Genomic DNA, 57,671 nt, shown 5'->3' on the forward strand with positions numbered 1-57,671 from the left:
TCTATAAGTGAAGTACCTTCATTTGATAATTTCTATTTTGAATTTGAAGAAGAAACAATCGCAACAGATGCAGGATATTTTGTTAAATTTGATACTACAGACCCTATAGATATTGCTAATTTTTATTATTATCGTCTTTTTAAAAATAATGAATTTATTATAGTTCCGGATCCAGGAAATAGCGAGGTTTTAATTGTTTCAGATGAATTTTTTGACGGTAGACAACGCATTGGCGTAAACCCAAATGACGAAGTGCCTTTTGAAATCGGAGATGTTGCTAAAGCACAACAATTATCAATATCTGAAACCTATTTCGACTTCTTAAATGAATTGTTTATACAAACAGGAAATTTAGGTAATCCAATAATTGGTAACCCACCTCCTGCCTCTATACGTGGAAATTTAATAAATTTAAACAATCCCAATAATCGAGCATTAGGATTCTTTTATACAGTAGATATCGAAGAGGACACAATTACAATTACAGAAAATTAAAAACAACATATTGAAAACGAATCGAATATATTTTTATCTATTTATTATTCTTCTCTTTAATGCCTTTCATCTCATTAGTGAGATTTATACAGCAGATCTAAAAGAAGGTCTTTCTGAAACCCTTATATTATTACCTGTAAGTTTCATTTATACTTTATTTATTTTTTGGTCTAGAGTTTATTTAAAAACAAAACTAGTTCCAAAAATAATTGATATCGAAAATAGATCTCAATTTTTAGGTGTTTGGACTACAGTCATTATAACAAAAGCAATTTCACTCACCTTCTTATGGCAAACAGTTGCTTATACATTTGAAAATGATAAAGAACTTGAAAGATCTTTTTTTGATTTGGTGTTCTGGCTAGTTTTATTAATCAATTTCGCAGTCATTGCTTTCGTATATTTTATTGAAATTTTCTTAGAATCTCAGCAAGAAAAACAGGACATCAAAATTAAGCTCACGCAATATCAAAACGAAAAATCAGTAGCTCAATATCTAGCTTTAAAAAAGCAATTAAATCCTCATTTTCTATTTAATAGTTTTAATAGTTTATCCGGTTTAATAAGTATTGACGCTAAAAAAGCTGAATACTTTTTACAAGAACTTTCCAACATATATCGATATAATTTAACTCAAAGTGAAGAGGTAGTTGTACCTCTAAAAAAAGAGTTAGAACTCATCAATTCTTACATGTCTTTACAAAAGATTCGATTTGGAGAAAGTATTATTTTTCAAAATAATATTGAAGAATCTAAATTACATCTTTTACTACCACCAATGACTTTAGAGTTACTTTTCGAAAATGCTATTAAACATAACAGCGTAGACATCAATAAGCCATTGAAAATAACGATATCTATTGAAAATCTGAACCTTAAGGTTATTAACAATTTCCAACCCAAAAATAATGATTATGAAAAATCACTTGGTATTGGACAAAAAAACCTAGTTAATCAGTACAAAATGTTACATACAAAAATTCCTGAATTTAACATACTTAACAACAATTACATTGCATCCATACCACTTATTCAACCAGAAATATGACCAAAGCTATTATTATAGAAGACGAAAGTATTGCTGCTATTAGATTACAAAACCTAATTCAAGAAGTCAATAACCAAATAATGATTGTTAAGGTTCTGACCTCCATAAATGAATCAATACAGTATTTATCGACAGAGAGTCCTGACTTAATTTTTTTGGACATCAATTTATCCGATGGATATTCTTTCGAAATATTTAAAATCCTTGAAATCAACACCCCTATAATTTTTACTACTGCATATTCGGAATATGCAATTAAAGCATTCGAGCAAAACAGTATTGATTATCTTTTAAAACCTGTTGCTAAAAACTCATTATCAAGAAGTATCGACAAATTCTTTGAGCTTAATAAAAATCAATTACCTGAATACAAAAAATTATTTCTTCACAATGAAAAAGAATATAAAAAAAGGTTTTTAGCAAAAATAAACAACAGTCTTAAGACTATTGAAATTGATGAAATTGCTTACTTCTACACGGAAGAAAAATTAACTTTTATTCAACTGTGGAGTGGAAAAAAAATCCCAATTGATTTTTCTTTAAAAAAATTAGAGCAAGAATTAGATCCTTCCAATTTTTTTAGAATAAACAGAAAATATATAATTCATCTAAAATGTATTGAAGAAATGTACTATACATCTAAATCTAGAATAAAAGTATCGTTAACTCCAGTTGCTACTGAAAATAACATTTTTGTAGCTATAGAAAAATTGGGGAAATTTAAAAAATGGCTGTCGCTGTAAATAAAGTACTTTATTATTATCTACGTTTCTTTTTTTTATTAAGAAGGAATACATTTTAACCGATGTTTACGATTACATAAAGGCAACTACACTATTGTTATTACAAAAAAAAACTCTTAGATTAAAAAGAACGGGATTAGATTAATTAATAAACAAATCATCTATTTTTTTAGAACAATTCTCCCAAGTATAAGGCAACACGGTTTCTCTAACATCTGTTTTAATTAAAAATGCCTTTTCTATTAAGGGAATTACTTCTTTATAATTGGCATCTATATCAAACAAGAAACCATTCTCCCCTTCTGTAATAAGATCTGGACAAAAACCAGTTCTTGATGCTACGGGAACGCAATTAGACATCATTGCTTCTAAGACAGGCACAGGACCTCCTTCGATCAAAGACGGAGATACAAAAACATCTATTTTACTGTACAAATCTGGATAAGAATCATAAGGTTTTTCTTCAAAGTACTTAAAATTAGGTAAATCTGAGATCTCATTAAACCTATCATATTGTTGCCAATGACGGCCAATTAAATAAAACTGTCGATCAGGCATGTTTTTAACTAAATCAAGAACTAAGTCTGGGTTTTTCCGATCACTAAATGTTGAGCAAAATCCTATACCACCAGAACCTCTTTCGTGCGAATAAAAGAAAGAAGAAGAGGTAGCAATATGCATGACTTTAAGAATACCAGGTTTTACACCTAAATCTATTAAATACTTCTTGATATCAGAATTTAGACAAATAACATAATCCGCTTTATTAAGACACCAAACTACGTGAGTTTTAGAATATTTTTTGGACCAAGTGGGATGTGTGAACATCACTACATTTTTTTTAAACAAAATACTTGGAGTACTCCTTAAGCATCGACAAAAATAGTTTTGGTAAATAAAATAATACGCATCTGCTTTTGGCAAATTCTTTAACTTATTATGATAAAATGTAGTTGCATTTAAAGATGAATATTTAGATAACCGTCTTACTTTAGCTCCAAAAATCCAATCTTTATCCTTTTCTCTAGCGATATAAACTGCTTTGTTTATTATCCTTCTAGATTTATTTTTTCTTAAGACAGAAAATAATATAACAACAATATATTTCCATTTATGAATTAGTGAAAAATATAATTGTTCTTTTAAGTTACTTTTTCCTGACATAACTACTTCTCTTTTTAATCTTCTCTTTACATGAAAAAACAACTAACTTTTCACTAAAAACTAACTAAATAGGACTTTTAGACACTCTTTCTTTGTATTTTTTCTTCCAAAAAAATATTCTCTTTTTAATACGTATTTTACGATAAAAACGATGTTGAAAATCTTTGGTATATCCCCACATAAGATCAAATACCTTTGCCTTATCTTCTCCACTACATTTTGCATATTCATCACTCATAACTTCTATCATAGATTTATGAATAGTTAAACGTGCAAAATTTTTAATACGAGTTTCAAGATTCATGTTACCAAATTCCATGCGATTAAGATCTACTAAATAAAAATCATAACCGTTTTCCTTTCTTTTTATTAAAGTATTTCCAGGAGAATGATCCAAAAAGTTCACTCCATTCTTATGTAAAGTATATGTAAACCTAGTAAAAGCTCTTAGTATTTCTTCATGATCAGAAATGCTAAAATCAGTAGTTAATTCTCTATAGGTAAGATCAGCTTCTACTAATTCACTTATATAAAAACTCTTTTTAAATAGAAAAGAAGTACTCCTTATTTCATAGGCAATTGGAAAAGGAGTCTTAATCTCTAATTCTAATAGTTTATTAGCATATCTATATGATCGCTCCGCCTTTGATTTTCTAAAAAACCTGTAAACAATTTGGTTGACAATATTGGGGATTTTAAAAGATTTGATAGCAAATTTCTTATCCCCTACAGTAACTATCTTTATGACATTTCGTTCAGCATCTCCTAAAATTTCTTTATGATTATCAAAATCAACAATTGCCTTTTCAATAGCTGGAGTCAAATCAGTATGACCTGGATGTACAACCAAGTTTTTTTTCATGGTCGTTAGGTGTTTTCGAATTTTGCTACAGTTGCGTATTGAGGATACCTAATATCTAGTTGAGTAAATAATACCGGAATGTTATACAAGTACGGTTTTATAGATCTACTTCGGTTAATACCTGTATGTACTAAAACCTCATAACCTAGATCTTCATACATCCTTTGAATACTTTTTTTTGTAAAAAAACGTAGATGCGTTCTATCCATAACACCAAAATCCTCGTATTTCCAATCTTTCTGAACAAGAACTTTCATAAAGGTATTATGATATCTGACATTAGGAATAGAACTAATCAGCACACCGTTTGCAGTCAATTTATGCTTTATCTTATCCAAAACTAAATAAGGATCTACCAAATGCTCTAATACATCATTAAAATAAATTGCATCAAAATACTTATCTGGCAATTCATCTATATAATCTTCACATCTGCCAGAATAAACTTTATGCAATTTACTCTTGGCTACTTGAGCTTCTTTGTCCATATATTCTATACCCCAAACCTCTGCGCCTGTTGTATTTTTTAAGACTTCAGCAAAAGCTCCATTTCCACAGCCAACATCAATAATAGTTTTGGGGTTTTCCGGCAAATACTGAATCATTTCGTCTCTAATATTGTCGTAGTAACCACTAGGTTTATTTTCGTAATCCATTTGTTAAGTTATTCTGCAAATATATTTAAAATTAAACGATATAATTTCCATCAAAAAAACCTATTTAAATATTATTGATATTGGTATTCTCGCAATCAAGTAATATATTATTCGTTAAGAACATTATTAAAACAAAAACTAAACAAATTCCAATTGCTTGTTTTATCGAAATGCAACCTTTACTTTTGATCCTTAAGCGCATAAATTATTATGAAAGATATTTCGATTATACTAATCAATTACAATTCTTCTTCTTTTACTATAGATTGCATTAAGTCAATTATAGAGAAAACATCAAACGACATATCTTATGAATTTATTGTAGTTGATAACGCCTCAGAATTAGATGATTATCTTCTATTGGACAAAAAGATTAAAGAATTACAAGTCTCAAATCTAAAACTAATCCAAAGTAAGTATAATACTGGTTTTGGAGGAGGAAATATGCACGGAATACAATTTTCTAATGGAAAATATTACGCTTTCGTTAATAACGATACCATCCTACAAAATGATTGCCTAAATATTGTTTTTAATTTTCTAGAAAAAACGGAAGATGCATCAATATGTGCTCCTCAACAGTATAATGAACAAGGAGAGGTACAAAAGTCATTTGATCATTTTCTTTCTTTGCGTAGAGAATTATTTGGAAGAAAGTTATTAGAGAAACTTAACCCAACAAAATATCCTAAGAGAAAGAAAATCTATGATACTCCCGTTAAAGTACAAAGTGTACCTGGATCATTTTTAGTTGTTTCGGCAGATGCTTTCGAAAAAGTTGGAGGTTTTGATACTAATATATTTTTATATTACGAAGAAACAGATCTTTGCTATAGAATTTCGAAGAACATATCAAATGGTCTTTGTTATCTTGTTCCGCAGGGTCGTTACACTCATTTTAAGGGACAAAGTACTCAGAAAAGTATAGCCATTAAAAAGGAATTAAAAATTTCGCTATTATATGTTCTTAGAAAAAACTCTGGATACATAGCCTATCAGGTATTAAGATCTTGGTTAACCTTTAAGTTCTTTTTTAAATCTATTATTAAACCCAAAAACTTTTCTCTTTTTATACTTTTTCTAAAAGGCGCTTCTTTATCAGAGTCATTAAAATTAAAACAAACAATTGCAAGAAAGTAGTATGCATATTTTACATTTATCTGCTGTTAAAAACTGGGGTGGTGGCGAAAACCATATAGAAAACTTATGCTCTGAGCTAGCGTTATCAAATCCTGAAGTAAGGAATACAATTTTTTGTGTAAAAAATGGTGCATTTCATAAAAGATTAAAAAAAACCAAATTAAATTTTATTCCTGCTACTCTATGGCCAAAATTTGATCCTAGATTTTTTATAAAATTAGGTCAAGTATGCAAAAAACAAAAAGTAGACATCATCCACATTCATGATCCTAGTGCTATATTACTAGCCATTTTAGCAGATAAATTTTATAAACTACCTCCATTTGTTTTTAGTAAAAAAACTTCTTTTCCTATTAAACAACGTAAAAAGACATTGTACAAGTACAACTATACTAAAATTAAAAAAGTACTTTGTGTATCCGAAGAAACTCAGAAAATTGCCTCTGTAGGAATTGAAGACCAGGAAAAACTAATTACTATTTACCATGGAACAAATCTAAAAACCAAAAGTACAGAAACACCTTTTTTACTTAGGGAGAAATACAATCTAGCAAGTGACAAAGTCATCATAGGAAACATAGCTAATCACATTAGAGCTAAACATTTAGACACCTTAGTTGATGTTGTAGACAGTATTATTAATAAACAGAAAAGAAAAGAATTCTTCTTTATACAAATAGGTACGTTTACTGACAGAACTGAGGCTTTAAAAGAACGAATTAAAACATTAAATTTAGAAAACCATATAGAGTTTTTAGGATATACTCCAAATGCCTCTAACTTTTTACCACAATTTGATATAAGCCTTATTACTTCTCAAAGCGAAGGTGTTCCTCAGGTGATATATGAATCTTTTTATCATAAAACTCCAGTAATAAGTACTGATGTGGGTGGAATTCCAGAAATTGTTGACCAAGATATTAATGGCTTATTAAGTCCTATGCATACTCCTGAAAGTCTTTCTAAACATATTATAGAACTTTCAGAAAACCCATTAAAACAAAAGAGTTTTGTTGATAAAGGGTATGAAAAACTTATTACAAAATTCACAACAGCTAATATGGCTAAGCAAACTTTAGAAGTTTATAAAAATATAATGCTGGATTAATAATAAGTATCATCTAACTATAATTGTCTATACAGTAAGATTAAAATATCTATAAACAAGAATTAACTTAATGTATTGATGTAGAAAATATAATTCTAAAATTCAACTAGAATGGAAGATCAAAGAGAAGAAATACAAAAAACAATAGATACTCTTAAAAAAGGAGGACTTATTCTATATCCAACAGATACTGTTTGGGGAATTGGATGTGACGCAACCAATGCAGAGGCAGTTGACAAGATATACGCTTTAAAGCAAAGAGCAGATAGTAAGGCAATGTTATGTCTAGTTAGTGATTTCAAGATGCTTCAGCAATATGTGGAAGAGGTTCCTGAGGTTGCTTATGACATATTAAAATATGCTTCTAAAGCGACAACAATAATTTACGACAGACCACTAAGAGTCGCAGAAAACCTAATTGCAGCGGATAATACACTCGGAATTAGAGTTGCTCGTGACCCTTTTTGCGGAAAGTTAATCCGAAAATTCAAAAGACCAATCGTTTCTACTTCTGCTAATATTAGTGGAAAATCCACTCCTCGCAACCTAAAAGAAATAAGCAAAGAGATTTTGGAAGGCGTTGACTATGTTGTAAATTTGCCGTTGAAAAATAAAGATGCTAAACCTTCTTCAATTATAAAAATAGGTGGTGATAGCACAGTGAAAATTATCAGGAAGTAAATTGATTCATGTCGGAAGCGAAAAATTATAAAAAAGCATTACAACATTCTGTTTTTAATACTATTACCAAAGCAGCATCTAATCTTCAATTAGAAAGCTATGTTATCGGAGGTTTTGTTAGAGATCATATTTTGCAAAGGGGAACCGCAAAAGATATCGATATTGTAGCCGTAGGTAGCGGAATTGAATTGGCAAAAGAAGTTTCTAAATTACTTCCTGGGAATCCAAAAATTCAAATCTTTAAGACCTATGGAACGGCTATGTTAAAAGCTAATGACATAGAAGTCGAGTTTGTAGGTGCCAGAAAAGAATCTTATCAAGAAAATAGTAGAAACCCAGTTGTCGAAAATGGCACATTACAAGATGACCAGAACCGAAGAGATTTTACTATCAATGCCTTAGCACTAAACCTTTCTGAAGATACATTTGGTGATATTTTAGATCCTTTTAATGGACTAGAAGATCTAAAGTCCAAAATTATTCGTACACCTTTAGATCCAGATATAACCTATTCTGATGATCCTCTTAGAATGATGAGGGCAATTCGTTTTGCTACACAACTCAATTTCAAGATTGAACCAACATCGTTAAAAGCGATAACAAAAAATAAAGATAGAATTAAAATCATCACCAAAGAACGAATTGTTGATGAACTAAATAAAATATTACTTAGCGAAAAACCATCGGTAGGTTTTCTTTTACTAGAACAGACAGGATTATTACCTTATATTTTGCCTGAATTAATGGCTCTAAAAGGCATTGATGAAGTAGAAGGACAAAAACATAAAGATAATTTCTATCATACCTTAGAAGTTGTAGATAATATATCCGAAAACACAGATGATCTTTGGCTGCGTTGGGCTGCGTTATTACATGATATAGGAAAAGCTCCTACAAAAAGATTTAGTAAAAAAGTAGGATGGACATTTCACGGTCACGAATTTGTAGGTTCTAAAATGGTATTTAAACTATTTAAACGCTTAAAAATGCCTTTGAATGACAAAATGAAGTTTGTTCAGAAAATGGTGTTAATGAGTTCTCGCCCTATTGTTATTGCATCAAATGTAACAGATTCTGCGGTAAGAAGGTTGGTGTTTGATGCTGGTGATTATATAGAGGAATTAATGACCCTTTGCGAAGCTGATATTACCACCAAAAACCCTAAACGCTTTAAAAAATACCACAATAACTTTAAGATCGTTAGACAAAAAATGGTTGAGGTAGAAGAGCGTGATCATGTTCGTAATTTTCAACCTCCAGTAAGTGGAGAAGAAATCATGAAAACGTTTAATATTAAGCCATCGCGCGAAATTGGAATTATAAAGGAAGCCATTAAAGAAGCTATTTTGGAGGGTGAAATACCAAATGAACATGAAGCTGCTTATCAATTTATGATTAATAAAGGAGAAGAACTAGGCTTAAAAAAATAACTAAGACACTTATAATCTTTAGTAGAAACATATGAAAAAATATTTCAGGCCACTTGTCATTACATCGGTTGTACTTATATATTTAATCATAATTGCTGGAGCAGTTGTTAGAATGACAGGATCCGGAATGGGATGTCCCGATTGGCCTAAATGCTTTGGGTATTATATTCCCCCTACGGATGAAGCTCAGATCCAATGGAAAGCTAATTATGAATATGAAAAAGGGTTTATAGTGATATTGGATGAAGAATTAAGAATAGCAACTAGAGACTTCTCATCTACTTCTGCGTACAACCCTGATAATTGGGAACCCTATACCAAACATGATTATGCTAAATTTAATGTATGGCATACTTGGATTGAATATATCAACAGACTTGTTACAGTACTTTCTGGAATCCCAATTTTATTAATGTTTATCCTGTCGTTGCGATTTTGGAAAGAAAATCGTAAAATACCCATATATGCGGGTATTACAATTATTGCAATGGCCTTTCAGGCTTGGTTAGGGAAAATTGTAGTCGATTCTAATTTACTACCACTTAGAATTACTGTCCATATGTTGGTTGCTTTCATTATTCTAGCAATATTGTTATATGTATTATTCTTAACAAGAGAAAAAATCACATCCATTAAGTTCGGAACTACATTTAAAAACATATTACTTTTTTCTACTATACTTACACTAATACAAGTGGCGTTAGGAACTCAGGTAAGACAATATGTTGATGAACAAATTAAAATTGTTGGAGAGCATACAAAATCCGAATGGTTAAGCCCTCCTACTTTCACCTTCTATATACACAGATCATTTTCCATATTAATTGTTTTAATAAATACTTGGCTTCTTTGGTATAATAAAAAAATGCAATTAGGAATATCTAAATTAAATTGGGTTATAGGATTAATCGGTTTAGAAGCATTAACCGGAATATTAATGTATTATTTTGATTTCCCTTTTCTATCACAACCCTTGCACTTGGTTATATCATCCTTATTATTTGGTGTACAGTTTTATATCATATTAGAGGTGTTTAAAAATAAAGTTATTGAAGCTTAAAATTTTAAAATAGTCACGAACAAGTTTGTATCTTTGCCAATCCAAATTAATCAAGAATGATTTACCGTTTCAGAATTATCCTGGATACAGAAGAAGATGTATTTAGAGATATCGAAATCGAACAAGATGCTACTTTAGAGCAGTTCCATAATGTCATCAACCAATCTTTTGGTTTTGATGGTATGGAAATGGCATCTTTTTACACCAGTGATGAGCAATGGAATCAAGGAGAAGAGATATCTCTTTTTGACATGAGTGATGGCAATCAGCCAGTAAGATTAATGAATGAAACAACACTTAATGATGTAGTTCATGAAGCTTCTCCAAGATTAATATACATATATGATTTTTTAAGCATGTGGACGTTTTTAGTAGAGCTTGCCGAAATTGCAGAATATGAAAATGGACGAGAGTACCCGAATGTTATGTTCGTTCACGGACAAATTCCTGACAATGCTCCCGATAAAGAATTTAAAGCTGATGATTTAGACCAAAATAGTGATGACGAAGGTTTCTTAGACCTTGATGACTATGACGAATTAGGATTTGACGAACATTGGAATTAAAACTAAAAGAATATGATCAACTTATATAGTACCCAGATTGAATCTCTTTCGATTCATAAAATAGGAAACAAAAGTAGAAACGAGAACATATTTCTTTCTGACGCTCCTTATGCACTTAATGATGAATTAACTGCGCTATTAAAGGAGTATTTCTTTAAGCCTTTTAGAGAAAAAGAAGAGAATTATTTCCAATTCGCCAATGAAGTTGATGTAGAATTTAATCCACTATATAAGATAGTTACCGAAATTTTTAACAACCCTGCATCAGCACACGAAAAATCTAAAAGAATTGCTTCTTTATTATATGAGCAATCACAGCACCCGCATATCAAAAGTGGTGAAGTATATGTTGTTTATCTAGATAATCTTACCATAGATAATGAAAAAACTTCTGCTGTTGGAATTTTTAAATCAGAATTAAAATATGATTTCCTTCAATTCGAAGAAAAAGGAACCAACATCGCACTATTACACCAACAAGGAGTTAACCTTAATAAACTTGATAAAGGTTGTTTAATCTTTAATCATAAAAAAGAAGAAGGCTATAAAATTCTTTCTGTAGATTCTAATCGTTATGATACTAAATATTGGTTAGAACATTTCTTAGGAGTAGAAGCATTTGAAGATGAAAACTTTTATACGAAAAAGTATATGAAGTTCTGTCAGGATTTTGCAAAGGACGTAGTATTACCAGCAGAAGACAAGAAAGAAGAAGTGATGTTTATGAACCGAGCTGTAAATCACTTTGCAAAAAATGACACCTTCGAAGAATCTGCTTTTCTTAACGAAGTAATTGATAATCCAGACCTAATTCCAGAATTTAAACATTATAAGACAGAGAAAGCTCCAAAATATCATATAGAAGACCTTACAGAATTTCCTATTGCTAACACAGCGGTTTCCGCGGCAAGAAAAAAGATTAAAAACACTATTAATCTAGATACTAATATTCAAATTAAAATGGATTTCATCAATCCAGAATCTGCAGAAAAATTTGTAGAAAAAGGTTGGGACGAAGAAAAACAAATGTATTATTACTTGGTTTATTTTAATAAAGAACAGAAGGATTAATATAGCGCTAGGTTAAGTATTATCTCGAACTTTTTGTACTAAAAATAAGGTCTGTATTTACTTCTGTAATTGATTTGTCAGAATTTTCAATAAAATCACTTAAAAAGATCTTCTCGTCATCCTTGTTAATAGGTTTTGGTTCTTCTATTATAGAATCCCCTACCAATCTATTTTGATAATAAATTAATGGTGATAATTTAATTACTCCACTTTCTTTAATATATGTTCCAGTAGTTTTGATAAAACGTTCACCATATTCTCCATAGTCCTCATAAGTAAATATATTTTCTCTTAAATCCAATGCCTTATATCCATTAGGTTTTGTATGCAGAAAACTTTTTACAAAATCCTCATGTCTAGGTTTACTAGAAACGTTATGGTAGTATAGAATAGGTTTTGTTCTTCGCGGATTATTAATACTATATTCAACTAATAATGAATCTCCTGAACGTTGAAATTGCCCAGTTTTATGAGCTCTATACTTTGACACATAGGTTATGTTATCCACTTGATAAACAAATTTCACCATTAGATCATTTACTCCACCTCCAAAATCAGGAAGCCTTGGTTGAACTGGTCTTGAATAAAAAACTAACGCCTCTACTTTTTCCGTTTTTTCAAAAGGATAAAACTTCGGAAGTTCAAAGTTATTCCACATCCAGATACAGGATATTAACAAAAATAAGCCACCAAAAACCCAAGGATTTATTTTCATAAAGTTAAAGCTTTATTAATAGGTATCAATAATAATGCTAATGTTACAATTCTTTTAGAAAGAAGATTCGTTGATAGATCAAAAATGAAAATGAAATTCATCTACTAAATCAAACAATTAGGACTTAATATTTTTATAAAAAACGCTAGTTAAACCATCTATTTATAATACTTTTGCCGCTTTATTTTTTTACAAAAACTAAAAAAACTTCATTTTCTGAGGTAACATTTTGTTATCTCGAGACACGTATATAAAAGCATAATAAATTTTATTAGAGTCAGTGTACTCTAAAATTTTTACTAATTAAAAGAAATTATGAAAAAAATTAGAATCATATCATCTCTAATTCTTGGGATCGTTTTTAGTTCTTACGGACAGACTAATAAAATTGAAAATACCGGTAATGTAGGTATCGGAACTACAAGCCCTTCATCACCTTTGCAAATTAATTCAAATTCTGATAACGCTATAACACTTAAAACCTTAGACAACAAATGGTTATACACAAACTGGATTGATAACACCAATAAAAGAAGAACTTGGATGGGACTAGGTTCTGATTTATCATCATTTAATATTACTACACAAAACGGAACTAATAAAATACTCTTTAACGGAGGTAATGTAGGTATTGGAACTACAAATCCAGCAAACATTTTGAGCATTGAAAAGAATCAAAATGGTTCTACTCTTCTAGAAATTAATAACAGTAATAGTGGTAATTCCGCAAGACGTGGAATCATAATAGGAGAAGGAACACCAGGGAAATCAGTTTATCTATTATCTACTTCCTCTAATTATAACCAAGTAAATACTTGGGCCAATGCTGGTATTTTAGGAACTGATAGTCAATTATCAAACGGTTTAATTATGAGGTCTGCTTCAGGCAAAATAAGATTTCAACCAAATGGTATAAGTGATAAAATAGTCTTTGATGAGAATGGCAATGTAGGTATTGGAACTACAAATCCAGATGCAAAGCTCAGCATTTATCTGCCGAACGGAACAGCTTCTTATCCTACTATTTCTGATAGCGGTAATCTGTTCCTTAAATCAAGAAGTTCTAATAGTGGTATGGAGTTTGGTAATTCAGCTGGGTTTAATGATAGAAAAGCGTGGATCATAGCTAGGCATACCGATGTCTCTAATTATGGAAAATACTACTCTACTCTACACCTACAACCAGATGTAGGCGATAAATCACAATATAGAGGTGTCAGCATTGGATATGAAGCATCTACTCAACTACCTATTAACACTCACTTAGCAGTATCCGGTAACGTAGGTATCGGAACTACAGATCCCAATTTTGCATTAGACGTATCTGGAACATCCAAAGGAATAAAACTTGGAAATGCAACTGAAAATTTATTATTTAGAAATAATATTGGAGGAGCAAACGAGATTAGAAGTTACGGATTAGCATTAGAGATTGAAACGAGAGATACTCAAGATATTTCTTTTAATAGTAATAACGGAAATTCTAAATTAATGATTATTAAAGGGAATGGTAGTGGAATTGGTATTGGAACAACTACTCCCCAAGAAAAACTTCAAATAGCAAACGGATCAGTTTCGGTAGATTCTTCGGCAGACGGGAGTAGTGCTTTTGAATTTGGAAATAATTATGGACAAATTTATTACAACGCTCAAAGTACTGGAGAACAGAATAGAGGTGTTTATTTTCAAGAACAATTATCGAACAACAGAGGATTCCATTTTTTAAACTCTAATGGTGATAGACTATTAAAAATTAATGGAAATGGAAACGTTGGTATCGGGACAAACACACCAGACGCCAAACTGGCTGTAAATGGCAATATCCATACTAAAGAAGTAAAAGTAGATTTAGTGGGATGGCCTGATTATGTATTCGAAGATAGTTACAACCTACCATCATTACAAGAAGTAGAAAATCATATATCAGAAAAAGGGCATTTAGAAAATATCCCTTCTGCAGCAGAAGTAATAGAAAATGGTATCCAATTAGGGGAAATGAATAAAAAACTTCTTCAAAAAATAGAAGAATTAACCCTATATATGATTGAGCAGAATAAAGTTAATCAACAGCAACAAAAACAGATTAAAGAACTAAAAAATGCAATTGAAGAATTAAAAAAATAAAACACTAAAATTTTATATAGTTACAATACTCTAAAACAGTATTCAATTAAAGAAAATTATGAAAAATATTATATTTCCAACACTTTCATTCTTGTTGATATCATTACACAGTATATCACAAACAGAGACCTCTAACAATGAAAAAATAAACCTACAATCACCTAGTTCTGTAAGTTTATTCCAAAGCAATTCTTCTAATGGAGTTTGGGCAACAGGGACTATCACGGCAGATCGCTTTGGTATTTTTGAAGATGCAACTAGTACAAAAGAAAGGTTAACGATTCTTCCTGGAGGTAATATAGGTATTGGAACAGTAAATCCTGGAGCCAGACTAGATATATTATCTAATACTGGGCAAACAGAAAGTTTAATGCGCTTTAAGATATCAGATGCTCCCTATGATTATTTGCAAATAGCAAATACTACCGGATCTGCAAATCAATTTATTCCATTAATCAAAGGATATCATCAGACAGATAATAGGTCTTCTCTTGCAATTATGGGATCCACATCTGATGCCATGGATAATGGGTCCAATGCATTGATAAATTTTAATGCAAGGAGATTAAATAGTGCGGTTCAGAATAGACCTTTATTTGTGTGGACCAATTATGATCAAAAAATGATGACAATGTCAGCTAATGGTAATCTAGGTATTGGAACCACAAATCCTATTGAAAAACTTCATGTAGAAGGATCTTTCTTATTAGATGCATATCAGACTGGAGGTGAAAAAGGATTATTTTTTAGAGAGAATTTCTCTAATGCTAATAAATACAATCTATCTATTATGACTTATGATGATGGAGATAATAGCCCAGATGCATTAGATATTAACGCATATGATGGAATTTATTTCAACACAGGTTCGAATAGTAGAAACCCTAGAATGGTTGTAAAAGGTGACGGTAACGTAGGTATCGGAACATCAAATCCTCAAGAAAGATTTCAAATAGGAAACACTTATGCTTTCCATGATGGTGGGCACAAAGTTATAGGTTTTTTATACAAACCATCTGGTGGAGTTGATTTAGATCCATCTTTATACTCTAGCGAAATACGCTTTGATCCAACAAATGGTAATTTTCATTTCGGAACTTCTAACACCGTAACATCAGGTCCTACAGCTAGATTATCAATTAATAAAACTGGAAACGTTGGTATCGGAACGACAAATCCTTTAGCAAAACTAGACGTAAGAGGAGTAATTAAAACATCACACACGGATGGTAGATATGTAAACCTTTTTACCTCTGGAGACGGAAATAGTTACATAAATATTGCAGGTGGATCTACTACTTCTAGATTTGGTTTTCAGGTTGACGGAAGTAGTAAAATGTCTATAATGAAAAATGGAAATGTTGGTATTGGAACCGCAGACACTAAAGGTTATAAACTAGGTGTTAAAGGAAAAATAGCAGCAGAAGAAGTAAAGGTAGCTTTGCACGCAAATTGGCCTGATTATGTGTTCGAAGATAATTACAACCTACCTACACTGCAGCAAGTAGAAAATCATATCACAGAAAAAGGGCATTTAGAGAATATCCCATCGGCTGCAGCAGTAGCAGAGAATGGTATCCAATTAGGAGAAATGAATGCAAAACTACTTCAAAAAATAGAGGAATTAACTCTTTATATGATTGAGCAGAATAAAAAGACCGATAACCTCATCAAAGAAGTAAAAGCTTTAAAACAAAAAAATGCTGAGTTGGAGCAAAGAATGAAATAATTGTTCGAGGCCAGAAGTCGGGTGTCAGAGGTAGTCTACTATTTTAATTCTGACTCTTGACTTCTGACTCCTGACTCCTGACTCTTGACTCCTGACTCCTGACTTCTGACTTCTGACTCCTGACTTCTGACTCCTGACATCGGTCCTCTGACTCTTGACTCCTGACTCTTGACTCCTGACTTCCGACTCCTGACTTCCGACTCCCGACTTCTGACTCTTGACTCCTGACTCTTGACTCCTGACTCCTGACTTCTGACTCCTGACTTCCGACTCCCGACTTCTGACTCTTGACTCCTGACTTCTGACTTCTGACTCCTGAAATTGGTCCTCCGACTTCCGACTCCCAATTATCCTTCCAACAATCTTTTCATATTGACATTTTCATAATTACGCTTCACGAAATCTAGCGCTGTTTTTAAAACTTCTCCCATCGACTTACTTCGTCTAAATTTTAAGTCTAAAGTAAAATTATATAAATGTTCTCGTAACTCTTTTAAATTTTTTTCTGTAGAAATAGTGTCTTCACACATACATTTCACAAGTGTTTCATAACGTGATCTAGAATTTAATATTCGCTTTGCAAGAATAGAACGTTCTTCTTTCTTATACTGCTCTATAGAACTAGGCTGAAGTTTATTCATTACAATATCTACCATATCAAAATTCTCTTTAAAAAACTGAGGTTGATATACTTTTAATTTCCCTTCGAAACATTGTTGATCAAAATCTATAGCCCTTATTTTATATTCTACATGATCAAAATCGTGGATAGGGATAATAACATAATTATATGATCTCATATCTCCTAATAAACGCATCTGGCAACGTTCATTAAATTTCACAAACTCTTTTGCTATTTGGGATTTAGCCTGATCACTTAAATCCGGTAAAAAATCTTTAATAAATACATCTCCAGGAATACCTGCAATATGCTCTTCTATAAGTGTATTTTTATATACTAAAAAGTTAATTCTATTGGGCGAAAACATATGCTCTAGTTCCAATCCATAGATACGAGAAGCATCTGCTTTCTTAACATAAATATACGTATAATTATCATTCAGTATATTCCGAACTCGAACTCTAAAAGGCTTTGAATTTCCAAAGGTGCAATAGTCGATTGCATCGATATTAAGAAATTCTATAGCATCTTCATTTCCATCAGAATGTAATATGGTATATACTTTTTTTAAGCTAGATTCAATCTCTGGCCGCTCATGCTCTTCATAATATACACGAACCCATAACGTATCTTCATCATTACTATCATAAACAACTATGGAGCCTGAAAACCTCAACAAATCATCATAAAATACTGGAATCTTTATTTTACGATTACATTCTTTTAAATACCTATCCAAACTATCATTAATTGGATAGGTAGGTTTCTTTTTAGACATTAACTTTTCTTCCATATTCAGCTGCTTTCGGTTAGCAATTTACGAAAGAAAAGGTTTCGAAATACAATATTCAATTACTAACAAACCACAACTTTATTGTAACAAAACTTAATACTGGTCGTCTAGTTTAATATAACCACCAAAAATAATTACAATTGGAAACCATTCTAACTTTAAAGAATCTTACCAAAAGATTCGGACCAATAACAGCCGTCAATGATCTTTCCTTTACAATTAAAAAAGGAAACGTATATGGTATTTTAGGACCTAACGGAAGCGGTAAATCAACTACTTTAGGAATTGTTCTTAATGTTGTCAATAGAACTTCTGGAGATTTTACCTGGTTCGACGGATCCTCGTCCACCCATGAGGCACTAAAAAAAGTAGGAGCAATTATTGAGCGTCCTAATTTTTACCCCTATATGACTGCTGCTCAAAACTTAAAGTTAGTATGTCAAATAAAAGAAGTAGCGGCTGATAAAATTGACGAAAAACTAGAACTTGTTGGTCTTTTAGATAGAAAAGACAGTAAGTTCAGAACTTTTTCTTTAGGTATGAAACAACGATTAGCAATTGCTTCTGCATTGCTAAATGATCCAGAGATCCTTATTCTGGATGAGCCTACAAACGGATTAGATCCACAAGGGATTCATCAAATCAGAGAAATTATTAAAGTAATTGCATCTCAAGGTACTACAATTCTTTTAGCATCTCACCTTTTAGATGAAGTAGAAAAAGTATGTAGTCACGTGGTTATTATTAGAAAAGGAGTGAAATTATATTCTGGACCGGTTGATGAAATGAATGCAAGTCATGGTTTCTTTGAATTAAACAGTAATCAAAATAGCATCTTAAAGAAGTGGTTATCTGAACAAAGTACTTTTGGTAATATTAAAGAAGAGGACGGCAAACTGATCGCTTTTTTAAATAGTGAATTAGATGCCGAAAGTCTTAACAAACAGCTATATGACGCTGGTATTACGCTGACACATCTTGTAAAGCGTAAAGAAAGTCTTGAAGAACAGTTCTTACAATTAACCAACAACTTAAACTAAAGCCATGTTACGATTACTCAATATAGAATTTCAGAAATTACGATATAATAAGTCTGCGAAAGTACTGACTATAACTTATTTTGTATTAATACTCCTTATTTCTCTCATAGCATCTTATGAATTTAGTTTTGGAGGAGTAAATTTTCGCTTAGCTGATCAAGGGATCTTTAATTTTCCATATATATGGCACTTTAATGCTTGGATTGCTGCGTGGTTAAAACTTTTCCTAGCCATAGTTATTGTATCTATTATGGCAAATGAATACTCTAATAGAACATTAAAACAAAATCTAATAGACGGCTTAAGCAAAAAAGAATTTCTTGCTTCTAAGTTTCTTACCGTTGTTGTTTTTTCTTTAATATCTACGATTTTCTTATTCTTAGTATCTCTAATTCTAGGATTAATATTTTCTGATTACAATGAGATTTCAATTATATTTTCGGATTTAGAATTTATTTTTGCTTATTTCATAAAATTAGTTGGTTTCTTTTCTTTTTGTATGTTTTTAGGAATACTTATAAAACGTTCAGCTTTTGCTCTTGGTTTTCTTATTTTTTGGCAGCTAATTGAAGGCGCTTTTAGATTGTTTTCTGGTTTAATTAAATGGAAATTTGATTCTGACATCATAGACAAAATTATACCATTTTTACCTTTAGATAGTATGTCTAATCTTATTAACGAACCAATAACTAGATTAAATTTCATACAATCTGCAGCTAATCAACTAGGAGAAAACTTTCAAAGAGACTATGCTGTGCACTGGTATGAGATCCTAATAGTGTTAATCTGGACTGTAATATTTGTTAGACTTTCATATTATCTTCTTAAAAAGAGAGATTTATAATATCTTTGGGTTTTTGGAACTCAACTCATGAAACACATATCGTTCATCCTTTTCCTTTTATTAGGAGCTTCAGTATTTTCACAAGGAGAAGCTAATAACTGGTATTTTGGACAAAATGCGGGAGTCAACTTTAGTACTACACCTCCTACTCCACTTACAGATGGTAGGATAAGTACTTTAGAAGGATGTACAACAATATCTGATGCTACTGGAAATCTTCTTTTTTATACAGATGGTTCGACAATTTATACGCAGAATCATGGTATCATGCTAAATGGAGAAGATCTAAGAGGAGATACATCGAGTACCTCATCTGCATTGATTGTCCCTCAACCAAACACTCCTAATATTTATATTGTTTTTACTGTAGATGAGCCTCATCATTTTAATGCAGATGGGGACCCCAATACCAATGATGGAGATGGAGTAAATGATGGACTATTATACTCGGTAGTAGATATATCGTTAGATGGAGGAAATGGGGCTGTAATTTCTGGTCAAAAAAATCTTCCACTAATAACGTATGATACTTCTGATTCTTTAGAAAGCTTATACAGATGTTCAGAAAAAATAACAGCGGTAAAAAGTGACGATTGTGATTCTTTTTGGGTAATTACTCATTTTATTGATACCTATTATGCATTTAGTGTTGATCAAACAGGTGTTAACACTACTCCCGTTACATCACAGGTTGGAGTTACTATTCCTATTTCTGGATACCGTCGTAATGCATTAGGTTACCTAAAAGCCTCTCCAGAAGGTGATAAATTAGCTGTAGTTCATTTTGGATTGACTACTGTAACTGGAGGTGATGGGCCTGGCAAAGTATTGTTTTATGATTTTGATAATAGTACAGGAATTGTAAGTAATGAGATAGAATTATATGATGGTGATGCACCTTACGGTATTGAATTTTCACAAAGTGGTCAACGTTTATATACTACAGTTGGTATTGGAGACGGAGGATTTGGCAATGGTTTTCTTATGCAATTCGATCTTACATTACCCGACAACCAAATCGCCGCTAGTGGCACTCGAATTTTAAATGAGAACGGACAAGACAATTCTAATTTTAGTGCGGGAGCATTGCAATTAGGACCGGACGGTAGAATCTACAGAGCTTTATATGATTTTGATTCTGGAACTGGAAATTATCTTGGAGTTATAGAAAACCCCGAAGAATTAGCAACAAATATCAACTATAGTGATAGAGGGTTATTAGTTAACACAGATGGAAGAAGAGGATCCAGAATAGGACTTCCTCCTTTTATCCAATCTATTTTTGCCCAGTCAATTGATATCATAAATAATGGTGACGTAAATAATGTAAATCTTTTACTTTGTGAAGGAGACACATTTAGACTTGAATATCAAGATATCTCTACAGCCACATATACTTGGTATATCAATGATGTAGCAGTCACAAACACTCCTTATTTTCTAGACATTACAACCACAGGAAATTATAGATTAGAAGTTGATCTAAATGATGGAAGTTGCCCTTTAATTGGTGTTGCTAATGTGACATTTTTTGAAGTTCCTACCATTCAAAACACACCAATGAATGAAATCATCTGTGATGATAATAATGATGGGGTAACAAGTTTAGATCTCTCTATTTATAACTCTTCGATTCTCGGAATGCAGGATCCTAGTCAGTTTCAAATTCGTTATTTTAGATCGATTGCCGATGCTGATGCTGATATAAATGAAATATCTGGAAATTTCGTAACAGAAAACAACCCACAAACTGTTGCCATTAGAATTGAGAACATAGAAAATATAGTTTGTTATAATACATCTAGTTTTCAGGTACAGATTTTTGATGGGCCTACAGCTTTTAATACTAGTCCAATAGTTGCTTGTGATAATGCGGATGATGGAGATGATACGAATGGAATGATTACATATGATCTAACCACAATCAATTCTGACATCTATGGGAGTCAAAATATTTCTGATTACAACCTTAGTTATCATGCTACATTAATTGATGCCGAGAATAATACGAATCCATTTCCGGATCCAACAAATGCAGTATTATCAAGCACAATGACTTCTATATTTGCCAGACTTGAAAACATCTTGAACACAGCTTGTTTTGATACTACAGAAATTCCTGTAACCGTTAATATATTACCCGTTGCCAATAATTCTTCTCTATCACAATGTGATGAATATCTGAACACAAATGACGGAATAACATCATTCAATTTAAATCAAGCAATAAATCAAATTACTGGTGGATCAACAGATCGTACGGTATTATTTTTTGAGGATATTGTATCTGCTGAAACTGAGTCTCCTGTTATTTCAAATACTAATGCATACATAAATACAACTGCTAATCAACAACTATTCGTGAGAGTGATAGATGATATTACGGGATGTTTTAGAATAACTACCTTAGATTTACTAGTAAGCACTACATCTGCTAGTGACGCTATTTTATTAGTTTGCGATGACGATGGAATAGAAGATGGTTTCAGAGAATTTGATCTTACACAAGCAAACGCTCAAGTTCTTCTTGGGATTGCTAGTCCTAACCTTTCTGTTACATATTATGAAACCACCGAAAATGCACTAAGCGAAACGAATGAGATTGTATTCTACACCAATACAACTCCAGGAACTCAGGGACAAGACATCGTCTACGCCAGAGTAGAAGACAATCAAAATCAATGTTATGGTATTAATGAAGTGGAATTATTTGTAAATCCTTTACCAGATATTGAAGAATTAGCTGAAGCTTTTTTATGCGAAGGCATTAATGTTGTTATTAACTCGGGATTACAATCCGGAAACTCAAATAATTTTGATTATTTATGGTCTCCAAATGGCGAAACTACAGAAAGTATCAGTGTGTCTCAAGAAGGAACATATACTGTTTCAGTTACGAATCAAATCACGGGATGTTCTAAAGATAGAATCGTTACTGTTACAAATTCTTCTCCTGCGACTATTATACAACCTATTGAAATTAATGATGCTTCGGACAATAACACAGTAACTATTAATGTTTCAGGATCCGGAGACTACGAATATGCAATCGCTTTTAATGATGCTAACATCCGAACGTATCAAGATAGCCCAATCTTTACAGATGTTCCTCCAGGATTTCATACTGTATATGTTAGAGATAAAAATGGTTGCGGACCAGAAGCTTCTCAAGCTATTTCCGTAGTTGGTTTTCCTAAATATTTTACCCCAAATGGAGATGGTTTCCACGAAACATGGAACGTTAAGGGAATATCTGCTCAAGTACTTGGCAACTCTATCATTTATATTTTTGATAGAAGTGGGAAATTATTAAAACAGTTAGTTCCATCAGGAAATGGCTGGGACGGAACGTATAGCGGCTCGTTAATGCCTTCTAGCGAGTATTGGTTTCGTGTAGAATTAAGTGATGGAAGAATTCGGAAAGGAAGTTTCTCTTTGATAAGATAATACATCTACAAGCCTTTTCTTCTTCTATAAAGCTATGGTATATTATTAGTATATTCGTGGCCTAACAGAGATTGTAGATGGTAAAAAAATTACACTTCACTTTATTACTTTTTATATTATGCTTTAAGGGATATGCTCAAAACGAGCCTACGGATTGTATAAATAGCATTATTGTTTGTGGAAATACAAATTTAGAGCTTAATTCTAACGGAGTTGGTACTAATGATTTTGCTTTACCCGGCAATTTTCCCCCAGATTGCGCATTTGTCGAAAGTCAAAGCTTGTGGATTAAAGTGAATATAGTCCAGTCCGGAACTTTAGCCTTTACCATAACACCAGAATCTAGTAGTGCAGCTGAAGATTATGATTTTGCTGTTTACGGCCCCAATGTCACCTGTAATGCACTCGGCACTTCTATTAGATGCTCATCTACTAATCCTCCATCGGCTGGAGTATCTACTTTAACAGGACTTAATGACACTGAAACAGAAACTAGTGAGGGACCTGGTAGTGAAGGAAATGGATTTGTAAGATCTATAGATGCTCTTGCAGGAGAAGAATATTACATATTAATCGATAACTATTCGCAAAATGGTGGTTTTGATTTAGAATTTACAGGAACAGCACTTCTGCCTGATAGCCCTCAAAATGATTCTAGTACTTCTACTAGTTTAGACCTTACAGAATGTGATATCGTTACAGATCCTAATGACGGAATGACAAATTTTGATTTAGAAAGTAATACTGCAGCAATTCTTGGAACTCAAATAAATACCATTATTACGTATCACGCTTCTGAAGAAGATGCAAGCCTAGGAAATGGGGCATTAACAAGTCCTTATCTCAGTACACAAAACAATCAAACCATTTATGTAAGAATAGAAAACACAATCACAGAATGCTTTGTAGTAGACACCTTTCTTTTAATAACAGATCCTGGTCCTCCTATAGCTATTCCTACTCCATTTATAGTATGCGATACTAATGATGATGGTAATGACACAAATGGATTTGTTTCTTTCTTATTAAGTAATAAGGATTCAGAAATTCTTAATGGATTAAATCCAACGGATTATACATTAACCTATCATCTATCTCAATCTGACGCTGATGCAGGAACAAATATTATTGATAAAACAACGCCTTATATTAACATTTCTAATCCACAAACACTTTTTGTTAGAGTTCAAGAAAATACTTCCTTACTTTGTTTAATTACCACTAGTTTTGAGTTACAAGTTGATCCACTTCCTGTTGCAAATGCTTCTACACTTACACAATGTGATGAATATAATAATCCAACCGATGGTATTACTCTATTTAATCTCAATCAATCAATTGATCAAATCACTAATGGCAACCCAAATCGAACAGTTACATTTTTTGAAGACCTAACAGCGGCTAACATAGGAGTACCTTCAATTATGAATACAGATACTTATCAGAATTTAACACCAAGTCAACAACTCTTTGTTCGAGTTACTGATGATATCAACAACTGTTTTAGAATTGTTACTTTAGACCTTCAAGTAAGTGTCACTACTGCCAATAATGCTTATTTAACGGCGTGTGACGATGATGGTATTGAAGATGGTTTTACAGAATTCGATTTGACACTTGCCAATCCTCAAGTACTTTTTGGAATCAATAATCCTAATTTATCAGTTGTCTACTACCAAAATATTGATGACGCTTTAAGCGAAACTAATCTTATAACCTCATATACTAACACTACCACAGGAACCCAAGGAACGGATATTGTTTATGCTCGTATAGAAGACAATTTAAATCAATGTTATGGTATTAATCAAGTAGCACTTTTTGTAAATCCCTTGCCTGATATTGAGGAATCATCAGAAGCTTTTTTATGTGAAGGTACTAATGTCACTATAGATTCAGGATTACAATCTGGAACCTCTAATAACTTCGATTATTTATGGTCTCCAAATGGTGAGACTACAGAAAGTATTAGGGTATCTCAAGCGGGAACATATACAGTATCGATTACCAATCAAATCACCGGATGTTCTAAGGATAGAATAGTTTCAGTTACAAGTTCTTCTCCAGCGACTATTATACAACCTATTGAAATTAATGATGCTTTGGATAACAACACGGTAGCTATTAATGTTTTAGGATCGGGAGACTACGAATATGCGATTGCTTTTAATGATGCTAATATCCGAACGTATCAAGATAGTCCAATCTTTACAGATGTCCCTCCAGGATTCCATACAGTATACGTAAGAGACAAAAATGGTTGCGGACCAGAAGCCTCTCAAGCTATTTCCGTAGTTGGTTTTCCTAAATATTTTACTCCAAATGGAGATGGTTTCCATGAAACTTGGAACGTGGGCGGAATTTCATCGCAGGTTTTAGGTAATTCGATTATTTATATTTTTGATCGAAGTGGCAAGTTGTTAAAACAGCTAGTCCCATCTGGAAATGGCTGGGACGGAACTTATGGAGGAACACTTATGCCATCAAGTGAATATTGGTATAGGGTAGAACTTAGTGATGGAAGAGTACGAAAAGGCAGTTTTTCATTAATACGATAAACTTTCCCTAAAACTTCGATTCATCATAAAAAATCATAGTAGTATTCTTTATCTTTATTCAGAAAAGACAGTCTATATATAATGAAGTTCGAACTCAAGTCAGATTTTAAACCAACAGGAGATCAACCTGGAGCTATAAAGCAGCTTGTTAATGCCTTAGAAGCAGGAGAAAGATACCAAACATTACTAGGAGTAACAGGTTCTGGTAAAACATTTACAGCGGCTAACGTTATTTCTGAAGTACAACGCCCAACATTGGTATTAGCACATAACAAAACATTAGCAGCTCAATTATATTCTGAGTTTAAACAGTTTTTCCCAGAAAATGCTATAGAGTATTTTGTTTCTTATTATGATTATTATCAACCAGAAGCATATATCCCAACAACAGGTACCTATATCGAAAAAGATTTATCAATTAATGATGAAATTGAAAAGTTAAGATTAAGTGCTACTTCTTCCCTGCTTTCTGGGCGAAGGGATGTACTAGTAGTTGCTTCAGTTTCTTGCTTATATGGTATTGGAAATCCTGTTGAATTTCAAAAGAATGTAATCTCTATACAACAAGGGCAATTTGTATCGAGAACTGCCTTGTTACATAAACTAGTTCAAAGTTTATACTCTAGAACTGAAGGAGAATTTAATCATGGTAATTTTAGAATTAAAGGAGATACAGTAGATATTTATCCAAGTTATGCTGATGATGCATTTAGAGTTCATTTTTTTGGTGATGAAATAGAAGAAATAGAAGCTTTTGATGTACAAACTAATGAAATTATAGAAAAATATGATCGCCTAAATATATATCCTGCTAATATGTTTGTTACCTCTCCAGATATACTGCATGGAGCAATCGATCAAATAGCATTGGATCTAGGTAAACAAGTAGAATATTTTAAAGAGATAGGAAAGTTTCTCGAAGCTAAACGACTAGAGGAACGTACTAATTTTGATTTAGAAATGATCAAAGAATTAGGATATTGTTCAGGAATCGAAAACTATTCTCGTTACCTGGATGGCAGAGATCCCGGAACCAGACCTTTCTGTTTATTAGATTATTTTCCAGATGATTATTTAATGATCGTAGACGAAAGTCATGTAACGATACCACAAACACATGCGATGTATGGAGGAGATCGATCAAGAAAAGAAAACCTTGTAGAGTATGGTTTTAGATTACCAGCTGCGATGGATAATCGTCCTTTAAAATTTGAGGAGTTTGAAGCTCTTCAGAATCAAATAATTTATATCAGTGCAACGCCAGCGGATTATGAATTACAAAAAAGTGAAGGTACTTATGTAGAGCAAATTATTCGTCCGACCGGATTATTAGATCCAATTATAGAAGTACGTCCTAGCCTTAATCAAATTGATGATTTAATCGAAGAAATGCATAAGCGTATTGAAAAAGACGAACGTATATTGGTTACTACACTTACCAAAAGAATGGCTGAAGAGTTAACAAAATATCTAACCAGAATTGATATTCGTTGTAGATATATCCATAGTGATGTAGATACATTAGAACGAGTAGAAATTATGCAGGATTTACGAAAAGGGCTGTTTGATGTATTGATTGGGGTTAACTTACTAAGAGAAGGATTAGATCTTCCCGAAGTATCCTTAGTTGCGATTTTAGATGCTGACAAAGAAGGATTTCTACGTAATAATAGATCGCTAACTCAAACCATAGGAAGAGCCGCGAGAAATGTCAATGGATTAGCTATCATGTATGCTGATAAAATCACAAAAAGTATGCAAGACACCATTGATCAAACTAATTATCGCCGAGAAAAGCAAATTGCCTATAATACCAAACATGGTATTACTCCTAAAGCTATAAAAAAATCGCTGGATAATGCGCTTGCTGGTAAAAAAGTAGAACCGTATCAATTCGAAACTGCTCCGTCATTGCAAGCAGCAGAAGAAGAAACGGCTTATTTTACAAAAGAACAGTTAGAAGCTCGAATTCGTAATGTGCGTAAAGAAATGGAAAAATCTGCGAAGGAACTGGATTTTATGACTGCTGCAAGATTACGAGACGAAATAAAAATGTTACAAGCTAAAATTCAGGATCAAAAAGTATAATGCAGTTGGTAATATTATTAGAATTAGATAACTGTTATTTACTCAAACAATAAACTAAAAAAATAGAACGAATATGGTTTCCATAGAAAGATTCATAGAAGGCATTCCGAAAACAGAATTGCATTTACATATAGAAGGAACTTTTGAACCAGAATTAATGTTCGAAATAGCAAAAAGAAATCAAAAGAAGATTCCTTATGATTCTGTTGCAGCTTTAAAAAATGCTTACAAGTTTAATAATCTACAAGAGTTTCTGGATATCTATTATGCTGGAGCTAATGTATTGATTGAAGAGCAAGATTTTTATGATCTTACTTGGGCTTACCTTACCAAAGTGAACGAACAAAATGTCGTTCATGTAGAAATATTTTTTGATCCTCAAACTCATACAGATCGTGGAATTTCTTTTGATACTGTTATCAAAGGAATTCGCTCAGCTCTTGAAGATGGAAAAGAAAAACTGGGTATTACCTATCAGTTGATTTTATCTTTCCTAAGACATCTGGACGAAACTTCGGCCTTTAAAACTTTGGACCAAGCCTTACCTTACAAAGATTGGATAAGTGGTGTTGGATTAGATTCATCTGAAGTAGGCAATCCTCCTTCAAAATTCGAAAGAGTATTTGAGAAATCTCGAAAAGAAGGTTTTCTTACAGTAGCACATGCTGGAGAAGAAGGTCCTGCAGCATACATTTGGGAAGCTCTAGAACTGCTAAAAGTAACTAGAATTGATCATGGTAATCGTTGTTTAGAAGATGATAAATTAATAAAACAATTAGCTACTTCACAAATTCCATTAACCTTATGCCCTCTTTCTAATTTAGAACTAAAAGTAGTCTCCGATTTAAAACAACATCCGATAGTCAAAATGATGGATCAAAATCTACTTGTTACCGTAAATTCTGATGATCCTGCCTATTTTGGAGGATACATGAATGAAAATTATCTTGGCCTTGCAAATGCTTTAGATCTTTCAAAAAAGCAAATAGCTGATTTAGTCAAAAATAGTTTTAAAGCGAGTTGGTTATCCGATCAGGAAAAAGAAAAAAGAATATCAGAAATTGAACAATATTTGATAAAAAACTCATGAATATAGATCCTTTCCAATTATTTACTAAGTGGTATGCCGAAGAGCTTGAAAAAAGCATTAACAGTCTTCCTGCTGCTTGTTGCATATCTACCATTGGATTAGATGGGTATCCTAATGCTCGATTCGTATCTCTAAAAGAGCTAAAAAATGACGCCTTTATAATTACTGGACCACTTCAATCCAGAAAAGGGATGGAAATCGAAAAATCTCCAAAAATAGCTATAACCTTTTGGTGGGAAACTACCCAAAGACAAATACGAATCCAAGGGAATGCTTCTAAAATAAGTAATAGTGAAGCTATATCTTATTTTACAGCAAGAGCTAAAGACTCTAAAATTATATCAACAATTAGTGAACAAGGGAATATTGTTGAAAGTATAGACACTTTTAAACAAAAGTTTTATGAAGCTGAATCAATTTATAAAAATAACGATGTTGTAAAACCTGAAAACTGGGGAGGATACGCTATACAGCCTATTAGAATCGAGTTTATGGAATTCAAGACGAATAGATTTCATCATAGAACTCTTTTTCAATTGAACAATAAGGAATGGACAACAACAATATTGCAACCATAATTATTAATAAACATATAATATCTAACAATAATATAAGTCTATAATAAAATCATACATAAAAAGTATAGACAGGATATTTTTGGAATTACTAATAGCTATCAAAAAAATGGATAAAATTCAACATATAGAAAATGAAATTTCTGAATTGAGAAATCAGTTGCAGAATCATCAACTGTACAAAAACTTGAGAACTATAGATGACATTAAAACCTTTATGGAAAATCATGTATTTGCCGTTTGGGATTTTATGTCACTTTTAAAAAGCCTTCAAATAAACTTAACGAATGTTCAAATTCCTTGGACGCCTTCAAATAATCCAACACTTTCAAGGTTTATAAATGAAATTGTCCATGGAGAAGAAAGTGACATCAATGAAATGGGAGAGCCCAAAAGTCATTTTGAAATGTATTTGGACGCTATGAAACAAGTAAAAGCAAATACAAATGAGATTAATGAATTTATAACAAAAATTGAATCTGGACACTCGGTTGTATATTCATTAAACGAAATTAACATTGACAAAAGAGTAGCAGATTTTGTAAAGTTTTCATTTTCTATTATTGAAACTAACAAACCTCACTTAGTCGCTTCTTCTTTTACATTCGGACGAGAAGATCTTATCCCAGATATGTTTATAGAAATATTGAAACAGGCTGATTCCGAAAACAATACATACAACAAGCTTAAATACTATCTAGAAAGACATATCGAACTTGATGGCGATGAACACGGCCCTCTGTCACTTAAAATGGTAGAAGAACTATGTGGAACGGATGAGCAAAAATGGAATGAAACATTACTAGTGGCAAAACAATCCCTAGAAAAAAGAATCTCACTTTGGGATGCTATAAATGATTTAATTACTCAAGAAAAACCTGTTTATACAATTTGAAAAATGGAGATCATAATTGCAAAAGGTAAAAATAGAAATATGCTGACTTGTAAAAGAGAAAATGGGACTTCTACATCTGTAAATTTAGGACCAGAAATCCCAAATCATGATATTGCTCATTATGTCGTTGAAACAAAGTTCAATTTAAGAGATGGATTTTACGGAAAAATTCAATCAGGAATGACTATTCAAGAGTTATCTGACAAAGAGGTTATTAAGAGTCTTGGTGCAGAAACCTGGTTATCTGAAATTATGGCTAGAAACTTGCAATCTATAGGTTCTGGAGCTGCAAAAACTGAAGAGTTCATTGAATTAATAAACTGGGAAGCTCAAAACATTAATGGAATTAAAGTCCCAAAAATAAATCTAGCAGATATTGAAAAAATAAAAGAAGATTTTGATCAACTCTGTAAAGAATGGGATTTAATAGCAGAGAATGGCGAATTAAAACTTAAATTTAAATAAAGCTTAACTAATTATTACTATTGAAATTTTTCAAAAACATATCCGCAATTTTCAATAGAAAGCTATTCGTAAAAAATCTATTTTGTGGAATAGGAAATTCTGAAATACAGGAAAATGCTATCTGGTTTTATAAATATCCATTTGAGCCTTCAATCATCTATCCAGAAAGGTTAGTTCTCGCTAGTGAAATTGAATCTATAGGTATGGAATTTGGAGCTATGAAAATCTTTCTAAAAGATGATATCATTTTTATATCTGCAGAAAAAAAGGAAACATTAAAAGCATTTGCAGAAAGAAACGCCATTCCTTTGTCCCCTTATAGCTGGAATTGGGATTGGATTTTAGAACCTTACCTAGATACTGAGTTAACTAAAGAAAATGGAGAACTACTTATAACTAGGCTTCAGGAGAATAATTTTAATGAAACCGAAATTATTAAAATACGAAATGAAGTAGAAAAATCAATGTACATTTATAATTTTGATACATTATTATGGGAATGGAATAGCTTATCTCTATTAGACGTCCTTTCTGCTATGCGAGCTACCTATAAAAAAGAAGATTTTAGAGCTTTTTACAAAAGAGCTCTAGAAATCGAAAAACGTAACTAAAACAATTATTGATTACGTTTTTCGATTATTAAAAGTTCTCAGGTCTAGGTTTTATTCTTTACCTAAAATATCTCGTACAATTTTTAAATGATGTTTAGTATGAATCTTCAAAAAACGTTTTGCTTGTTTCTTATTTAATTGACCAAAAACTGGATGGATAAAATTCACGTTTTGATCTAATTTTTCTAGTTCTGATAGGTTTTCTCGGGCTTCTTCTAATTGAGATAATATATCTTCTGTTTTTATAGTATTAGGCGGTAAAACAGCTGCAGGGGATTTTGCTCTTCCCCTAGGGATATATCCAAGTGTAAATGAAAAAACTCGTGTTAAACTAAAACGTTTTTCGTAGACAGTTGGATCAGAATTCTGTAGTATATTATGAATTCTGTTTACTACCTTAAGCGTATGATCCAGATGCCATGCAACTGGCACTTTAGAGACATTGGTATTTACGCTGTCTCTAAATTGAATCAAATATGCGATATCATATAATTGGCTATCCATAGATCCTTTCTTAACATCATTATTATCTCCTTGTCCATACCCCCAGAAAGCCAAGTTGCAAATAACAAACAACGTGAATAATAGTGTTCTCATTGTGTTCATAATGACTTTTTTATGTTAAAATTCGAAACGATATCCAAAATCGGGAAAAAACCCTATTTGATTTACTTCATCTATATTATTAGTCAATCTATTATATCGTCTTGCAAATAGATTTTCATTAGCAGTTACATTCTGTAGATCCACATAAAATTGATGAGAAGTTTTCTTTTTACTGCTATTAATTTTATAACCAAACTTAACGTCCCACCTAAAATATCCTTCATTTTGTTCACTAAAAGCAATGTCTTCCTGTAAAACCTCAAAACCAGCTGCTTGTGATGCAGACAGATCAACAGGTGTATAATATCTTCCACCAGAAAATGTTACTCTAGTATCAAAAAACAAAATATCTTTTTTGCTTTTACCCATAACAAACTCTTTACCTGCAAGCATATTAATAACATACCCATTATTAAAAGGGGTATTTCTTTCTATGCCATCACTTCCTTCATACTTACTTTCGAATATCGATGTCGTTAATAATCCATAATATCCTTTATTAAAAAACTTTTCTAACGTAAGTTCTATTCCCTGATTAAAACCAGTTCCATCATTTAGGAGAGAAGTTCTATCATTATCAAAACCAAAATCCGCTCCTTCTGTTAAAGAAGAATAACTAGATGGAACTGATTCTACAGCTGCATTATCAATATCTTGATAATATATTTCTGCTTTACCTCTCCAACTATTGCCTAGTTTTACATCGTACCCAAGTACAAAATGATTACTTCTCACAAAATCCAACTCTTTATTTGTTTGCAGAATTTCTCCATCCACTTCTTCGTTTAGAAACAAAAGAGGTAACGGAACAGGCTGATGATGCAAACCATACCCAAAACTCAAACGATGATTTTGGGATATCTTATAATTTAATCCTGCTCTTGGCTCTATTACAAATTGTTCATTTAGTGTACTATATTGGCTATGAATACCACCATTTATAGTTAGCTTTTTTGTTAACCTAAATTGTCCCTGGATAAAAGGCTGTATAATTGTAAGGTTTTCATCTATATCTCTAAATGTGAATATATCTGGATCTCCATCATTATTAACATCAGGTTGTTCTGTTCTATCACGAAACAAAGATTCTACACCAATATTCTCTAATAATACTCCAGTTCTTAAGGTGCTTTTATTACTTAATTTTACGTTATAAAGGGTTGAGAAAGTAAATCGGTTTTCTTTATTATCAGCTTCTGTATATCGAATAACTCTTTCCTGTGGAGTCTCTTTATCTATAAATCGATCCGCAACGAAATCATTTGCCGTAAATGATCCAGACAAAATTGTCTTAAGATATGATTTGTTGGTAATATTAATTTGATGCTTTAAACCTATCACACCAAATCTAGATTTTACAAAAGAATTCTCATCTTCTGCAGCAAACAGATCATCCTCATCAATATCATCTCCAAGAAAATCAATATCAGAAAAACCGATGATACCAAATAATGAAAAATTACCTAATTTACTTTTCCCAAAATCAAGATTAAAAGACACATCACTATAGTTAGGAGCAGCAGAAGTTCCTCCTGCTCCAACTCCTAATAAACCAACAAGCGAATATCTTCCTGCGACTAAAAAAGAACCATTATTCTTTCCTAACGGACCTTCTGCCATTGCTTCTATACCTGTAAAAACTCCTACCAGAGCAGTATATTCGTAATCGTCTTTATTTCCTTTTCTAAAGCCAAGATCAAAAACTCCTCCTATTGCATTTCCATACTCTGCCGGAAACGCGGAAGTAATAAAATCTGAATTCTTTAACAGATTAGGATTCAAAGCAGACACAGGACCTCCAGTTGTTCCCAATGTACTATAATGATTAGGACTAGGAATCGGAACTCCTTCTAATCTCCATAATAATCCTGTAGGAGAATTTCCTCGAATTACCACATCATTTCTACTATCATCAGGAGCTGATACTCCAGCAAAATTCGCTGCTAGCCTACCCACATCACTTCTTCCACCAGAAAAACGAGTCACTTCTTCTAAACTAAATTGCCTTGCTGATACTGATGTTAATTTATTAATAGATCTGGCTTTATTAGTATCAGATGTAATTATTACCTCGTCTAATCTATCAAAAGCTTCAATCAAGGCTACATTTACTACGGCATCTTTACCAGATGTAACCACTATATTAGGTAGTGTTATAGATTCAAAACCAATATAACTTACACGAATTACTTGTCTTCCTAATGGAACTCCTTCTAAAGTAAAAAAACCATCAAGATCTGTAATAACACCATTAGTTCCTTCAGTATTTAATAACTCTACAGTGGCGCCGATTAGAGGAGTTTCTGATTGTTTATCCAAAACAATTCCTTTTATAACACCAGTTTGTGAATAGCTTATCGTTGTACATAAAAGAGTAAACAAGAAAATATATTTTTTCATAACCTTTTTGATTTTACTCAAATCTGCTAACTTGATTCTAATCCTTCTAATTAAAATAGTAGAGTTGTTAAATTATCAATTGAGTTGTCTAAAACTCTTATTGAATCTTTTTTATTGACTTATCAATTGACATTTACAAACGAAATAACTTTTCATACAGTTCAACTCTTATTTTGACAGTTCGGTGTAAAGTGTTAGACAATTTGATTCGTAGTTATGTATCTTTAACAGTACTATTATAATTTCTATGGTAAAAAAAACTACATTAAAAAAAATAGGAATAAGGATCATTATAATTAATGTGGTTTATTTCTTAATCAAACTAACAATAGTTCATGAAGAAAAGGAATCAATTTTTGACGCTCCTGCCATTTTTTATTATTGTAGTGCATTTTTTTTATTTATGCTTGCCTGGGAAAGTAATGATTGGCTGGTAAAAAGACAGCAATCAAATAATGGTGAAGGTCTTGATTTAACAAAAGGATTACAAATATTAGTTATTAATTTAGCTATTTGTCTTCCCATTTCTGCATTAGTATATTATCTCGCTATTTTTCAATTTGATCAAATTTGTCAAATTGATGCAGATGACCCCTGGTTGCGATTTAGAATTGATTTTTTTAGAGCGGCTATTCTAGGGTTTGCTTTAATAATCTTCAATTTATTCTATCATTCTTTACAACAGAAAAAAGAAATGGAAAATAGAATGAATGATTTACAGAAGGAGATTATGACGTCTAAATATAAATCCCTAAAAAATCAAATCAGTCCACATTTTCTTTTTAATAGCCTAAATACTTTAACCTCTTTAATGTACGAGGATAGAGATTTAGCATCTGATTTCGTATCTAGATTGGCAACTTGTTATCGATACATTCTCGATAATCGTGAAGAGGATTTAGTGAGTTTAGAAAAAGAATTAAGTTTTTTAGATTCTTTTATTTTTATGATGAATGTTAGACATCAAGGAGCTTTAAGCATTACAACACATATTACAGTTAACCCAAAAGATTTTGTTATCCCTACCCTTTCCTTACAAATGTTAGTAGAAAATGCTTTAAAACACAATTACTATTCTAAAGAAAAACCTTTAGAAGTCACCATAATTTCGACAGAAAAAGATGGTTTGATCGTTCAGAACAATCTACACGTAAGAACGCAGAAAGAAGAATCAACAAAACTTGGTCTAAAGAATATAAAAAAACGGTATTCATTTTATACCAATCAAAAAGTAAATATCGAAACCCAACATGGATACTTTAAAGTAACCATTCCTTTACTTCCTAAAAACATTAAAGAAGTTTCCATTATAAAAGTATCCTAAAATGACAGCAGTAATTGTTGAAGATGAAAATTTTGCCTCTAAACGACTTGCTTCTTTAATAGAAGAGTTGGCTCCTGAAATAAATATTATAGGGCAAATTACATCTGTAGAAAATGGCCGTAAATGGTTTGATAATAATCAAAAACCAGATTTAATATTCTTAGATATACAATTAAACGATGGATATGGATTTGATATTTTGGATATGCTAGAAGATCATCCTCCCGTTATTTTTACTACAGCATATAACGAATATGCTATTAGAGGTTTTAAATATAATGGATTGGATTATTTATTAAAACCGATAGATCGGAATGATCTTAATAATGCGCTAAATAAATATAGAAAATCACAATCCAATAGTGAACCCATTTTTGACGAACAAAAATTAGCAAACATCAAAAAGCTATTTAATAAAGAGTACAAAAAACGATTTATGATTAAGGTTGGAAATCAGTTCAATACTTTTAGTGTAGAAGATATTGCCTATTTCAAATCTAACGAAGGATTAATATTCCTTTATTCTCATAATGGTCAACAATATCCTATCGAATACTCTATTGATCAATTGGAAGAAATTCTGGATCCTGTTCATTTTTTTAGGATTAATAGAAAGTTTATGATATCGGTAAAATCAGTTATAGAGATTCACAGTTATTTTAACAGTCGGTTATTACTAAAACTAAAACCACAAGAAGAAGAACAAATTATAGTTTCTAGAGAAAGAACTTCAAATTTCAAAAAATGGTTAGATCTATAAATTCAAAAAAATCATATTAAACATGAATAACAAAAAGGTATTATTAACAGGTATCACTGGTTTCTTAGGTTCGCATACAGCTATACAATTACTAAATAAAGGATATGAGGTGATCGGTACTTTAAGAAGTATGGATAGAGCCAAGGAAATCAGAGAAGTTATAGAAAAGAAGACTCCAAATATTGATCACCTGAGTTTTGCAGAAGCGGATTTATTAGATAAAGATGTATGGTATGATTTAGTTAGCGAAGTTCAGGATGTTTTACATATTGCATCTCCATTTCCGAGAGAATTACCCAAAAACGAAGATGATCTTATCATACCAGCTAAATCAGGAACTTTACATATTCTAAAAGCTGCTTCTATGCATGGATTAAGAAGAGTCGTTCTCACTTCCTCGTCTGGTGCAATTATTTATGGAAAAGACAAATCAAATCGAAAAGGTATTTTTGACGAAAACAATTGGACCGATGTTTCCAACACAAATGATTCTACTCCATATTTTAGAAGTAAAACTATTGCAGAACAAGCAGCTTGGGATTTTATTAGAAATGATACTAGTGGATTAGAGTTAACTACTGTATGCCCCGGAGCAATTTTAGGTCCTATTCTTGAAAAAGACTTTGGAACTTCTGCTAATATTGTTATCAAAGCTATGGATGGTAGCTCTCCTGCCATTCCAAAAATCGGTTTTGATATGGTTGATGTAAGATCAGTTGCAGATTTACACATAAGAGCTCTAGAAACTCCTGAAGCAGCAGGAGAACGGTTTGTTGGCTCTGCAGGTTATATGACCTTTCAGGAAGTTGCTAATATATTGAGAGAAAATTATCCAAATAAAAAGGTTCCTAAATTTACTTTACCGGATTTTGCAGTACGATTATTTTCCAATATCGATAAAACGATTAAGCCAATCTTGATTGACTTAGGTACAGAAAGAAAAGTAAATAATAATAAAGCTGTCAAGCTTTTAGACTGGAAACCAATTCCTGTCAAAGATGCTATTCTTGCCTGTGCAGAAAGCGCTATAGAATTAAGTTTAGTGTAATACTTTTTTTTGCCTGAGTAGTTTTAAAAATTTAATCATTCATTGTTTCGATTTCTATAATGAATTTTATAATTACTCAGGATATTACAACAAAACGGAACTGAACATTAATAACCTGTTTTAAAAACACTTAACTTATGAATAAAAATCATTAGACAAGTAAGGTCGTTTTAAAATAACTATAATTAAAGCAAGCGATTTATAAGATTTTTCCTTCACGATTCCAGGGGAAAATCTCACAAAATTAAGGCGTAAAACAGATCTAACTTAATAATTAATTTCTTAAATTCGTAAACTACACAAATCATCCGAATCTCCATCGGATAACGATTCGAATAATTTTTTTAGGGCTTAAGAATAGTACATAACATGATTTGTAGTATTCATTTAATATTGTAAAATACGCCCCAAAATGAATTTAATTTTATTATCAATATTTACTAGTGTTTTTGCTATAGGAACCTTAAAAACTAGAACAGAAAATAATACTGACGGTATTTTCATAACTTCTACGGACCCAATATCAGGTAGAACATTAATGATAGAAGAAGACGAATACTCAATTTGGGTATATGTTTTAAACCCTGATAAACAAGGTATTGACTTTGATGGATTTCTATGTTCTGTAGTAGACCCAGAATCTATCACTCTGAGCCCTAAAGAAGCTACAAAAAATGGAAATGCACCTCCTCTAACCATAGATTACGCAAATAAATATAGCTACATTAAAAATCTTAAGTCTAATGACATAAAAGTATATTGGAAGTACAATAGGATAGAAATCAAACTAAAAAAAGAAACATATCTTATTATGGATTTAGAAAATAAAACGAGTTATTCTAAAGCTCTTTCTAAAGATTGTTATTATGGTAATACACTATAACATATTAAATGATTGTTTTCGAATTAACTCATTTTGAAAACAATCATTTGTAAATTATGTTATTTTCTATTCCTTTTCGGAATTATCATCTTTTTTTATTGGTTTAAGTCGCTTGGCATCTTTAAGACTTTTAGAAATCATCCATTCTAACTGACCGTTAACACTACGGAATTCATCATCTGCCCATTTTTCTATTAACTTAAAAGTTTCTGGGGATATCCTAAGGACAAATGATTTTTTCTTACTCATAAATTACGAATGTAGTGTTCCTGTATTAATAACAGGAGTCGCCTCCTTATCACCGCACAAAACTACCATTAAATTACTAACCATAGAAGCTTTTTTATCCTCATCGAAATCAATTATTTCGTCCTGAGATAATTTTAACAATGCATCTTCTACCATCCCTACAGCTCCTTCAACTATTTTTTTACGTGCCGCTACTATGGCTACAGCTTGTTGCCTTTTTAACATGGAACTTGCAATTTCTGGAGCATATGCTAAATATCCTATTCTAGCTTCCATAACCTCTATCCCTGCAATAGCCAAGCGTTCTGTAATTTCACTTTCTAAAGCTTCATTTACCTCATCCATACCGGATAAGAGAGTTACTTCTACTTGTCCCTCTGCAAAATTATCATATGGATATGAACCTGCTAATTTCCTTACTGCAGCATCTGTTTGTACTCTTACAAAGTCCTCATAATGATCTACATCAAAAGCAGCTTTATAAGTATCATTAACTTTCCAAACCAAAATCACATTTATCAAAATAGGATTTCCTATTTTATCATTAACTTTTACTCGTTCGCTATAAAAATTTCTAGCTCTTAAAGAAATTCTTTGTTTCGAATAAAAAGGGTTAGCCCATAGAAAACCATTTTCCTTTACCGTTCCCTTATACGCTCCAAAAAGCACCATTACTTTAGAACTATTGGGGTTTACAATAAAAAAACCTTTGATTACCAAGACAATAACTACTATTAAAGTCAGAAATAGAGGATTTTTTGTCACGACCATACCTGTAACAACTCCTACTATTAACAATAGTAATACCATCAACATCATGTAACCATTACTCGTCTTTATGTTTTTTTCTTGTTTCATAATAATATCATTTTGATATCACAATGATACGAAAAATTTTCGTAATTATAAAATCTCACAAAAATTAAGCGAAGATTGATTACTAACATTTCTTTTTCAATCATAAAAAACGCCCTTGATATAAGGGCGTTTTCGTAACATTAACTAACTAACTCAAATCTCAAAAACAACTTATGAAATTTCTATTAAACGTTTAGGCTGTACCTTTGCCTCTTCTTTTTTAGGAAGTTTTACTAACAATACTCCATTATCATAAGAAGCTAAAATATCTGCTATATTTACCGTATCTGGTAAATTAAATGATCGCTTAAATGTTTGATAACTAAACTCTTTTCTTGTATAATTATCTTTTTCGTCTTTAGTCTCATTTTTAGTTTCAGAAGAGATCGTCAATACATCATTATCTAATTCAATATTAAAATCTTCTTTTACTAAACCTGGTGCAGCCAATTCAATAATAAAATCATTATCGCTTTCTTTTACATTTACTGCTGGAGTATTAAAACCTATTTTGTGTTCATTGGTGATACCACCAAACCAATCCGTATTAAATATATCGTCGAAAATAAGTGGTAATCTGTCTGTTCTTTTAATTAAACTCATTGTATTTATTTTTTAAAGTTATTCTTGATTTAAATTCAATGAGTATATAGCAATTAGAGTTCCATTAGTATTTTAGCGCCATTTTGTCATTTTTACATTTAAAAATAATGACAAAATGACAATATACTGTGACAAAATCACAAAAAAAAACCTTCAGAGGATATCTGAAGGTTATATTTATTATGATTAATTTTCTTCTTTAGTTATAAAACCTAGTAAAAATCTCTATTAAATCCTTTGGAGGTATTACTTTATTGGGATATTTATGCATTTCTTTTAAAACAGTATCAACTGCCTCTTGTCTTAACCCCATATGCAAGCCCATTTCTTTGATTTTATCTACTTCCGAAAGAGCTGCTTCTTGATCCACATTCATCAACAACACTAATCTATGAAACTGAAGTATTCTTTGAGATTCTGGTTGTAGGTTTCGTTTCTCAGCACTATTTCTTACTAAATAACCTATCTCTTCTTCTGATATCTCTAATTGAGAAGCTACAGCTAAAATAAAATTATATTCTTCATCTTTTATTTTTTTATCAGCCTTAGCAAAATCAATCATTTCTGATAACAAACTTAATTTCTCTTCCTTACTATACATATTTTACTACATAATTTAAAAATGCAAATATCTTATAAACATATTTGTTTTGGAACATAAAGGATATTTTTTTCTTGAAGTCAATTAAAAAAGTACCTTTGTCCTATGGGATTAACAAATAATGATATTTTCAAAAAATTACGAGTAGCTCATAAACTGCGAGATGATGAAATTGTAAAAATTTGTTCTTTAGTAGATTTTAAAGTAACAAAGAGCGAACTCGGTGCAATTTTCAGAAATGAAAATCATCCTAAATATATGGAATGCGGAGATCAAATTCTTCGTAATTTTCTTAATGGACTTGTAATTCATTTAAGAGGACCAATGCCTGAAAAAAAAGACAAAAAGCAAACAGCTAACAAAAAATCTTAAAAAAACTTCGGAAATAAATGCTTAATTTGGTGAACCATTGAACTAAATCAGTTGACAACCAATTTAATTAAGTATCTATGCTCACAAAAGAGGAAAAGCAAAAATTCCGAGAAGAATTATTCAGACATTTAGATGGTATAACCGTTGCTCCTGTTGCCTATTCACTCTTAAAAAAACAAATAACTGATTACATTGTTACTAAGAAAAGTGTATCCGTTTCTGAAATCATAGAAGAATTTGGAGGAAATGCTGGATATATAAATGTAGCACTCAGACTGCTTTCTTCCCAAGGTTGGTTGATTTATGAAGTTAAGCAAAATAAGATCAAAGTATCCTTAAATGAATATACAAAAATAGCATTTGATTATTTCCATTTATACGAAGGCGTTGTTGATCTTTTAGAATACTCTGGAAAATTCCATCCTAGAAAATTCGAATTAGAGCCATTTCATAAATTAGAAAAATTAATTACTCAGTATAAAAACTCATTTAACCTTTCTTTTTCCGAAAATGATATTGCAAATAGAATACAGCATCAAATCTTAAAACATATCGAAGGGATTTTAGTAGGCCCAACTATTGTGCATCTTGGAATGGGTGGAATGTTTCATAAATATTTTATGGAAGCATCTTTTAGCGCAGATGAATATCACAAGTTTCCTACAAGTTTTGATACGATCCTTTCGTTTTTAAGTAATTTAGGGTGGTTTAGCAAAAATAACGACAACTACACTTTTACTGACAAAGGGTTGTTTTTCGCTAAAAGAGCAACAGCATATGGTGTAACAGTTTCTTACATCCCAATGTTTAGACAGATGAATCAATTATTATTTGGTGATCCAAACGTTTTATGGAACACTGAGAAAAGTTCTGACGAATCCCATGTAGACCGCGAAATGAATGTATGGGGCAGCGGAGGAGCTCACACCACCTACTTTAAAAAAATTGATGAAATTATTATTAGTCTATTCAATAAACCTTTAGAAGAACAACCCAAAGGGATTCTTGATATGGGTTGCGGAAATGGAGCATTTCTTATTCATCTTTTCGAAATCATTGAATCAAAAACATTAAGAGGTAAACACCTAGATGACCATCCTTTATTTTTAGTTGGTGCAGATTATAATAAAGCAGCACTAAAAGTTACAAGAGCAAATTTAATTCAAGCAGATATCTGGGCAAAAGTTATTTGGGGTGATATTAGCGATCCTGATCTTCTCGAAAACGATTTAAAAGAAAATCACAAAATTGAACTAAAAGATCTTTTATCTGTTAGAACTTTTCTAGATCATAACAGAATATGGAGTGAACCAATATCTACATTAAATACGTCTAGTGAATCTACAGGGGCTTTTGCATATAGAGGAAAGTTACTACAAAATGATGATGTAGAACGTAATCTAAAGGATCATTTTAAAAAATGGGAACCACATATTGCTAAATTTGGTTTAATCGTTATAGAATTACATACTGTACCTCCAGACATAGTCTCTAATAATATCGGAAGCACAGCGGCTACAGCTTATGATGCCACCCATGGATTTTCTGATCAATATATTTTAGAAATCAATTCCTTCCTTAAAGTTATCGAAGAAGTAGGATTACAAAGCGATCCAAACCATTTTTCTAAATTCCCGAATTCTGAATTGGCAACCGTAAGTATACACTATATTACAGGAAAGTAAACGCATAAAAAAATCCTGGTTGATGAATCCAGGATTTTCTATTTCTTTACTCTTATACCTTAAGAGGCAACAACCCTCACTGGCATCGTATAAAATTTAACTCCAGTGCGTGGTTTAGCTTCTATCTTTTGATAATTTAGCCTGTTTTTAATGTAACCTTTAATGACATCGCTATCAGAGTTAACAGAAAGGACTACAATTTCACCTTCATCGTTTAAAGTAAAAGTAACACTAGCCTCAATCTCATCTTCTATTTTAAAAGAAGGCTTTTTTAATAATTCTTTAATTTCCTGCGTGAAATTAGTTTCTGACTCTGTTGGTTTTGTACTTGCAGTTGCAACACTACTGATTGCAAAAGCTGCTGCTAACAGCATAACATTTAATTTTTTCATTCTATTCGTTTTTATTGATTTATGCTTATAAGACTACTAGGCATCAAAGATTGTTACATCCCAAAAACATCTTTAACAACAGATTAACAAACTAACAAACAATAGTTTGCGGAATTTATAATTAAGTAAAAACTTAAGCATCTTGAGGTTAAACAACTACTATATTGGTTCCCAACATTAATCTTCACACATCCTTGTATAGCACTTAAAAGATCGAGAACTATATTATTTTAAAATATGATTAACAGAATCCAATTCGTAAAAACTTAATTTCATCAATTAAATAAAAACACATAAATCTTCATCAATCAAAAAGATCATGAAAAAATTAAACACTACTCTTTATGGAATACTGTTTTTTACAGTTTTGTATTCTATTAAATCTTATGCTACAGATCCTATTAATACCAGAATGTTGCATACCCCAGCGATCAGCCAATCACATATTGCTTTTATTTATGCAGAAGATCTTTGGATAGCTAAATCGGATGGTACTCAACCCCGTAGACTAACGATAGATGAAGGAATAGAATCTAACCCTATTTTTTCTCCCGATGGTAAGTTAATTGCCTTTAGCGCAGAGTATGATGGAAATGTTGATGTTTTTACCATTCCGGTAGAAGGAGGGATTCCTAAAAGATTAACCTGGCACCCTATGAGGGATACTACTTTGGGGTTTTCTCCTGATGGCAACTCGGTACTTTTTAACTCACAAAGAGCTATTCATACCAATCGATATTCTAAGCTTTATCAAGTATCTATTAATGGTGGTTTCCCAACAGAGCTAGAAATACCTAATGCTTGGCATGCTACATATTCTCCAGATGGAAAGTATATGGCTTATACACCAATAAGAGAACGTTTCCATCAATGGAAAAACTATCGAGGAGGTACAACAGCAAACATATGGTTGTTCTCGTTTGGAGATAAATCAATTATAAAAATTCCGCAACCTAAGGGAGGAAGTAATGATGTACAACCTATGTGGAAAGATAATACCATATTCTTCTTAAGTGACCGTAGCGGAGAATTTAACCTATTTTCTTATGACATAAACTCAAAAACAATAGAACAACTTACTCAATTTGATAAGTTCCCTATTACAAATGCTGATTTAGGGAGTAATAAAATAATTTTTGAACAAGCCGGTTACCTTCATACATATGATATCAGTGCAAAAACGAGTACTAAACTAACTATAGGCATTGCTACAGATCTCTTGGAATTACGTGATAGGTATGTAAAAAGTTCACGATACGTGCGCTCCGCTGATATATCGCCTTCGGGAAAAAGAGCAGTTTTTGATTACAGAGGAGAAATTATAACCGTTCCTGAAAACAAAGGAGATTCTAGAAACTTAACCCAAAGCCCGGGAAGTCATGAAAAATATCCTTCTTGGTCTCCTGACGGAAAAAACATTGCTTATTTTTCTGATGGTTCTGGAGAATATGAATTACATATTAAATCGCAAGATGGGAAAGGAAATTCTCGAAAATTTAAAATCCCAGGCACAGGTTTTTACGCTTACACCAATTGGTCACCAGATAGTAAAAAAATTAGCTTTTCTGACAATGGTAGAAATTTATATATTTTAGATATCGATTCTAAAAAAGTTTCTAAAGTTGCCAATGATGAATACTATGTCCCAGGAGCTTTTAGAAATATTTTTGGAGATTGGTCTCATGACTCTAAATGGATTGTGTATTCAAAAATCATAGATTCTAACTTTGAGCAAGTATTCTTATACAATATACTAGAATCAAAATCATACCCTATAAGTGATGGATTAAGTAATGCCACCAATCCTGTTTTTGATCCAAGTGGGGATTATATTTATTTCTTTGCCTCTACTGATGCTGGACCTGTTGTTAACTGGTTTGATCAGTCTAACCAAGATATGACAGCTAGCAACTCCATTTATCTCGCTACACTCAGAAAAGATATCATCTCTCCTTTTGCTAAAGAAAGTGATGAAGAAGAACCTAAAGAAAAAGATGAGTCTACAGAAGAGGAAGATTCTAATAAATCCGTGCAAATTGATATTGATGGAATACAAAATAGAATCATTGACATTCCTATAAAAGCCGGTAGCTATCGTGAATTAAATTCAGGGCAAGCAAATAAGATTTTATATATTTCCTCAAACTCTTCAGACCGTTCAATTCCTTCATCACTACACGAATATGATTTAAACGAACGTAAGGACACTAAGGTTATGGAATTAGATAATTATGTTATTTCTTCTAATGCCAAGAAAATGCTTTATCAAAAGGATAATAGATGGGGGATTACCGATTTAGCCAAAAAACCAAAGGCCGGAAAAGGAATCTTAAAAGTTAGCGAAATAGAGGTAAAAATGAGCCCAACAAAGGAATGGGAAAACATTTTCGAAGAAGCATGGCGGATCAATCGTGACTATTTTTATGACCCAGGAATGCACGGTTCGGATTGGAAAGGAATGAAAAAGAAATATCAACAGTTCTTACCTCATCTTTCCTGCAGAAATGACCTTAACAGAGTTATACAATGGATGTGTAGCGAATTATCTGTAGGTCATCATAGACTACAAGGAGGTGGAGAAAGACTGAATACACCCGAAAGAATTCCCGGAGGTCTTCTTGGAGCAGATTACGAAATAACAAACAATAGGTATCGATTTAAGAAAATTTATGGAGGATTAAATTGGACTCCTGATTTAAGATCACCACTAACTGAGCCTGGTGTTTTAGTAAATAAGGGCGATTACTTATTAGCTGTAAACGGAACAAACATCGAAGGTACCATGAACCTTTTTAGTGCTTTTGAGAATACTGCAAATAAAATTACCGAAATTACCATAAGTCCTAATAACTCATATAAAAATTCTAGAGTCGTAAAAGTAACGCCTATAACTAGTGAGTATCGATTACGTAATCGAGATTGGGTTGAAGGAAATCTAAAAAAAGTACACGAAGCTACTAATGGTCAAGTAGCGTATGTATATGTTCCAAATACCGCTGGTGCTGGTCACGAGTATTTTAAAAGATATTTCTTCCCACAAGCCAATAAAAAAGCGATTATTATTGATGAGCGTTTTAATGGAGGTGGTCAGATAGCAGATTATTATATCAATTTATTATTAAACCCTTATCAATCTCATTGGAATTTCAGATATGGAAAAGATCTAAAAACACCAAGTGCCTCTATTCAAGGACCTAAAGTAATGATCATTGATGAAACTGCTGGATCTGGTGGAGATATGTTACCATGGATGTTTAGAAAATTTAAAGTAGGACAAATGGTAGGTAAACGAACTTGGGGAGGTTTAGTTGGAGTTTTAGGATTTCCAGAATTCATTGATGGTGCCAGTGTTACCGCCCCAAATGTTGCAATTTGGACAGAAGATGGTTTCATTGTAGAAAATGTTGGTGTAGCGCCAGACATAGAAGTAGATCAATTACCGTCTGAAGTAATTAAGGGAAAGGATCCCCAATTAGAAAAAGCAATAGAAATAGTCTTGAAGGAACTGAAAAACAATCCACCTAAAGAACACAAAAGACCTCCATATCCTAAAAGAGCCAAAAATTAAATACAGCAATGTATTTACTAAAATAAAGGTAAAGGATAGAAACAAAGGTTAGAAAAATAATCCACATATTCCGAAATTACCATAGTAAAACCAATAGGCAATGTATCAAGAATAAAACAATTTCAATAAATCCTATTCTTGATACATTGTTTTATTAAATACAAATAGTGGAAAAATCAACATTAACTCTATTAACTGAGAGAATAATTGTTTCAGCAACTATTTTTATTTGAAATCAAAAAAGCTTGCTGAAAGATTTAGGCAGCTTGTTCAAAAGCTATATAGTTAATTAATTTTCCTTTTTTGTCTCTTACAGGAAAACCTTTAATATGACATAGATAAGTAGATCTATCTTTTTTATAATTAACAATAGAAACTTCGAATGGTTCTTGATTATCAATTGCAGCTCTAATAATCTTGGATGTTTTTAGATCTGTTTGCTCACCTTGAAACATTTTTGGAGAATTACCTACAACTTCTTGCGGCGTGTATCCACTCATTTTTTCGATATTACGAGTAGCATAGACTATTTTAAGATCTGCATTAGTAATAACTATAACGGATTTTTTATGAACAAGTTCGTTATGGTATACATTTTCGAAATCCCACTTTTTGGTTATTTTATTTAAAGAATCAAGATCATTCTTAAAATTATTCAAAAACCAATTATGTTCTCCATAGAATTCCCAACTAGACAACGGAAGTACTAATGCAGAAATCGAATTGTAATATTCTGCCATCATTGTATCATAACCCTCAAACTCTTTCATAATGCGTGTTTTGAGCAAATTTATAGATTAAAACTAAAACCATAGATTGAACAAAAGTTAATTATACAAGTAAACAAAAGTTAAATTTTATCCTTATTACCACTTAAATTGCAATGTAGCATACCAAGTTAAAGGATCAGATGGTATAATTCCGGGGCCTGGATATCCTGTAGCTCTTTGTGTAAAATAACTTTCATCTAAAAGATTATTAACTCCTGTTTCTAATTTAAACTTCTTATAGGTATAAGAAAAAGATACATCTAAAATAGAATAAGATGGTATCTCACCAATGATACCATTTCTATTATCTCCATCCAATGCTACAGAAGCATTAGAAACATCAGTAAATTGCTCAGAAAGATATGTGTATTGAATGTCTGCTAGAAAGTTCTTATAACCAAATTTAAGTCCAGTTTTTAAGTTAATTTCTGGTATAAACTCTACTTTGTTTCCTTCTACTCCCGAAAGATCAGACGATGTATATTCTGAACTGGTAAAAGAAGCATTAGCAAAAAGATTTAATCTATAATTTTCATTATCTCCAGAAAATGTATTCCAAATATTCCAATCCACAAAACTCTCTACCCCATAAATAAATGCATCTCCGATATTTCCTCTTACGCGTTCAGCCCTATCATTAAAAACAATGCCTATTCTATCATCATACACTAGTCCAAAAACACTCACATCATATGACAACATATTGTTTAGTCTGCCTCTTACTCCAATATCCGCGGTAAAGCCTTCTTCATCTCCTATGTTCGGGTCAACTCTAAAGGTGGGACTTACTACTCTTATATCACTAAAAGTAATAGATCTATAGTTTTGTGAAACATTCACATAAGTTTCTAGAGAATTATTAAGTTTATAACTAGACCCAATTCCGAAAAGAAAAAAGGATCGATCCAATTCTCTATTATCCGTCTCTATATTATTAGCAATTGGATTACCAGCATTATCAAATACTACATTATTAAAAGTTCCTTCACTCTCTGTTTTAATATATTCAAATCTAAATCCTGGAGTAACAGAAAACTTCTCTGATAGTTTGAAAATATTTTCTCCAAAAATAGCGAGGTTAACATTAGGAAAATCAAAAGAAGATTGATTAGGGTAATCAGGAAAAGCCTCATCCTGAAAGTTAAAATCAGGTCCTGATCCAAGACCTCCTGATCCTTGTCTAGAATCATTGGATGCTTTATAAAACTTGGAACCAATAAGAAAAACAGACTCCTTATCCAACAAATCATATCTAGTAAGCAATCTTGCCTCTGCTCCCCAATTTCTAAAATTATCAACAATAAGATCTCTAGAATTCACAAAATTACCAGATCCATCTACTTCATCAACATCTGTAATAGGGTTTGTATTGAGACTACCAGGAATTCCTCTAAAACCTACTGCAGATCTAGAAGCATCCAAACCAAATAGATTAAGACTAAAATCTGTATTGTCAGAAAACTCATGTTCTAGTTTCAAAGAAAATAATTTCCAATTTACATCAAACCAATTTCTAGTTCTATTACTAAATGTAGGATCTATATTAAATTGTGTATCTGTTAAACCACCAGGTTGTTTAGCCAAATAATCCAAATAGGTAAACTCCCCGATCAACTTAGTTCGATCCGATAATTGATACCCCAAATGAACATAAGCATTCTTAGAATCAAATTCGGAGTTAGCTCTAAACCCATCACCTTTCTTATAATTGAAATAAGTATAATAACTAAATTTACCAACGGTACCTCCTAAACTATTGAAACTGGTAAAAAGATTATAGGAACCTAACGTTTGACGAGATACTAATTCTATTTTTTTATTTGGATTTGGTCTTTTCATTTTAAAATTTAACAAACCTCCAAACTGTGTTCCATATTGTAATGAAGCAGCTCCTCGCACAACTTGTATTTCTTCAATAGCTTCTGCAGGTGGTGTATAGTAACTTTCTGGATAACCTAATACATCAGCACTAATATCATATCCGTTCTGACGGGTATTAAAATTTGCTGTACGATTAGGGTCCAAACCTCTACCTCCTATATTAAGTTGTAATCCACCTGTACTATTCTCATAAATGTTTAATCCAGCAACCTGCGCATAAATTTGCCTCGCATTATTAGAAGCTAAATTACCTTGAACATTGCTTAATAAAACTACCTCACTTTTTTTACCTGCATATATCGCAGTTCCTTCTACAGGTTTTAAACGTTTAAGTCCAAATACTTTTTCTCTTCGTTGTGTTACCACAACTTCAGACAGCTCTTCTCCTAATGTTTTTAGAACAAAATTCACTTCTAGATCCTTATCTACCTTTACTTGTCGCTCCAAAATTTCATAATCAAAGCTAAAAACAGATAAATAGTAGTCACCTTGCTCCACATCCATAAATTCGAAACTACCATCTCCTCTTGTAATTGTTTGTTCTCCAGTAGATCTATTATATACCTCGGCACCTTGAATTGGTCGATTATTTTCATTTACAACAATCCCCTTAATCTTGTATTGCGCCGATACAACTGTAGTTAATAGTAAAAAAAACACAACTACTTTACAATCCCTTAATCTCATCCTTAAATGGAATAATCCACGTTTTATGTTTAAATGACTCTTTTTGTTTTCCAAGATCCACTTTGGGATCAATATATTGACTACTTAATCTACCATTAAGCGCCACATAACTTTCTACAAATACCTGTACATTCTGATGCCCCTGTTTTTCAAAATGTTTTTTTAAGTAGTTTGCATACTCTAATATAAAATCTGGCTGTGTTGCCATTTGTTTTTGCTGAAAAGGAGTTAAAAAATCATCATTATCAACATAAAATCGTTTTCCAGTTTTTTGATCCACGATTTTAAAATTAGCGTAACCTGCCTTTTCCATTAACATCACCCGCCAAGAGAAACGATAGCCCTCTTCTGTCCAAAACAATTCTCCGGGATATAACATATACCGAAACGGCAAAAGTAATTGAATCACAAAAAAAACTCCCATTATCGACACAATAATTTTTGTCCTTAAAGATCTTATAATTAAAGTTCTATTAGTATCAAAACCTATTTTCTTAATATTACATATTCTTGAAATAAATTGTAATATCTTATGATGTATATTTCCATCAAAAAATATCAATGCACTCACAATCATCACATATGGAAACATCCCTATTGGAAAAAGAACTCTGGTCAAAACATGGAATACAACTACCATTATAAAGGCAAAAACTCTAGTCTTTCTAAATAGCAACAAAAATGGAATTGTTAAATCATAAATCGCACCAGTATAACTAAATGCATAATGCACCCACTCCTGCTGCATTAAACCACCTATTAAAGGAATATCATATTTAGAAGGTAACCAAATTTTAAGCGGCATTGCATTTAATAACCAATCCGAATTAAGCTTTGCAAGACCCGCGTAGAAATAAACTATTCCAATAAGTAACTTAAGTGTATCAATTGTCCAAACTGGAATTTTCTGAAAGGATATCCCTCGCACCTTAGCATCTAACGAATAATAAGCGTTAGCCGGCAAAAAGATTAATAAAAAACTTAGAATACTAATAAAATAGTAATGATTAAGATACGTAGTCTTATCCATCAATTCTATGTACGTAAAACTTAAAAAAAATACTATGATTGCAATTCTATATTTATATCCAATCATAACAAGTAGCGCAGAAACAGCACATACAATAAAAATCAAGTATGTGTAACTTCCAATAGGTTTAATAAAATCAAACCCATAATACGAGAAGAAAAAAGTTGGTTGAACATATAATTTATCTATCCAACCATAACTCCAAAAACGAATAATACTAACGAACATCATTAAACCAAAAAAAATACGAAAGACTGCAAGTGGTGCAGCCTCTGTATTTTTTTTAAGATATTCGTTTAGTTGAAATTTCATAAGAGAACGAGATTATATTTAATCTCCATCGGCATCTACAAAATCAATATTTACAGCTATAGCCTGAAGCATATCTACTTTTAGAAAAACAACATTCTTTTGCAGCTCATCATATGTATTAAGCATTAGACTATTATTTGTTCTCACTTGTTCAGAAAAATCTTCGTTCAGGTTAGTTGCTATTGTTCTAGCTGTATTAAACTGATTATTAATCAGGCTACTTAAATCTTCCTCATCTTTAATTGTATTAAGAAAATCTAAGTATGTCTTTAAACTCTGACCTGTGGTACTACTACTAAAATTCTTTCCATTAAAGAAATCTTGTAATGCATCAAGATTCGCGTTAAAAAGTGTTTTTGACAAATCTCCTTTATAAATCGCTTCTACTCTGTCATCTAAAGGAGTTCCAGAAAATACACCTGCAGGAATACCTATTTTACCTGCACGTAAGTGTTTTTCATAATGAAATATAAAATCATTCACTAATTTGTCTAATGAACTTGTTGCGGATGAACCATTATTATTTACAAAAGAATCTCTAAAAGTATCTGTCCAGTCATTCAACACCTCTGATGTCATATCATCCATTCTGGTAACAAGATCAATAAGATAATTTTTATAATTTGTACCAGTAGTGACATCTGTATAGAAACCAACGATAGCATCATCAGAATCAGAAAGACCATTAATTAAATAATCTAATGAACCAAAACCTTGTTCATCTTGTTGAGAAACCGAAGTAAGATCATAAGTTCCTGAAGATATATTTGCTTCTATATTTGCAGCACTAACAGGATATACATTCATAAAATTTCTAAAAGAAATCTCTTCTGCCTTCCCTATTTCAAACATGCTAACAGATTGCCAAGAGATAAATGCAGTAGACCAAGCTTGTCTTAGAGTTGCCAAATTAGACTCATTCGTTGTACTTACAAAATCCGATGCAGCTACTTTTAACGCAGCCATATCAGTAGAAAAATTTTGATACGCTGGAATTACAATATTATCTGCTACATTTTCTAACAGTGCTTTTCTATCAAAATTATCTGTTGTTTCTCCACTATCATCGCTAGATGAACAGGCAGCCAGAATAAGAACTAAAACAACCACTGTCAAAAACCCAAACTTCTTCATCTTATTTTTATTTATTCTTAATAAATTTTTGCAAATGTAAAAAAAGAGGAGGGATTATTATAAAGTCCTTCCTCTTTTTTATCATTTTTATATTTTGTTTAATTTTTAGCTTCCAGCCTGTGCTACGGTAAAATCAAACTTAGATGCGATAGTTTCTGACATTGCATCTAATGTTTCTGGTGTTACATCCCATAAACCATTTGTTCCTCCCATAAGATCATCTATCAAGCTTTGCACCTCTGTTCTAGTGAAATAAGGAGCAGTACTATCAGAATTTCTAGTAAACTGCAAACTATAAACAAATCCAAATCCTTCAGAAAGATCGTGAAACGCACTTGCATAATCTACAGTACCAGCCTCTAATGATGCTTTTCCTTGTTGTAAATAATAAACGGCTCTTATTGCAATAACTTGCGAGATCTTTTCTCTAAGAATTGCAGCTTGCTCGTCACGTACAGTGTAGTTTTTAGCAACAATAGCAGCTCTACCAAGCTTAAATGCATCATAAATATCATCAGCAATTCCTGTGAAATCAGCATCATCTTCTACTCTACCAACATATTTATTAAGAAAACTATCATCATCACCAATAGTAGCATTAGGATTCGCTGGATCTACAGATGCACCGTAAACATATCCATAAGCTTCATCCCATTTATGCTCCATAGTAGTATATGTACTACCATCAGCAACTACACCATTATCATTGTTTGCTACATTATCAGCCTCGTCAAGAACAGCTGTACCTAGGTAATTATTTAATGCTTGATCCGTCATTAAAGCACCGATCAAACTTTTAGCAAAAGCCTGATTATACTCTAATCCTTTAGCATTTATATATCTATTAGATCCACCTCCAGCTTCCTGAAGAACTCCTGCGTTACCAGCTGTAGCAGTTATCGCCCAGTTAGGAAAAACCTCATCAACCTGACCATTAATCCAAGCATCAAAATCAGCTTTTATTGCTGCAGCTTCTGTAGCGTTAGAAGAAAAATAATCTCTTGATGCTGCAGTTTTGTTTCTTACACTTTTATCCGAAGCGTTTAAATCTGCATCTTCAAAATCATCTGCATTTTCTTGATGATCAAACATTGCATCTATAATAGCTTCTGTACTTGTGTTATCAAGAAATTGACTAATAACTACCTCTGCCATTGCTATTCTGGTAGTTTGCCCACTAAAACTTACAGTACTTTCTCCTTCACGTAAAAACTCATATGTCGCAGGCGCTTCTACTTGCACGATTGGAGTTGCATCATCATCAGAAGAACAAGAACCTAAAACGATAGTTCCTGATATACATACAATTTTGAATACACTTTTAATTTTCATTGCTTTTTATTTAGACTTATTACAAATAATTAATAAAGTGCAAATATATTCAACCAAATATATCTGGCAAATTTTATTTATACTAAATCTAAATAAATTTAAATTTTTAACAATTAGATAAAAAAAACTAATAATTTTAAACGATTATTTAATCGTTTTATTCATAAACCAGTTTTCCAAATTGTTTAATGCTGTAGCTAATTTGTAGTGTATTTTTTTCTAAGCTCTCTTGTCCAATTAATTAGAACTTCCATTTCTTCTTTTTCTAAATCACCGTGGATCCAAGTATATGACGAAAGTGGCATTTCTCCTTCTTCTACCTCTTCTATCAACTCATCTAACTTATGGTCTTTTTTCTTATCAGAATATCCTTCCCAATCAGAAACATTAAAATGTTCTTTTCCTTCTTCTACATGATCTGCTAACCAATAAGAAACTGGCGCTATTTCTGCATACCAAGGGTATACGGTTTGATTACTATGACAATCATAACAATTACTTTTTAATATTTCCTTTATCTCCTCTGTTGGCTTTGTATCATTTTCAAAATAAGCTACCGATTCATATCCTGACTCGTTCTTATCTGGTCTAACAAATTGCATAATTACTAATACTACTAACAATAACAGTCCTACTTTTTTTAATACGTTTTTCATTTTATTACTCTATCTATTTAATGGTATTTTGTAAATATCTTTGTTGCTTCATTATGAGAAGACTCAAAACTCATTGTTCTTACATTAGTATCTGCCTGTACAGTTGTAAAGTAAGAAAGCATCCTCTCCGTAGGCATATTACCCGTTAATTCATCTTTTGCCATTGGGCATCCTCCAAATCCTTGTATTGCTCCATCAAATCTTCTACAACCTGCTTTGTAGGCCGCATCTACTTTTTCATGCCAGGTTGTAGGCGTTGTATGTAAATGCGCCCCAAATTCTATATCAGGATATTTTGGAATCAAGTTGGCATATAAATACTCTATAATTTCTGGATTCGAAGTACCTACAGTATCAGAAAGTGATAAAATTTTCACTCCCATATTGCTTAACTTCTCTGTCCAATCACCCACAATCTCAACATTCCAAGGATCTCCATAAGGGTTTCCAAAACCCATGGATAAATATGCCACTACTTTTTTATTAGCTTTATCTGCGATGTTTAAAATTTCCTGTAAAGTCTCTACGGATTCTGCAATAGTCTTATGTGTATTACGCATCTGGAAATTTTCTGAAATCGAAAAAGGATATCCCAAATAATCAATCTCTTTATGCTGTACAGCATCATTAGCTCCACGAACATTAGCTATTATTGCCAATAGTTTACTTTCTGTAGTCGAAAGATCCAATTTTGATAAAACCTCTGCAGTATCTACCATCTGCGGAATTGCTTTTGGTGACACAAAACTACCAAAATCTATAGTATCAAAGCCACATCGCAATAACGATTGAATATATTGTACTTTTTTTTCAGTTGGAATAAAATCCTTAATGCCTTGCATAGCATCTCTTGGACATTCAATGATTTTTACTTTTTCGGCCATTTATCAACTTCTATCTAAAAGAAATTCAATTAAGAGTATAAAAATATGATTATTTTTCAGAAAACAGGATAAAAATTCCTATTCCAATAAAGACAATAATCTATATACATTTTAAAAAAGGTTTTTTTGATAGTAACATTTTACTTTTCGGGGAACATACTAATAGAGGTTCACTATTTGAATCAAAAAATAGTATTAATAATTTAAAAACAAAATCATGTTAAAAGATTTTTTAAAATTAGAAAACACCAAAGAAATTTCTAGAAAAGAGCAAAAAACTATTAATGGTGGAATTTCAGGAGATTCAATATGCTTTGGGATTGGAGTAACTTCAGCTCCAAATGACGAAGGGACTTCTCCTGCTTGCGTAAACAGGAATGGGAATTGTATCATAAATGGTTATAGAGCTGTATGTTCAGGTAATAGTCAAGGTGGTTTCTATTATTTATAAAATGAATGTGAAATAGAAAAAAGGTTGCTAGAAATAGCAACCTTTTGTAACTAATTTATTTTCTAGAAAAAAGGATAAAAATTCCTATTCCAATAAAGACAATTATTTGCATCCATTTTAAGAACTCTCCAATCCCAGAATTACTTTTAACAAAATCCGAAATATAACCAGCCATAATTGCTATCCCTCCAAAAACAAAAAAAGACACTACGATAAACAAAAAACCTAAAACATAAAACTGCGTTACATTACTTAACTCTTGACTAAATAAAAACCCAGGAAAAAAGGCTAAAAAGAATATAGAAACTTTAGGATTCAGTACATTCATTATAAAACCTTGCCTAAACAATTGCCCAACACTCTTTTTTTCAACTGAATCCTCAGAAAGCTGAATAGATCCTTTACTTCTCCATACTTTATATGCCAAAAAAAACAAATACAATGCTCCCATCAATTTTATTGCAAAAAATAACATTTCACTTTTTTGAATAATAACTGAAACTCCAAAGGCTACTAAGGTAGTGTGCACTAGACATCCTGACATCAATCCAGCCACAGTGGCAAGACCATATTTTTTCCCATTAACAATACTTTGCATCAACACATAAATATTATCAGGTCCTGGAGAGATTGATAAGGCCAACGTGGCAATTATAAACGTATATAAGATGTCAAAATTCATTCTTAATTTTTACGAGATTACATTTTATTGACAAATGCTTCAAAAATATGCATATCGTTTTAAAATTAATTACTAATAAATCATAATTAAAAATTAGGGTTCTTTATTAATTAACTGTTTAAAACATATAACACAAATCAAAATAACCAACAAACTCACAAATGAAAAAACTTATACTAAACTCTCTTATATTACTTTTGGTATTTACAACATATGGTCAAACTACGGCCACATATGATATTGTTTTTACAAGTAATTGGGCATCTCACGGAACTTTACCTGGTAACGCGCATTTTACAGAGCTAGTAGGTGCTACACATAACAATAACATTACTTTTTTAGAAATGGGTGGTTTTGCCACTCCTGGAATTGAAGACGTTGCTGAATTAGGTCTTTTCGGTGACTTCTCTAACGAAGTAAACACTGCAATCGCAGCAAATAATGCAGATCAATTTATAGAAGGTCCGAATTTATTCCCTACTTCTTCTAATCTAACAATTAAAATTAGTGATCTTACGATTAGTTCTGATTATCCACTAGTTAGTCTTGCCTCTATGATTGCTCCTAGTCCTGACTGGATGATTGCTGTAAACAGCATATCTCTGATAGACAATGGAGGACAATGGATCCCAGAGATCTCTATAGATCTTTTCCCATATGACGCTGGAACTGAAGAAGGAACTGGATATAGCCTTAGCAATAATGCTACTAACCCTCACGAAGCTATTGCTATGCTTTCACCATCAAATTCACCATTTAATTCCGATAAAATAGGCACTATAGTTTTTACCCAAAAACAACTTAACGTACAGGATTTTAATACACAAAAGAATGACATCACTATTTCACCAAATCCTAGTGATGGTAACATATCTATACACGC

At 32.0% G+C, this 57,671-nt stretch carries 51 protein-coding genes (2 of these 51 only partly in view); 31 read left to right on the forward strand and 20 right to left on the reverse strand.

Annotated elements, in window-relative coordinates; genetic code table 11:
• The 3 genes in view from NMK29_RS14105 to NMK29_RS14115 are tightly spaced (at most 10 nt apart) and all read left to right on the forward strand, a layout consistent with a single transcriptional unit that may run on beyond the window.
• A protein-coding gene (locus NMK29_RS14105; RefSeq protein ID WP_159092231.1) for a DUF4249 domain-containing protein crosses the window boundary here: on the forward strand, positions 1 to 495 show its 3' portion. It extends 372 nt beyond the left edge of the window; only the last 495 of its 867 coding nucleotides appear in the window; the start codon falls outside the window, past its left edge; its stop codon occupies positions 493 to 495.
• A 10-nt stretch (positions 496 to 505) separates the two neighbouring features.
• Complete coding sequence (locus NMK29_RS14110; RefSeq protein WP_159092230.1) at positions 506 to 1,543, forward strand: sensor histidine kinase; 1,038 nt, start codon at positions 506 to 508, stop codon at positions 1,541 to 1,543.
• Positions 1,540 to 2,286 (forward strand): LytTR family DNA-binding domain-containing protein, encoded by a 747-nt coding sequence (locus NMK29_RS14115; RefSeq protein WP_108803605.1) that lies wholly within the window; start codon positions 1,540 to 1,542, stop codon positions 2,284 to 2,286. Before NMK29_RS14110 ends, NMK29_RS14115 begins: the two co-directional genes overlap by 4 nt.
• Before the next feature lie 141 nt (positions 2,287 to 2,427).
• On the opposite strand, the gene NMK29_RS14120 is transcribed toward NMK29_RS14115, so the two are convergent.
• The 3 genes from NMK29_RS14120 to NMK29_RS14130 all read right to left on the reverse strand — a co-directional run bounded on the left by NMK29_RS14120 (position 2,428) and on the right by NMK29_RS14130 (position 4,968).
• Positions 2,428 to 3,450, reverse strand: coding sequence for a glycosyltransferase family 4 protein (locus NMK29_RS14120; protein WP_159092229.1), 1,023 nt, complete (start codon positions 3,448 to 3,450; stop codon positions 2,428 to 2,430).
• A 64-nt stretch (positions 3,451 to 3,514) separates the two neighbouring features.
• Positions 3,515 to 4,312 (reverse strand): lipopolysaccharide kinase InaA family protein, encoded by a 798-nt coding sequence (locus NMK29_RS14125; protein ID WP_108803603.1) that lies wholly within the window; start codon positions 4,310 to 4,312, stop codon positions 3,515 to 3,517.
• Between the two features lie 5 nt (positions 4,313 to 4,317).
• Positions 4,318 to 4,968, reverse strand: coding sequence for a bifunctional 2-polyprenyl-6-hydroxyphenol methylase/3-demethylubiquinol 3-O-methyltransferase UbiG (locus NMK29_RS14130; RefSeq protein ID WP_234424273.1), 651 nt, complete (start codon positions 4,966 to 4,968; stop codon positions 4,318 to 4,320).
• Between the two features lie 210 nt (positions 4,969 to 5,178).
• Here NMK29_RS14130 and NMK29_RS14135 point away from each other — a divergent pair, with 210 nt between their 5' ends.
• The 7 genes from NMK29_RS14135 (at position 5,179) to NMK29_RS14165 (ending at position 12,024) form a co-directional block, all read left to right on the forward strand.
• The gene (locus NMK29_RS14135) at positions 5,179 to 6,108 is read left to right on the forward strand and encodes a glycosyltransferase family 2 protein (protein WP_108803602.1); all 930 of its coding nucleotides are present in this window, start codon (positions 5,179 to 5,181) and stop codon (positions 6,106 to 6,108) included.
• Position 6,109: 1 nt separating this feature from the next.
• Positions 6,110 to 7,216, forward strand: coding sequence for a glycosyltransferase family 4 protein (locus NMK29_RS14140; RefSeq protein WP_108803950.1), 1,107 nt, complete (start codon positions 6,110 to 6,112; stop codon positions 7,214 to 7,216).
• Between the two features lie 111 nt (positions 7,217 to 7,327).
• Positions 7,328 to 7,897 (forward strand): L-threonylcarbamoyladenylate synthase, encoded by a 570-nt coding sequence (locus NMK29_RS14145; protein ID WP_108803601.1) that lies wholly within the window; start codon positions 7,328 to 7,330, stop codon positions 7,895 to 7,897.
• 8 nt (positions 7,898 to 7,905) lie between these two features.
• Positions 7,906 to 9,327, forward strand: coding sequence for a CCA tRNA nucleotidyltransferase (locus tag NMK29_RS14150; RefSeq protein ID WP_108803600.1), 1,422 nt, complete (start codon positions 7,906 to 7,908; stop codon positions 9,325 to 9,327).
• A gap of 31 nt (positions 9,328 to 9,358) precedes the next feature.
• Positions 9,359 to 10,387 (forward strand): heme A synthase, encoded by a 1,029-nt coding sequence (locus tag NMK29_RS14155; RefSeq protein ID WP_108803599.1) that lies wholly within the window; start codon positions 9,359 to 9,361, stop codon positions 10,385 to 10,387.
• A 56-nt stretch (positions 10,388 to 10,443) separates the two neighbouring features.
• Entirely contained in the window at positions 10,444 to 10,953 is a 510-nt protein-coding gene (locus NMK29_RS14160; protein WP_027392244.1) for a hypothetical protein, read from the forward strand.
• Between the two features lie 12 nt (positions 10,954 to 10,965).
• The gene (locus NMK29_RS14165; protein WP_108803598.1) at positions 10,966 to 12,024 is read left to right on the forward strand and encodes a nucleoid-associated protein; all 1,059 of its coding nucleotides are present in this window, start codon (positions 10,966 to 10,968) and stop codon (positions 12,022 to 12,024) included.
• 19 nt (positions 12,025 to 12,043) lie between these two features.
• Here the strand turns inward: NMK29_RS14165 and NMK29_RS14170 are convergent, their stop codons facing one another.
• On the reverse strand, positions 12,044 to 12,739 hold the full coding sequence (locus tag NMK29_RS14170; RefSeq protein ID WP_108803597.1) for a hypothetical protein: 696 nt from the start codon (positions 12,737 to 12,739) through the stop codon (positions 12,044 to 12,046).
• 315 nt (positions 12,740 to 13,054) lie between these two features.
• Between NMK29_RS14170 and NMK29_RS14175 the strand changes: the two genes are divergently transcribed.
• Both NMK29_RS14175 and NMK29_RS14180 read left to right on the forward strand, forming a co-directional pair.
• Positions 13,055 to 14,863, forward strand: coding sequence for a tail fiber protein (locus NMK29_RS14175; protein WP_108803596.1), 1,809 nt, complete (start codon positions 13,055 to 13,057; stop codon positions 14,861 to 14,863).
• 58 nt (positions 14,864 to 14,921) lie between these two features.
• Positions 14,922 to 16,592 carry a hypothetical protein gene (locus tag NMK29_RS14180; RefSeq protein WP_108803595.1) on the forward strand — a complete coding sequence of 557 codons (1,671 nt, stop codon included), beginning with the start codon at positions 14,922 to 14,924 and terminating at the stop codon, positions 16,590 to 16,592.
• A gap of 347 nt (positions 16,593 to 16,939) precedes the next feature.
• Here NMK29_RS14180 and NMK29_RS14185 read toward each other — a convergent pair whose 3' ends face one another.
• Complete coding sequence (locus NMK29_RS14185) at positions 16,940 to 18,007, reverse strand: hypothetical protein (RefSeq protein ID WP_027392247.1); 1,068 nt, start codon at positions 18,005 to 18,007, stop codon at positions 16,940 to 16,942.
• 140 nt (positions 18,008 to 18,147) lie between these two features.
• On the opposite strand from NMK29_RS14185, the gene NMK29_RS14190 reads away from it, so the two are divergent.
• The 10 genes from NMK29_RS14190 to NMK29_RS14235 all read left to right on the forward strand — a co-directional run bounded on the left by NMK29_RS14190 (position 18,148) and on the right by NMK29_RS14235 (position 31,620).
• Complete coding sequence (locus NMK29_RS14190) at positions 18,148 to 19,047, forward strand: ABC transporter ATP-binding protein (RefSeq protein ID WP_027392248.1); 900 nt, start codon at positions 18,148 to 18,150, stop codon at positions 19,045 to 19,047.
• A 4-nt stretch (positions 19,048 to 19,051) separates the two neighbouring features.
• The gene (locus tag NMK29_RS14195; RefSeq protein WP_027392249.1) at positions 19,052 to 19,891 is read left to right on the forward strand and encodes an ABC transporter permease; all 840 of its coding nucleotides are present in this window, start codon (positions 19,052 to 19,054) and stop codon (positions 19,889 to 19,891) included.
• Between the two features lie 27 nt (positions 19,892 to 19,918).
• Positions 19,919 to 23,338: a T9SS type B sorting domain-containing protein gene (locus tag NMK29_RS14200; protein WP_108803594.1), complete on the forward strand. Its 3,420-nt coding sequence runs from the start codon at positions 19,919 to 19,921 to the stop codon at positions 23,336 to 23,338.
• Positions 23,339 to 23,415: 77 nt separating this feature from the next.
• On the forward strand, positions 23,416 to 25,896 hold the full coding sequence (locus tag NMK29_RS14205; protein ID WP_108803593.1) for a T9SS type B sorting domain-containing protein: 2,481 nt from the start codon (positions 23,416 to 23,418) through the stop codon (positions 25,894 to 25,896).
• Positions 25,897 to 25,977: 81 nt separating this feature from the next.
• A complete protein-coding gene (gene uvrB / locus NMK29_RS14210; RefSeq protein ID WP_108803592.1) occupies positions 25,978 to 27,984 on the forward strand; it encodes an excinuclease ABC subunit UvrB in 2,007 nt (668 codons plus the stop codon).
• Positions 27,985 to 28,057: 73 nt separating this feature from the next.
• Positions 28,058 to 29,074, forward strand: a complete 1,017-nt coding sequence (locus NMK29_RS14215) for an adenosine deaminase (RefSeq protein WP_108803591.1) — start codon at positions 28,058 to 28,060, stop codon at positions 29,072 to 29,074.
• The gene (locus NMK29_RS14220; RefSeq protein WP_108803590.1) at positions 29,071 to 29,652 is read left to right on the forward strand and encodes a pyridoxal 5'-phosphate synthase; all 582 of its coding nucleotides are present in this window, start codon (positions 29,071 to 29,073) and stop codon (positions 29,650 to 29,652) included. Before NMK29_RS14215 ends, NMK29_RS14220 begins: the two co-directional genes overlap by 4 nt.
• A 106-nt stretch (positions 29,653 to 29,758) precedes the next feature.
• Positions 29,759 to 30,544: a DUF3050 domain-containing protein gene (locus NMK29_RS14225; protein ID WP_108803589.1), complete on the forward strand. Its 786-nt coding sequence runs from the start codon at positions 29,759 to 29,761 to the stop codon at positions 30,542 to 30,544.
• Positions 30,545 to 30,547: 3 nt separating this feature from the next.
• Positions 30,548 to 31,009 carry a hypothetical protein gene (locus NMK29_RS14230; protein ID WP_108803588.1) on the forward strand — a complete coding sequence of 154 codons (462 nt, stop codon included), beginning with the start codon at positions 30,548 to 30,550 and terminating at the stop codon, positions 31,007 to 31,009.
• Between the two features lie 20 nt (positions 31,010 to 31,029).
• Positions 31,030 to 31,620 carry a hypothetical protein gene (locus NMK29_RS14235; protein ID WP_108803587.1) on the forward strand — a complete coding sequence of 197 codons (591 nt, stop codon included), beginning with the start codon at positions 31,030 to 31,032 and terminating at the stop codon, positions 31,618 to 31,620.
• A 51-nt stretch (positions 31,621 to 31,671) separates the two neighbouring features.
• On the opposite strand, the gene NMK29_RS14240 is transcribed toward NMK29_RS14235, so the two are convergent.
• Positions 31,672 to 32,217, reverse strand: a complete 546-nt coding sequence (locus NMK29_RS14240) for a DUF1569 domain-containing protein (protein ID WP_159092228.1) — start codon at positions 32,215 to 32,217, stop codon at positions 31,672 to 31,674.
• Between the two features lie 24 nt (positions 32,218 to 32,241).
• On the reverse strand, positions 32,242 to 34,626 hold the full coding sequence (locus NMK29_RS14245) for a TonB-dependent receptor (RefSeq protein WP_108803585.1): 2,385 nt from the start codon (positions 34,624 to 34,626) through the stop codon (positions 32,242 to 32,244).
• A 247-nt stretch (positions 34,627 to 34,873) separates the two neighbouring features.
• Between NMK29_RS14245 and NMK29_RS14250 the strand changes: the two genes are divergently transcribed.
• From NMK29_RS14250 to NMK29_RS14265, 4 genes are all read left to right on the forward strand, one after another.
• Positions 34,874 to 35,950 carry a sensor histidine kinase gene (locus NMK29_RS14250; protein WP_051336019.1) on the forward strand — a complete coding sequence of 359 codons (1,077 nt, stop codon included), beginning with the start codon at positions 34,874 to 34,876 and terminating at the stop codon, positions 35,948 to 35,950.
• Between the two features lies 1 nt (position 35,951).
• Entirely contained in the window at positions 35,952 to 36,710 is a 759-nt protein-coding gene (locus NMK29_RS14255; RefSeq protein ID WP_027392260.1) for a LytTR family DNA-binding domain-containing protein, read from the forward strand.
• 22 nt (positions 36,711 to 36,732) lie between these two features.
• A complete protein-coding gene (locus tag NMK29_RS14260) occupies positions 36,733 to 37,758 on the forward strand; it encodes an aldehyde reductase (RefSeq protein WP_108803584.1) in 1,026 nt (341 codons plus the stop codon).
• Positions 37,759 to 38,170: 412 nt separating this feature from the next.
• The gene (locus NMK29_RS14265; RefSeq protein WP_108803583.1) at positions 38,171 to 38,641 is read left to right on the forward strand and encodes a hypothetical protein; all 471 of its coding nucleotides are present in this window, start codon (positions 38,171 to 38,173) and stop codon (positions 38,639 to 38,641) included.
• 66 nt (positions 38,642 to 38,707) lie between these two features.
• Here NMK29_RS14265 and NMK29_RS14270 read toward each other — a convergent pair whose 3' ends face one another.
• From NMK29_RS14270 to NMK29_RS14285, 4 genes are all read right to left on the reverse strand, one after another.
• Positions 38,708 to 38,890, reverse strand: a complete 183-nt coding sequence (locus tag NMK29_RS14270) for an Arc family DNA binding domain-containing protein (protein ID WP_108803582.1) — start codon at positions 38,888 to 38,890, stop codon at positions 38,708 to 38,710.
• A gap of 3 nt (positions 38,891 to 38,893) precedes the next feature.
• Positions 38,894 to 39,748: an SPFH domain-containing protein gene (locus NMK29_RS14275; protein WP_108803581.1), complete on the reverse strand. Its 855-nt coding sequence runs from the start codon at positions 39,746 to 39,748 to the stop codon at positions 38,894 to 38,896.
• Between the two features lie 171 nt (positions 39,749 to 39,919).
• Entirely contained in the window at positions 39,920 to 40,351 is a 432-nt protein-coding gene (locus NMK29_RS14280; RefSeq protein WP_108803580.1) for an Hsp20/alpha crystallin family protein, read from the reverse strand.
• Between the two features lie 199 nt (positions 40,352 to 40,550).
• Complete coding sequence (locus NMK29_RS14285; protein WP_027392266.1) at positions 40,551 to 40,952, reverse strand: hypothetical protein; 402 nt, start codon at positions 40,950 to 40,952, stop codon at positions 40,551 to 40,553.
• A 105-nt stretch (positions 40,953 to 41,057) separates the two neighbouring features.
• Here NMK29_RS14285 and NMK29_RS14290 point away from each other — a divergent pair, with 105 nt between their 5' ends.
• On the forward strand, positions 41,058 to 41,324 hold the full coding sequence (locus tag NMK29_RS14290) for a DUF1456 family protein (RefSeq protein WP_027392267.1): 267 nt from the start codon (positions 41,058 to 41,060) through the stop codon (positions 41,322 to 41,324).
• A gap of 77 nt (positions 41,325 to 41,401) precedes the next feature.
• Positions 41,402 to 43,009, forward strand: a complete 1,608-nt coding sequence (locus NMK29_RS14295; protein ID WP_108803579.1) for a class I SAM-dependent methyltransferase — start codon at positions 41,402 to 41,404, stop codon at positions 43,007 to 43,009.
• 59 nt (positions 43,010 to 43,068) lie between these two features.
• Here the strand turns inward: NMK29_RS14295 and NMK29_RS14300 are convergent, their stop codons facing one another.
• The gene (locus NMK29_RS14300) at positions 43,069 to 43,401 is read right to left on the reverse strand and encodes a hypothetical protein (RefSeq protein ID WP_108803578.1); all 333 of its coding nucleotides are present in this window, start codon (positions 43,399 to 43,401) and stop codon (positions 43,069 to 43,071) included.
• A 319-nt stretch (positions 43,402 to 43,720) separates the two neighbouring features.
• Here NMK29_RS14300 and NMK29_RS14305 point away from each other — a divergent pair, with 319 nt between their 5' ends.
• On the forward strand, positions 43,721 to 46,969 hold the full coding sequence (locus NMK29_RS14305; RefSeq protein ID WP_108803577.1) for a S41 family peptidase: 3,249 nt from the start codon (positions 43,721 to 43,723) through the stop codon (positions 46,967 to 46,969).
• A 257-nt stretch (positions 46,970 to 47,226) separates the two neighbouring features.
• On the opposite strand, the gene NMK29_RS14310 is transcribed toward NMK29_RS14305, so the two are convergent.
• The 7 genes from NMK29_RS14310 to NMK29_RS14340 all read right to left on the reverse strand — a co-directional run bounded on the left by NMK29_RS14310 (position 47,227) and on the right by NMK29_RS14340 (position 55,655).
• A complete protein-coding gene (locus NMK29_RS14310; RefSeq protein ID WP_108803576.1) occupies positions 47,227 to 47,739 on the reverse strand; it encodes a PAS domain-containing protein in 513 nt (170 codons plus the stop codon).
• Between the two features lie 96 nt (positions 47,740 to 47,835).
• Positions 47,836 to 50,307 carry a TonB-dependent receptor domain-containing protein gene (locus NMK29_RS14315; RefSeq protein WP_108803575.1) on the reverse strand — a complete coding sequence of 824 codons (2,472 nt, stop codon included), beginning with the start codon at positions 50,305 to 50,307 and terminating at the stop codon, positions 47,836 to 47,838.
• Positions 50,288 to 51,649, reverse strand: coding sequence for an HTTM domain-containing protein (locus NMK29_RS14320; RefSeq protein WP_108803574.1), 1,362 nt, complete (start codon positions 51,647 to 51,649; stop codon positions 50,288 to 50,290). Before NMK29_RS14320 ends, NMK29_RS14315 begins: the two co-directional genes overlap by 20 nt.
• 18 nt (positions 51,650 to 51,667) lie before the next feature.
• On the reverse strand, positions 51,668 to 52,783 hold the full coding sequence (locus NMK29_RS14325) for an imelysin family protein (RefSeq protein ID WP_108803573.1): 1,116 nt from the start codon (positions 52,781 to 52,783) through the stop codon (positions 51,668 to 51,670).
• Between the two features lie 105 nt (positions 52,784 to 52,888).
• Positions 52,889 to 54,115, reverse strand: a complete 1,227-nt coding sequence (locus tag NMK29_RS14330) for a DUF4856 domain-containing protein (protein WP_108803572.1) — start codon at positions 54,113 to 54,115, stop codon at positions 52,889 to 52,891.
• Positions 54,116 to 54,312: 197 nt separating this feature from the next.
• On the reverse strand, positions 54,313 to 54,771 hold the full coding sequence (locus NMK29_RS14335) for a heme-binding domain-containing protein (RefSeq protein ID WP_108803571.1): 459 nt from the start codon (positions 54,769 to 54,771) through the stop codon (positions 54,313 to 54,315).
• 17 nt (positions 54,772 to 54,788) lie between these two features.
• Complete coding sequence (locus tag NMK29_RS14340; RefSeq protein ID WP_108803570.1) at positions 54,789 to 55,655, reverse strand: hydroxymethylglutaryl-CoA lyase; 867 nt, start codon at positions 55,653 to 55,655, stop codon at positions 54,789 to 54,791.
• 217 nt (positions 55,656 to 55,872) lie between these two features.
• On the opposite strand from NMK29_RS14340, the gene NMK29_RS14345 reads away from it, so the two are divergent.
• On the forward strand, positions 55,873 to 56,106 hold the full coding sequence (locus tag NMK29_RS14345) for a hypothetical protein (protein ID WP_108803569.1): 234 nt from the start codon (positions 55,873 to 55,875) through the stop codon (positions 56,104 to 56,106).
• Between the two features lie 55 nt (positions 56,107 to 56,161).
• Here the strand turns inward: NMK29_RS14345 and NMK29_RS14350 are convergent, their stop codons facing one another.
• Complete coding sequence (locus NMK29_RS14350; RefSeq protein WP_108803568.1) at positions 56,162 to 56,788, reverse strand: LysE family translocator; 627 nt, start codon at positions 56,786 to 56,788, stop codon at positions 56,162 to 56,164.
• 161 nt (positions 56,789 to 56,949) lie between these two features.
• Here NMK29_RS14350 and NMK29_RS14355 point away from each other — a divergent pair, with 161 nt between their 5' ends.
• Positions 56,950 to 57,671: the 5' portion of a spondin domain-containing protein gene (locus tag NMK29_RS14355; protein ID WP_108803567.1), read on the forward strand. Its footprint extends 190 nt past the window's final position; the window shows 722 of its 912 coding nt (coding positions 1-722); its start codon is at positions 56,950 to 56,952; its stop codon lies off the right edge, out of view.

The sequence above is a fragment of the Aquimarina sp. Aq107 genome, assembly GCF_943733665.1.
Classification (GTDB): Bacteria; Bacteroidota; Bacteroidia; order Flavobacteriales; family Flavobacteriaceae; genus Aquimarina.

What these genes read in the sequence shown, in the direction of transcription:
- NMK29_RS14115 (WP_108803605.1), top strand. Translation starts at nt 1,540, where the DNA reads ATGACCAAAGCTATTATTATAGAAGACGAAAGTATTGCTGCTATTAGA.
- NMK29_RS14120 (WP_159092229.1), bottom strand. Translation starts at nt 3,450, where the DNA reads ATGTCAGGAAAAAGTAACTTAAAAGAACAATTATATTTTTCACTAATT.
- NMK29_RS14125 (WP_108803603.1), bottom strand. Translation starts at nt 4,312, where the DNA reads ATGAAAAAAAACTTGGTTGTACATCCAGGTCATACTGATTTGACTCCA.
- NMK29_RS14130 (WP_234424273.1), bottom strand. Translation starts at nt 4,968, where the DNA reads ATGGATTACGAAAATAAACCTAGTGGTTACTACGACAATATTAGAGAC.
- NMK29_RS14135 (WP_108803602.1), top strand. Translation starts at nt 5,179, where the DNA reads ATGAAAGATATTTCGATTATACTAATCAATTACAATTCTTCTTCTTTT.
- NMK29_RS14140 (WP_108803950.1), top strand. Translation starts at nt 6,110, where the DNA reads ATGCATATTTTACATTTATCTGCTGTTAAAAACTGGGGTGGTGGCGAA.
- NMK29_RS14145 (WP_108803601.1), top strand. Translation starts at nt 7,328, where the DNA reads ATGGAAGATCAAAGAGAAGAAATACAAAAAACAATAGATACTCTTAAA.
- NMK29_RS14150 (WP_108803600.1), top strand. Translation starts at nt 7,906, where the DNA reads ATGTCGGAAGCGAAAAATTATAAAAAAGCATTACAACATTCTGTTTTT.
- NMK29_RS14155 (WP_108803599.1), top strand. Translation starts at nt 9,359, where the DNA reads ATGAAAAAATATTTCAGGCCACTTGTCATTACATCGGTTGTACTTATA.
- NMK29_RS14160 (WP_027392244.1), top strand. Translation starts at nt 10,444, where the DNA reads ATGATTTACCGTTTCAGAATTATCCTGGATACAGAAGAAGATGTATTT.
- NMK29_RS14165 (WP_108803598.1), top strand. Translation starts at nt 10,966, where the DNA reads ATGATCAACTTATATAGTACCCAGATTGAATCTCTTTCGATTCATAAA.
- NMK29_RS14170 (WP_108803597.1), bottom strand. Translation starts at nt 12,739, where the DNA reads ATGAAAATAAATCCTTGGGTTTTTGGTGGCTTATTTTTGTTAATATCC.
- NMK29_RS14175 (WP_108803596.1), top strand. Translation starts at nt 13,055, where the DNA reads ATGAAAAAAATTAGAATCATATCATCTCTAATTCTTGGGATCGTTTTT.
- NMK29_RS14180 (WP_108803595.1), top strand. Translation starts at nt 14,922, where the DNA reads ATGAAAAATATTATATTTCCAACACTTTCATTCTTGTTGATATCATTA.
- NMK29_RS14185 (WP_027392247.1), bottom strand. Translation starts at nt 18,007, where the DNA reads ATGGAAGAAAAGTTAATGTCTAAAAAGAAACCTACCTATCCAATTAAT.
- NMK29_RS14195 (WP_027392249.1), top strand. Translation starts at nt 19,052, where the DNA reads ATGTTACGATTACTCAATATAGAATTTCAGAAATTACGATATAATAAG.
- NMK29_RS14200 (WP_108803594.1), top strand. Translation starts at nt 19,919, where the DNA reads ATGAAACACATATCGTTCATCCTTTTCCTTTTATTAGGAGCTTCAGTA.
- NMK29_RS14205 (WP_108803593.1), top strand. Translation starts at nt 23,416, where the DNA reads ATGGTAAAAAAATTACACTTCACTTTATTACTTTTTATATTATGCTTT.
- uvrB (WP_108803592.1), top strand. Translation starts at nt 25,978, where the DNA reads ATGAAGTTCGAACTCAAGTCAGATTTTAAACCAACAGGAGATCAACCT.
- NMK29_RS14215 (WP_108803591.1), top strand. Translation starts at nt 28,058, where the DNA reads ATGGTTTCCATAGAAAGATTCATAGAAGGCATTCCGAAAACAGAATTG.
- NMK29_RS14220 (WP_108803590.1), top strand. Translation starts at nt 29,071, where the DNA reads ATGAATATAGATCCTTTCCAATTATTTACTAAGTGGTATGCCGAAGAG.
- NMK29_RS14225 (WP_108803589.1), top strand. Translation starts at nt 29,759, where the DNA reads ATGGATAAAATTCAACATATAGAAAATGAAATTTCTGAATTGAGAAAT.
- NMK29_RS14230 (WP_108803588.1), top strand. Translation starts at nt 30,548, where the DNA reads ATGGAGATCATAATTGCAAAAGGTAAAAATAGAAATATGCTGACTTGT.
- NMK29_RS14240 (WP_159092228.1), bottom strand. Translation starts at nt 32,217, where the DNA reads ATGAGAACACTATTATTCACGTTGTTTGTTATTTGCAACTTGGCTTTC.
- NMK29_RS14245 (WP_108803585.1), bottom strand. Translation starts at nt 34,626, where the DNA reads ATGAAAAAATATATTTTCTTGTTTACTCTTTTATGTACAACGATAAGC.
- NMK29_RS14250 (WP_051336019.1), top strand. Translation starts at nt 34,874, where the DNA reads ATGGTAAAAAAAACTACATTAAAAAAAATAGGAATAAGGATCATTATA.
- NMK29_RS14255 (WP_027392260.1), top strand. Translation starts at nt 35,952, where the DNA reads ATGACAGCAGTAATTGTTGAAGATGAAAATTTTGCCTCTAAACGACTT.
- NMK29_RS14260 (WP_108803584.1), top strand. Translation starts at nt 36,733, where the DNA reads ATGAATAACAAAAAGGTATTATTAACAGGTATCACTGGTTTCTTAGGT.
- NMK29_RS14265 (WP_108803583.1), top strand. Translation starts at nt 38,171, where the DNA reads ATGAATTTAATTTTATTATCAATATTTACTAGTGTTTTTGCTATAGGA.
- NMK29_RS14270 (WP_108803582.1), bottom strand. Translation starts at nt 38,890, where the DNA reads ATGAGTAAGAAAAAATCATTTGTCCTTAGGATATCCCCAGAAACTTTT.
- NMK29_RS14275 (WP_108803581.1), bottom strand. Translation starts at nt 39,748, where the DNA reads ATGAAACAAGAAAAAAACATAAAGACGAGTAATGGTTACATGATGTTG.
- NMK29_RS14280 (WP_108803580.1), bottom strand. Translation starts at nt 40,351, where the DNA reads ATGAGTTTAATTAAAAGAACAGACAGATTACCACTTATTTTCGACGAT.
- NMK29_RS14285 (WP_027392266.1), bottom strand. Translation starts at nt 40,952, where the DNA reads ATGTATAGTAAGGAAGAGAAATTAAGTTTGTTATCAGAAATGATTGAT.
- NMK29_RS14290 (WP_027392267.1), top strand. Translation starts at nt 41,058, where the DNA reads ATGGGATTAACAAATAATGATATTTTCAAAAAATTACGAGTAGCTCAT.
- NMK29_RS14295 (WP_108803579.1), top strand. Translation starts at nt 41,402, where the DNA reads ATGCTCACAAAAGAGGAAAAGCAAAAATTCCGAGAAGAATTATTCAGA.
- NMK29_RS14300 (WP_108803578.1), bottom strand. Translation starts at nt 43,401, where the DNA reads ATGAAAAAATTAAATGTTATGCTGTTAGCAGCAGCTTTTGCAATCAGT.
- NMK29_RS14305 (WP_108803577.1), top strand. Translation starts at nt 43,721, where the DNA reads ATGAAAAAATTAAACACTACTCTTTATGGAATACTGTTTTTTACAGTT.
- NMK29_RS14310 (WP_108803576.1), bottom strand. Translation starts at nt 47,739, where the DNA reads ATGAAAGAGTTTGAGGGTTATGATACAATGATGGCAGAATATTACAAT.
- NMK29_RS14315 (WP_108803575.1), bottom strand. Translation starts at nt 50,307, where the DNA reads ATGAGATTAAGGGATTGTAAAGTAGTTGTGTTTTTTTTACTATTAACT.
- NMK29_RS14320 (WP_108803574.1), bottom strand. Translation starts at nt 51,649, where the DNA reads ATGAAATTTCAACTAAACGAATATCTTAAAAAAAATACAGAGGCTGCA.
- NMK29_RS14325 (WP_108803573.1), bottom strand. Translation starts at nt 52,783, where the DNA reads ATGAAGAAGTTTGGGTTTTTGACAGTGGTTGTTTTAGTTCTTATTCTG.
- NMK29_RS14330 (WP_108803572.1), bottom strand. Translation starts at nt 54,115, where the DNA reads ATGAAAATTAAAAGTGTATTCAAAATTGTATGTATATCAGGAACTATC.
- NMK29_RS14335 (WP_108803571.1), bottom strand. Translation starts at nt 54,771, where the DNA reads ATGAAAAACGTATTAAAAAAAGTAGGACTGTTATTGTTAGTAGTATTA.
- NMK29_RS14340 (WP_108803570.1), bottom strand. Translation starts at nt 55,655, where the DNA reads ATGGCCGAAAAAGTAAAAATCATTGAATGTCCAAGAGATGCTATGCAA.
- NMK29_RS14345 (WP_108803569.1), top strand. Translation starts at nt 55,873, where the DNA reads ATGTTAAAAGATTTTTTAAAATTAGAAAACACCAAAGAAATTTCTAGA.
- NMK29_RS14350 (WP_108803568.1), bottom strand. Translation starts at nt 56,788, where the DNA reads ATGAATTTTGACATCTTATATACGTTTATAATTGCCACGTTGGCCTTA.